Raw genomic sequence first — 57,671 nt, forward strand, 5'->3', positions numbered from 1 at the left:
GGGTGCTTTTTGCTACAAATATAATATCTCTTCTATTCTCGCTGAAACGGATACCGTCTATGAAAGAACGGCATGTCCGTTTCTACTTGGTATGAGATATCGCTAGGCCCGGGAATGATCGGAAACTAGACGCGTTCAACTTTACCGGATTTCAAAGCACGGGTGCTGACGTACACGCGTTTCGGTTTGCCGTTCACCAAGATACGAACCTTCTGAACGTTAACTCCCCAAGAGCGACGGTTGCGGTTGTTAGCGTGAGACACGTGGTTACCGCTGCCCGGTTTCTTGCCTGTTACTGTACATGTGCGGGACATAGATTACACCTCCTTGTTACTTACACCTGCGTAAAACAATACTTGAATATCATATCACAGCAAAAATTGCTTCGTCAACCGATTCAAAAACATTTATTTCTGCAGACTCTTATAGTACAATATAAATTAGTGCATTATGTCCAGTTGATCATCGAATTGATTAGGCATGAAGGTAGGAAGGGGAATTCTCATTGAGTAAGCGTTCTATAAACGGGACAGATTTTACCGCAATGGTACTAGCCGGTGCGGAAATGCTGCAGCAGCATGCCGAACATGTCAATTCATTGAATGTGTTTCCGGTGCCGGATGGCGATACGGGAACAAACATGAACCTGACAATGACCGCAGGCGCGAACGAATTGAAGAGAAACAATACAGCCTCCGTCGGTCAATGTGCGGGCGTGCTGTCGAAGGGACTGCTGATGGGCGCGCGGGGGAACTCCGGCGTTATTTTGTCACAGCTGTTCAGAGGTCTTGGACGTTATGCGGCCCAATATGATGAACTCAATACACAGCAGTTCGCTGCTGCCCTGCAGACCGGGGTAGATACTGCCTATAAGGCAGTGGTGAAGCCGGTTGAAGGCACCATTCTTACGGTTGCCAAGGAAGCTGCAAGGCATGCAGTGTATTATGCACGGCGCACAACGGATATTACCGAGCTGATGACCGAAGTCCTGGCCAAAGCCAAGGAAGCCTTGGCGCATACGCCTGAGCTTCTGCCTGTGCTGAAGCAGGTGGGCGTAGTGGATTCGGGGGGGCAGGGTCTGGTCTATATCTATGAAGGCTTCCACCAGCATCTGACTAGCGGATCAGCCGCTTCGCCGGTACAGACTTCTGTGCAAGGACAAGCCACGGCTCCGGTATCCGTACCGGCACCCGTGTTGACCAAACCTGAGAATGCCTTGTCCTCCGTACAGTCTTCCGCGCAATCACAGCTCCATACGGAAGACATTGAATTTTTATATGATATGGAATTTTTCATTAACCGTCAGCTTGGCGCAGCCGTAAAAGCGGATTTTGATGAGGAAGCTTTTCGGAAAGCGTTATCAGTCAACGGGGATTCAATTATCGTCATCTCGGATGATGAGACGATCAAGGTGCATGTACATTCCAAGACACCCGGAGAGGTGCTGAACCTGGCGCTCGTCCACGGGGAGATCACCCAGATTCACATCCTTAACATGCGCGAGCAGCACCGCGACCTGTTGACGGCCGGTATGGACATCGCGCCAATGCCGGATGTCTTCGCCGATATCCCGGAAGAGAAGGCCAGCGTGCAGGCGCCGGCGGTTCCTCCTGCGGATGATCTGGCGCCGTACGGCTTCATTGCGGTCTCCTCGGGAGACGGAATCTCGGATATCTTCCGCAGCCTGGGCGTCGATGCAATCCTGGCCGGCGGCCAGACGATGAATCCCAGCACAGAGGATTTCGTGAATGCGATCTCTTCGATTTCCGCGAAGCATATCTACATTCTGCCGAATAACTCCAACATTGTCCTGGCTGCCCAGCAGGCCAAGGAGCTGCTCGAGGGCGAACGTGAGATTACAGTGATTCCGAGCAAGAGTATTCCACAGGGAATCTCGGCAGCCTTTGCCTTCCAGGAAGAGGATGCGGTCGATACCAACACCAGCAATATGCTGGAGGCTATCGCCCAGGTCAAGTCCGGACAGATTACCAATGCTGTACGGGATACTGTGATTGAGGATCTGGAGATCAAATCCGGGCAGTATATCGGCATTGAGAGCTCCAAGATTGTCGCTGCTGCTGATGATTTGCTCACTGTCAGCAAGCAGCTGCTGTCCAGCATGCTGGTGAATGGTGACGAGATCGTTACTGTGCTGACCGGCGCAGACACCGGGGCGGACATTACGGATGCTCTTGGAAGCTGGCTGGAAGAGACGTACCCGCAGGTTGAGGTTGAGATTCATGAAGGCGGCCAGCCGCTGTACTATTATCTTTTCTCAGTGGAGCCATAGACCTCTTAGGGCTTAAGCATTAAGCAGGCATAGTGGATCAGCTATATCACAGTATGGGGAGGAACATTATGAATCGTACCGTAATCGTTACCGACAGCACTTCCGATATCCCGCCTGCGTTGGCGGCGCAATACGGCATTGAAGTCGTTCCGCTGACGCTGATGTTCGGCGAAGAGGCATTCCGGGATAACGTGGATATGACTCCGGAACAGTTCTACGAGCGTCTTCCCCGCTCGCAACAATTGCCGACCACTTCGCAGCCGTCTCCTGTAGAATATATGAATGTGTACCATCGTATATTGGAGCAGCATCCGGGCAGCTCAATCCTGTCCTTCCATATCTCCTCAGGCTTAAGCGGCACCTATCAGTCTGCTGTCATGGCCAAGTCCATGCTGGAAGAGGAAGGCGAAGCTATCACCGTTGTAGATAGCCTCTCCGCCTCCTACGGCTTCGGGTTCATGGTTGTGGAAGCCGCCAGGCTGGCGGAGCAGGGGCATGCTCCTGCGGAGATTCTGGCGCAGGTGGAGAGTCTGCGCCAATCCCGCAAGCTGTATTTTCTCGTGGATACACTGGAATATCTGCAAAAGGGCGGAAGAATCGGCAAGGCATCGGCCATCTTGGGCACGCTGCTCAATATCAAGCCGATCCTGTCCATTGATGCAGAAGGCATTATCTATGCGGTAGAAAAGGTCAGAGGGCGCAAGAAGGCAGTCGCCCGCATGATCGAGCTGTTCAAGGCAGATCTGCCGGGTGTGAATACAATACATGTGGCCGTGGGTCATACGGCTGAACCGGCTTCCGGCGAAGAATTCCTGCGGGAATTAGCCGGACATTTCACCTTGAAAGAGAAGGTTCTGACCAATGTCGGCCCTGTTGTGGGCAGCCATGTCGGGAATGGAACCTTAGCCGTATTCATCTGGCCCGCCTAAGTATAGGGGATGAACATGGTGCTTACTTTGGATTCAATTGAAGTGAAACAAATAACTGGCGTGAGCGCTCAAAAGCAAAGTGAGCTTCACGCCTTTGCCGTTTTTACTGTGAAGGATTTGCTGGAGTATTACCCTTTCCGGTATGAGGATTTCCGGCCGAAATCTCTAAGTGAGGTCAAGCATGGCGATAAGGCGACCGTGGTAGCCAAGGTCATCGGTATTCCGGTGCTCCAGCGCTTCGGGGGCAAATCCCGCATGAGCTGCAAGATGGTGGCGGAGCCGTGGATGTTCACCGCTACGTGGTTCAACCAGCATTATGCGCGTGAACAATTGACTGTCGGCCGTGAAGTGGTGCTGACGGGGAAGTGGGACCAGAAGCGCAATCAGATTACGGTGACCAACTATGAGTTCCCGGACCGCGGGGAAGGCAAGACAGGAACGCTGCAACCGGTATACTCAATCGGGGGCAAGATTACGCAGTCCTGGATTCGCCGAATTATTGGCCAGGCTCTGCAGCAGTATGGGGACCTGATTCCGGAGATTCTGCCGCAGAGCATTATGCGCAAATATGATTTCATGTCACGCAAGCGGGCCATTGCCACGATCCATCAGCCCGAGGATACGCGTGAGGGCCAGCAGGGAAGACGCCGGATGGTGTATGAGGAGCTGTTCCTGTTCCAGCTGAAGGTACAAGCCTTCCGCGTGCTGAACCGTGGCCGGATGGACGGTGTGGTTCATACCGTGGACAATGCAACAGTGAGGCAATTCGTGCGGAGCCTGCCCTTCGAGCTGACCGATGCCCAGAAGCATGTGGAGCTGGAGATTCTGCAGGATATGCGTTCAGGATATTGCATGAACCGATTGCTTCAAGGCGATGTGGGCTCCGGCAAAACCGTACTCGCAGCGATTGCGCTCTACGCGACTGTAAGATCCGGATTTCAGGGTGCGCTGATGGTGCCGACTGAAATCCTGGCAGAGCAGCATATGCGTTCGCTCACGAGGATGTTCGAGCCCTTCGGCATTACCGTGGGCCTGCTGACCGGGAGCGTAACCGGCCGGAAACGGAAGGATCTGCTCGCCTCCCTGCAGATGGGAGTGCTGGATGTGATTGTCGGAACCCATGCGCTGATCCAGGAGGATGTCTTCTTCCGCAGTCTGGGGCTTGTGGTTACGGATGAGCAGCACCGCTTCGGGGTGAACCAGCGCAGTGTCCTGCGGCGCAAAGGGTACAACCCGGATGTGCTGACCATGACAGCTACCCCGATCCCACGGACGCTGGCGATCACCGTCTTCGGCGATATGGATGTGTCTACGCTGTCCGAACGGCCAAAGGGGCGTGTGCCGATCACCACCTATTGGGTGAAGCCGGATCTGATGGAGCGGGTGATGAACCTGATCAGCCGTGAGATTGAGCAGGGTCGGCAAGCCTACCTGATCTGTCCGCTGATTGAAGAGTCGGAGAAACTGGATGTGCAGAATGCGATTGATCTGCATGTGCAGATGTCACAGGCTTTTCCGAATTATAAGGTGGGCTTGCTTCACGGGAGAATGACGCCGTCCGAGAAGGACGAGGTGATGCGGAGCTTCTACAGCAATGAATTGCAGCTCCTGGTGTCTACAACGGTCGTAGAGGTCGGTGTCGATGTCCCGAATGCCACGCTGATGATCATCATGGACGCTGACCGCTTCGGGCTGTCTCAGCTGCATCAGCTGCGCGGCCGGGTCGGCAGAGGGGAGCATGCTTCCTACTGTGTGCTGATGGCTGATCCTAAGTCGGAGATCGGGCGCGAGCGGATGACTGCGATGACAGATACCGATGACGGGTTCGAGGTATCACGGCGGGATCTGGAGCTGCGGGGACCGGGGGATTTCTTCGGGACAAAGCAGAGCGGCCTGCCGGAATTCCGGCTGGCGGATATGACGGCTGACTTCGAGACGCTGGAGCTGGCGCGCGATGATGCCGCTGAGCTGCTGCGGGAGGCTTCATTCTGGACCTCGGCGGATGTTGCGCCGCTGCGCGGGTATTTGCAGCAGGAACAAATTTTCCAGGGGGATTTAATTGACTGAACAGGCACATCTGGGCACCTGCCCTCATATACTGTGAATGATTGGATATGACAGGAGGTGCTGCGCTTGGGTTATCAGCAATATGGAATCAGTCCCCAGCTGGTGGATCGCATCAAGCTGAAGATGAAGAATCCGGCGGTCAAGGAACGCGTTAAGAATATGATCACCGGTATCTCCAAACAGGAACTCCAGGATACAGCAGTCGTGCGCAAGCTAGTGCATAATGCGTCGTCTGTGATGCATGAGAAGCTGACGTCTGCACAGGAAGAACAAATTGTGAAGTTCGTCATTGCCCAAAAGATCGACCCCGGCAATACGTTTCACTTAATCCGCTTATGGGGGATGTTCCGCTGACAAATAGCAGAATTCAGTATCCTCCGATAGGCTTGCAACCCAAAAAGCGTTCCCGTAAGTAACTTACGGGAACGCTTTTTGGGTTAGTTACTTGAGTTCACAATAGGACGAATTGCTGGTCAGCCCGGCGGCTTATTGCGGAAAAGCGCTGAGATCCGGTTGTTCCGCGCGGCATTGATCACAATCTTGCTATCCTGATCACAGTCATGCACGATAGAGGCGAGCTGTTCTTCCTCCAGCCTGCTGGCCAGGCAGAAGACCGTACCAGGCTCGCCCTCCGGTCCTGTGGATCTTACGAGCTTCACCTCGCGGTCCAGCGACTGCTGGAGCTTGCGGCGGATCTCCTCGCATTTGCTGCTGGTAATAAAGACTGCCTGCGTGAGCGAGAGGTCCCTTAAGGAGAACCGCAGCGCTTCAAAGGCAAGCAGATACGCAATGATACTGTACATCGCCTGATCCCAGCCGAATAATGATCCGCCGTAGAGCAGGATGAGCATATTGAACAGCATGATCGGCATCTCAGCCGATTTGGGCGGCCCTCCATTCAGCAGCCGGACGCTCTGCTTCTCGCTTCCTGCGGTCAGCCCTCCGAAGCGTACAGAGATGCCCAGGCCGAACCCGAGACATAGCCCCCCGGCAATAGCCGCGGGCAGTGGCTCGCTGATTGCTGCCGGGAAATGGTGCAAGGCCAGAGACCCTGCCGTCAGACAAATCAGGCCAAGCATCGTATATAAGGCAAAGCGGAGATTAATCTGCCTGCGCGACATCAGAATAAACGGAAGGTTAAACAGGAACAGGAATAATCCAAGCCGCATTTCTGTCACATGGGACAGCAGGGCGGATAATCCGGCAATGCCGCCCGGAAGCAGCTTATGCGGCATCAGGAATAGCTCCAGACCAACGGCTGCAAGTAATCCTCCGCCTACAATGGACAGCAGACGCAAGGTCTTGGAATAACGTAAGGGTGCAGCGTTTCTATATCTGACTTTCATAAGATTTCCTCCTTTCAGCAGGAAACCGGAATTTGTGTTGCGAATCACGGCGCTTGCAGCTTCATTCAGCGTACAGCCGTACTCCTGTGAAATGTGAATTATATTTCAGCGGAATCAGCAGCAGCACCGGAAGGAACACAGCCTTCAGCAGATCCAGCAGCGTCAGACGCGTCCAATCTCTCCTCATGAGAACACCCTCTTTTTTGTACATTGTTGTTAAAGCATATCATAGGATCTAAGCAGGGCCAAATATAATACGCTATTATTTCAAGGCGTGCGACTGCGGAATAACGAAACCGGAGCTGCTACGCTGCGTATTCTCTAGTAAATTGAACTTTTTGTGAAAAAATTATCGGAAGGAGCGGTTAATTTGCATAATGCAGGCATATTTAACGGTTTGTACCCGGCAGTTGCCAGCAGCCAGAGTGGATTTTTCACGGAGGGGCCGTTCTTGTTAAAGCTTATTCTGCTGTTGATTGCAGGCTTTGTTGCTTACACTATTTGGAGAGGGCTCAAGACCTGGATGACGAACCAGACCAGTCCTCTGCAATCAAGGGTCGTTACGGCAGTAGCCAAACGTTCAGAGGTGTGGGGCGGAAGAGGGCATATGGGGACGCATACGAGTTATTATGTGACCTTTGAATTCCATAATGGCAGCCGCAGAGAGCTTGAAGTGAAGCCGAGGGCGTATGCCATGATTGTAGAGGGGGACCGGGGGGAGCTGTCATACCAGGGCAGCCGGTTCAAAGGGTTCGTGCGGGCAGGGATGCAGAGGGATAGCGGCGGCAGCCGATGATTCTTCAAGCAAACGGAGCTGCCTCCGCTGCAATTTTACATGAATGTACATAGGTTATCAGAATTCTCCGGCTATTTTTGGGTAAAACTCCATATATGGATATGTTGCACAGAATAGATCACTAAGGAGCTGATGGCTTGAATTCGGATGCTGCCAAAAGAAAGAGCCAGGAGAGCACGGCCTACCACACGCTGGATTCCGAGGAAGTGCTGAAGCTGCTGGAGAGCCGGAAAGAAGGGCTCAGTGCAGAGCAAGCGGTACAGCGGCTGGAGCGTTACGGCAAAAATGTGCTGCAGGAAGCCAAGCCCAAAACGCTGTTGGCCAAATTTATCGAGCAGTTCAAGAATGTGATGATCTTCATTTTGCTGGCTGCTGCGGTACTGTCAGGAATTCTCGGGGAGTGGACGGATACGGTCATCATTCTGCTGGTCGTCATTCTGAACGCTGTGCTGGGTGTGATCCAGGAGAACAAGGCGGAGCAGGCGCTGGAGGCGCTCAAAAGCATGTCTTCCCCACAAGCCAGAGTCCGGCGGGGCGGACAGGTCACCGAGATCAAAAGCGAGGAGCTGGTGCCGGGCGATCTGGTGCTGCTGGAAGCGGGCAATGTGGTGCCTGCGGATGTCCGGCTGCTGGAAGCGGCTTCGCTGAAGACCGAGGAGGCTGCACTGACCGGTGAATCCCTGCCTTCGGAGAAGCAGGCGGGAGTGCTGGAGGGCTCAGACCTGGTAATCGGCGACCGGACAAATATGGCTTATATGAGCAGCAGCGTCACTTACGGGCGGGGTGTGGGAGTGGTCACGGCTACGGGCATGGACACAGAGGTGGGCCGGATCGCCGGATTTATCTCGGAGGCCGAGAATGAAATCACCCCGCTGCAGAAAAAGCTGGATGAGCTCGGCAAGTATTTCACCTTCATTATTCTGGGTGTCTGTGTAGTGATCTTCATCGTTGGCTGGCTGGAAGGGCGTGAGCTGCTCGATATGCTGCTGACCTCCATCTCGCTTGCGGTAGCGGCCATTCCGGAAGGATTGCCCGCCATCGTGACGATCATTCTGGCCCTCGGGGTCCAGCGGATGGCGAAGCGCAAGGCGATTATCCGCAAGCTGCCTGCGGTGGAGACACTGGGCAGTACGGAGATCATTTGCTCGGACAAAACTGGGACCCTCACCCTGAACAAAATGACAGTCGAAAAGCTGTACGTGGGCGGGGAGACGGTGGAGGCGGACGCCGGGCTGAGTGAAATACCGGGCGGTGAACTGCTGCTGCAGGCGATGACCCTGTGCAACGATTCCAGCATTGATGACAGCGGGGGCGCAGCAGGTGAGTCTTCGCCGGAGAAGCCAGTCCAGGGCAGCGGGACGAGAAGCGGCAAAGCGATCCTTGGCGATCCCACAGAAACGGCGTTAGTAGACTATGCGCTTAGCATAGGGACACATAAGCGGGAGCTGGAGCAGCGTTATCCGCGTGTGGGTGAGCTGCCGTTCGATTCCGACCGCAAGCTGATGACTACAATCCATAAGCTGGATAACGGGCAGTTCCGGGTTCTGACCAAAGGAGCACCGGATGTGCTGGTCTCGAAATGCAGTCACATCTATGAGGACGGTGTAGCTGTACCTCTGACGGAGGAGCATACCCGCCGCATTACCGCGAGCAACAAGGAGCTGGCTGATGAAGCCCTGCGGGTATTGGCCTTTGCCTACCGGGATGAGGCTTCGCTGCCGGCAGCGCCTTCGCCTGAGGTGACAGAGCAGGCGCTGGTGTTCGTGGGGCTGACCGGAATGATCGATCCGCCGCGCGAGGAGGTCCGGGATGCTGTGGCGGTCTGCAGACGGGCGGGCATCCGGCCGGTGATGATCACCGGGGACCACCGGGACACGGCTGCTGCGATTGCCAAGCGGCTTGGGATCATCGAGGATGACCAGGCAGTGCTGACCGGCCGCGAGCTGGATCGAATCAGCGAGGAGGATTTTGCAACAAGGGTGGCTGATTATTCCGTGTACGCCCGGGTCTCGCCAGAGCATAAGGTGCGGATCGTTAAGGCCTGGAGGAATAAAGGCAAGATTGTCGCCATGACCGGAGACGGCGTAAATGACGCCCCGGCCCTGAAATCTGCCGATATCGGAGTGGGCATGGGGATTACCGGGACGGATGTTGCCAAGGGCGTATCCGATATGGTGCTGGCCGATGATAACTTCACAACCATTGTGGTGGCGGTGGAGGAAGGGCGGAAGGTATACAGCAACATCCGCAAATCCATCCAGTTCCTGCTGTCGGCGAATCTGGGGGAAGTGGTCACCCTGTTCATCGCCACGCTGATCGGCTGGAGGATTCTGGAGCCCATTCATATTCTCTGGATCAATCTGGTGACGGATACCCTTCCGGCACTTGCCCTGGGGCTGGAAAAAGCGGACGGTGATGTAATGGCGAAGCAGCCGCGTAAGTCCAGCAGCAGTATTTTTGCAGATGGTGTGGGGATCTCAATTATCTATCAGGGCCTGCTGGAGGCCGGGCTGACGCTCATGGTCTATTACTGGGCACATACGCATTATGATGAAGGAATTGCGGTCACGATGGCATTCGCCACCCTGGGACTGCTGCAGCTTACCCATGCGTTCAACGTCAGATCGAATACGAAGTCACTGTTCCAGATCGGCGTGTTCAGCAACCGCTATATGCTGGGCGCATCGGTGATCTCCGGCCTTCTGCTGGTGCTGGTGATCATCATTCCGGGACTGAATGAATGGTTCGGCGTGGAGCATCTAAACGGCTTGCAGTGGGGTATTGTCTGCGGCGCTGCGCTGTCCATCGTGGTCATTGTGGAGCTGGTCAAGCTGGTTCTCCGCCTGAGCGGGCGTATGAAGAGCTGGGAGTAACCTTTGGAATAACAATGATTTGCAGCAAAAAAATGCAAGGAAGCGGACCGGTCGCTAAGTGAGCGAGCCCGGGCAGTCTTCCTTGCATTTATTATTTCCCGGTCTACAGCACGCGCTGCATGTGCAGAATAACGTTGCTCCAGTACCCGCTGTCCAACTCACTGATCTGCACGCCGGGGTCACCCCAGGTGTGAATGAAATTCCCGCCGCCGATGTAGATACCGACATGACCGGGAACCGCGTCGCTCTCGAAACGTCCGGGTACGGTGAAGAAGATCAGATCGCCGGGCTCCAGCGAACTGCGTGATACCCGTCTGCCGATATTGTCCTGATCTTTGGCCAGCCGGGGCAGATCTACCCCGAATTTCTGAAAGACATGGCGTGTAAAGGACGAGCAGTCGAAGCGCTTGGTCTCTTCATAGGAACCGGCGCCGAAATCGTAAGGTACACCGAGAAATTTTTTGGCATAAGAGACCAGCTCGCCCGTGTCCACATTCGATACACTCTGAATCCGCAGCGGCTTCGCAGCTTCCACCTTGCCGGAGTTCTCTGTGCTCTCCCTGTCGGAAGGGGTGGCGATGTTAATCTCGCCGGTGCCGGGATTCCAGCCGACCTCAGTCTGCAGCAGCTTGGACAAGGCGGTGGGCGTGATATAGATTTGACCCTCACGGCGGATGGGAACATCGGGAAGGGTGATGTGCTGGCCCAATGAGAACACCTGGCTGGAATCCGGCCGCAGCATGTACATGACATCACTATAGCCTAGCTTAATATATCCGCCGCTTGCTGTATCGTCCTTCATTCTGTAGCCGATGGAGGCCGCTGCCGGCTTGAGCGGAATCCAGTACTTGCCTTCCTTGTCGGCATAGGAATTCTTCTCATAGTAGCTGCCTGCAAACGTTCCGGACGGCGTCAGGGAGTTAACCTTGGGAGTGTTGTCCTTACTGGTATTGTAGCTACAGGCGGTTGTTCCGGCAATGGCGGTAACTAGGATGGCGGAGGATAGGATGATTTTGCTTGTACTCAGATTGATTATTGGCATTGGGCACGCTCCATCTTCAAACTTTAAGGTAAGTTTGTGCAGAGCCGCTTTTTTTATGTACTGCAGGCTTTAGCAAACAATGTCAAGAGAAACCGTAGATTGTTGAAGCGAGGACACACTCATTGTGCTTATTTTGTAAAATATGGACCTCACTTAAATGATTGACGGGAAATCAACCTACATATAATATATGTTTAATAGATTCGGGGAGCGGATGGGGGCAGGGTGCGGGCCTTCGCTTTAATGCTTTTAAAGATGAAAGCGATAATGCTGGACCGCTAGCCCAGGTTCTCGCGCTGAACCCGTACAAGAAGAGGGGTTATCTGATGAAGACGAAGAAGATTTGGATGGGACTTAGTATGGCCTTGATGCTCGTAGCTGCCGGTTGCGGGAACAATAATGCCGCAGTGAAGAATGACGCGGGCACCGGGAATGCCCCGGCCGCAGCGACGGAAGCTCCTGCCTCGGGTGCAGGCTCCGGCGACGCCAAGTCCTACAAGATTGCCATCTCGCAATATGTTGAGCATCCGTCACTGGACGCTACCCGTGAGGGATTCCTGGCTGCACTGAAGGATGCAGGGATTGTTGAAGGGGAGAATCTGAAGGTGGATCTTCAGAACGCTCAGGCGGATCAGGCCAACAACCTGTCGATTGCCCAGAAGATTGCCGGCGACAAGAACGATCTGGTGCTGGGGATTGCTACACCTTCGGCTCAGGCAGTCGTACAGAAAGTAAAGGACACTCCGATTCTGTTCGCAGCAGTAACCGACCCTATCGATGCCAAGATTGTCAGCGATCTGGAGCATCCCGGAGGTAATGTGTCCGGCGCATCGGATACCAATCCGGAGTCGATTACCCGCCTAATGAACTTCATAGCGACGCAGTTCCCCAAGGTGAAGAAGCTGGGCCTGGTCATTAATGAAGGAGAGCCTAACGCTGTAGTTATGGCTGATCTCGCCAAGGGTGAGCTGGACAAGCACGGGATCGAGCTGGTGAAGGCGGCGATTACCAATACTTCGGAAGTGAAGCAGGCAGCAGAATCGCTTGTAGGGCGTGCAGACGCGCTGTACATTACGCTCGATAACTCCGTTGTCAGCGGGGTAGACACCATCATCCAGACGGCTAACGACAACAAGCTTCCGTTCTTCTCGGCAGACCGCGATACGGTGGAGAAGGGTGCTTTTGCTACGGTAGGCTTCAAATACTATGATCATGGCTATCAGGTCGGCCAAATGGCGGTAGAAGTGCTTAAGAACGGAAAAAGTCCCGGTGATATGAAAGTAACCATGCAGGAGAAGCTGGACCTGGTGCTTAACCTCAAGGCGGCGGCAGCACAGGGAATTGAAGTAACCGATGCCATGAAGGCTGAAGTGGCTGATCCGGGCAATAATATTATTCAATAATCTACAGAGTTCATAAACAGGGTGCGTCCTAGATGGGCGCCCTTTGCCGCTTGAGGGAGGAAGTCAGCAATGTATAATTCATTAATCGGGGCTCTGGAAATGGGCCTGCTCTACGCATTCATGGCACTTGGGGTCTATATTACCTTCCGTATTCTGGATTTTCCCGATCTGACGGTGGATGGAAGTTTCACCACAGGCGGCGCGATTGCCGCAGTGATGATCAACAGCGGTTATTCTCCGTTGCTGGCGACCCTGTGTGCACTGCTCGGCGGAATGGCGGCAGGGATGTGTACCGGTCTGCTTCATACCAAAGGTAAAATCAACGGGCTGTTGTCCGGCATACTGATGATGATTGCCCTTTATTCGATCAATCTGCGGATTCTGGTGAAGCCGAATGTCTCCTTAATGGGAGAGGATACGTTATTCAGCTCCATGAATCCGCTGCTGGTCATGCCTTTTATCGTCGTGCTGGTCAAAATCCTGATGGATCTGTTCCTGCGCACCGATCTGGGACTGGCCCTGCGGGCCACCGGCGACAACTCGCGGATGATCCGCAGCTTCGGAGTGAACACGGATACAACAACCATTCTGGGGATCAGCCTGTCGAACGGGCTGGTGGCGCTCTCGGGTGCATTCATCGCCCAGTATTCTACCTTCGCCGATGCCTCAATGGGGATCGGGATGATTGTCATCGGACTCGCGTCGGTAATTATCGGTGAGGCAATCTTCGGTGCGAAGAACGTCTTCCGGGCGACACTGGCTGTGCTGCTCGGCTCCATCGTGTACCGGATCGTTGTCGCTCTGGCACTCCGGGTATCTTGGCTCAAGGCTTCCGACCTCAAGCTGATTACCGCAATTATCGTCATTATTGCGCTCGTCTTCCCGTCGGTTCAGCGGTATGTGAAGCAGAAGAGCACGGCCCGCAGACGGACCGCAGAGCTTGCTGAGCTGGCTCAGCGCAGCAAGCAGAGAGGAGGGGCGGCCAATGCTGAAGCTTGATAATGTATGTAAGCTATTCAACCCCGGCTCGCCGGATGAGAAGGTCGCGCTGCTGGGGATTGATCTTGAACTGAACGCCGGGGATTTCGTAACGATTATCGGCAGTAACGGTGCCGGCAAATCTACACTGATGAATATTATCTCAGGCGTGATGAAGCCCGATCTGGGGGAAGCGCGTATTGAGGGCAGCTCGATCAGCCATCTGGCGGAATACCAGCGCGCACGCTGGATCGGCCGGGTCTTCCAGGACCCGATGGCCGGGACTGCCCCGCATATGACGATTGAGGAGAATCTGGCCATGGCCTACAAGCGGGGCAAGCCCCGCAGGCTGTCCCTGGGTGTCAATGCGCAGAGACGTACGCTGTTCCGCGAACAGCTCAGCCGCCTGGGCATCGGCCTCGAGGACCGGCTACGGGCGAAGGTGGGGCTGCTCTCAGGAGGCGAGCGGCAGGCGCTGAGCCTGCTGATGGCGACCTTCACCCAGCCGCAGATTCTGCTGCTGGATGAGCATACGGCTGCGCTGGACCCTTCGCGCGCGGAATTGATCACCACCCTTACGGAATCCATTGTCCGTGAGATGAAGCTGACTACGCTGATGGTTACTCATAATATGGATCAGGCGATCCGGCTGGGCAACCGGCTCATCATGATGGATAAGGGTTCAATCATCCTTGATTTCGATGAGACGCGCAAGAAGGATCTGACGGTAGAGCGTCTGCTTGGCGAATTCGAAGCGATCAGCGGCCATAAGCTGGCTGACGACCGGATGATGCTGGGCTGATTCGGGATCATCATTCTTTAGCGTTTAAGGCTTGATCTGCAGCCGGTTTGTCCGGCAGCGGGTCGAGCTTTTTGCCATTTCAGGCACTATGGTCCGATTCATTTCCAGGTATGAGAGGTAAAGTTAAGGGAAAGAACTTGACTTGAACATCAAACACCAATGGAGGCGACTACACATATGAATGCGAAGAAACTGGAAGGCAAGGTAGCGATCGTTACAGGAGGCGGCTCGGGCATCGGCAGGGCATCTGTGCTGGAGTTCGCCAGAAGCGGGGCCAAGGTGGCACTTCTGGACCGGACGGTGGAGAATGCGGAGAAGGTGGCCGCTCAGATCCGGCAGGAGGGCGGGGAAGCTGCAGTGTTTGAATGCGATATCGCTGATCCGCCGCAGGTGGAGCATGCTGTGAAGCAGGTTGTCCAGAAGTGGGGACAGCTGGATGTGGTCTTCGCCAATGCCGGGATCAACGGGGCCATGACACCGATTGAGACGATGGACATCGAGTCCTGGGATCAGACGATTCAGATTAATCTGCGGGGCACCTTCGCCACCGTCAAATATGCGATTCCCCATCTTAAGGAGAAGGGCGGCAGCATTCTGATCAACAGCTCGATCAACGGCAACCGGGTATTCTCCAATGTCGGATTCTCCGCATATAGTACGACCAAGGCGGGCCAGGTGGCTTTTATGAAGATGGCTGCGCTTGAGCTGGCCCAGTATAAGATTCGTGTAAACGCTATCTGTCCGGGTGCGATTACCACGAATATAGATGATAATACCTATCCTTCGGATGATCTTAAGGAAGTGCAGATTGCAGTGGAATTCCCGGATGGCGGGCAGCCGCTGGAGAAGGGGCCGGGGCGTCCGGATCAGGTGGCCAAGCTGGCGCTGTTCCTCGCTTCTGAGGATTCGGATCACATCACGGGCACAGAAATCTACTGTGACGGAGCGGAATCGCTTCTGCACGGCTAATCCTTCTATAAGTCACTCATCGCTCATATGATGGGATAAGTGAAGTCTTCTCTGAAGCGGACGATGTTCCTTGCCGGAGCCTCAGGCAGTACTTGCCTGGAGTTCCCGGTTAGCGGGGATAGGCGTCCGTTTCTTTTTTTTGATCGGGCAGCAGAAAATTTCAGTAAAGATTGCAGCGCATTTCAGGTATACTGATTCTATGTGCCATGACGGGCGAGGAAGGAGGAAAATGAATTATGAATATGGACCTGTTGCATACGGAATCCATCATTAAGCTGCTGGTGGCCATGCTGTTCGGGCTGTTCATCGGCATTGACCGCCAATTGAAACAGAAACCGCTGGGAATCCGGACCAGTATGGTCATTAGTATCGCCAGCTGTCTGGTAACCCTGGTATCCATTCATGCGTATGACAAATTCGGCGGACCGGAGCATCCGAGCATGGACCCGATGCGTCTGGCGGCGCAGATCGTCAGCGGTATCGGATTTCTGGGGGCGGGTGTCATCCTGCGCAGAGGCGGAGATGCCATCTCCGGGCTGACCTCGGCGGCGCTGATCTGGACGGCATCCGGTATCGGAATTGCGGTCGGCGCGGGCTTTTTTGTTGAGGCGGGTTACGCGGTTATACTGCTTATGTTTGCGGTCAACGCTGTACCTCATCTGATCAAGGCCATCGGACCCGAAGTGCTGAACAAGCACGAGATCTCCATCAAAATCATTATGGAACCGAACTATATTCTTACTGATGTTATTCAGAAGATTGAGAAGCGGAATGTCATTACTGACCAGCGCAAAACGCGCAAAACCGGCCGCACGATCCGGCGGATGAAGATCAAGGATCTCGAGGATGGCAGGCAGATGATCGACATGGTCGTTTCTGCGCCAGACAAGGATTACGCTACGGAAATCTATTATGATGTGAAAAAAATTGAGCATGTCATGAGTGTCGAAGTGGAGCAGCTGTAAAAATGGCATGTTGCCCTTCGGGCAGATGTGGTACTCTATCTATGAGAGAGTCATTTTGAACATATGGAAGGGGATTAATGTAATGACACCGATTACAGCATTTGAAGGACACTATGAGGGCGAAGCCGCTATCTGGCTGAAGGCCGGCCGTTATGAAGCGGCTATTCTGCCGGGCATCGGCGGGAATCTGATCTGCTTCCGTGATACTGAGAACGGTTACCGTTTCTTGCATGAGCCAGGCGCGGAGGAGATGGAAGCGTTCAAGGCTAACCCGGGCATTCACGGCATTCCTGTGTTGTTTCCGCCGAACCGCTATGAGGATGGAGAGTTCCCGTGGAACGGACAGACCTACCATCTGCCCGTCAATGAAGCCAAGACCGGTAATCATCTGCATGGCTTCCTACATACAGCTGCATGGGAGGTAGAGGAATTCGGCACTGGCACAAGCGAAAGCTTCGTCACTGTAGCCATCAAGGTGGATGAGAACCATCCTTCCTATCAGTATCTGCCGTTCAAATACACGGTCAAGCTGCGCTACACGCTCGGTGAAGGCGGCCTGTCCCAGCAGCTGCTGGTCCACAATGACGGCGATGTGCTGATGCCATGCCTGCTGGCGTTCCATACGGCTATTAATGCTCCGTTCGCCCCAGGCAGCAGCGCGCAGGATTACCGCGTTAAGCTGACTATCGGCGAACGGTGGGAGCTTAACGAGCGGATGCTGCCAACCGGCAAATTCCAGGAGCTGACAGCCGATGAGGTGGCTCTGCGCGGCGAAGGATTGTATCCGTTCTATGCGTCGATGGACAACCACTACACCGCAGCCGCACAGAATGGACGGAACCGGATGGAGCTAACCGACAGTAAGGCTGGGGTTACGCTGGTGTATGATGTAGGCACCTCGTATAAGCAATGGATGATCTGGAACAACGGTGCAACCGAAGGCTTCTTCTGCCCAGAGCCGCAGATCAACCTGGTGAACGCCCCGAAGGTGGATCTGCCTGCTGATGACATCGGCTTGTTCGGGCTGGAGCCTGGGGAATATTGGGAGGAGAGCAGCCGGATATACGTGAAGTAGGGGGTCTTGAAGCGGTAAAACCCTCTCAGGGGTTATCCGTGGCTGCAAAGAAGGTTTGACTTCCGGCCGCTGTTAGGTTTGTATTTCCTGATATAAACTGCTGTTCGCAGTAGAAATACAAACCTAGCCTATGCTTCCGAAGCGAGCTTTCCTACGGAAAGCTTTCAGGCGAACGCTATCGCTCCTCCAGTTCAAACTTCTCTTCCGCCACTTCACCCTGAGTGTATATTACAAATTCAGTCTATCCCGCTGGGATGAGAGTAGAAAAGAGAGAAGAGAGCAGCGTCTGATGTTTGGATGCTGCTCTTTTTTGCGTGAAAATCTAGCACACATTTCCTTCCCTATCATAGTGGCATGGGAGAAAAATAGATGGTGTGCCCAATTGGCTACTGAATTTTAAGGCGGTTTTAAGCTTAAAGGCGTATACTACTCCTTTAATAGTTAGGAGTGAATGAACTTGTCACGGTTATTGCCATCGAAGCGTTTGTCGTATTTGTTGATGATTTTGCTGGCTGTAGGGTTTGGGCTGAATTTGTTTTTGCAGGCTGCTTCTTTTCGGATGGATGTGCTTCATGCGATAAAGTGGGTTGGCGCTTATCCTTGGCTGTATTGTACAGGAAGTTTGTTTATTTTCTTCATCCTGCTCTTAAGTTCAGTGCTTGTACCGAATGCGTATGCGGGGCCGGCGGTGGTCTCGGTGCTGTTCGTGCTGCTGGGGATTGCCAGTGATCAGAAGCTGGCTACGAGAGGCGAACCGCTGTTTCCGTGGGATCTGATGCTGCTGAAGAATGCCGAAGGAATGAGCAAGATTACCAGCGGGATGATCTCTCCGCTTGCTATAGGGGCCGCTGTTCTGCTGGTTGCCGGTCTGGTCGTTATGATTATCAAGCTGCCGAAGAACCGGATCAGACTGTCCTTGCGCGTAACGCTGGCAGGGATCTCTGTAGGGCTCAGCGCATGGTTTCTGGTGCTGGTCACCGGTCAATCTCCGGTTGTTGCAGCGATGAGCTATCAGAACATCTTCTGGAATCAGAAGGTGAATTATACGCAGAACGGGTTCGTGTATGCGTTCGCCGGGAATCTGCGGCAGAGCCTGATGGACAAGCCGGAGGGCTATAGCCGCGAAGCGGTTGAAGCGGTAGCTGCCAAGTATTCGGCATTGCCGGATGTGCAGGTAGAGGCCGTGCCGGAGGAACAGCCGAACATTCTGTTTATGATGAATGAGGCGTTCTTCGACCCTACGCGTCTGCCCGGATATACGCTTAGCGAAGATCCGCTGAAGTTCATCCATGGGGTGGCGGGTCAGACGCCGTCCGGTTATTTGCTGTCACCGGAATTCGGCGGCAATACGGCTAATGTGGAGTTCGAGGCCCTGACCGGGCTGTCGATGTATTTTCTGGGGGATGGAACCATTCCTTATCAACAGCGCATCGTCAAAATGTCCTCCCTGCCGTCGATCGTCAGTATTCTGAAGGACAGAGGGTATGAGGCACTGGCGTTGCATCCGTTCGATGAGACCTTCTATAACCGGAACCATGTCTATCCGGTGCTGGGCTTCGACCGCTTCACAAGTGAGAAGGATCTGCCGGACGCTGACCGCCTGACTCCAGAGGGGTATGTCTCGGATAAAGCGTCAGTACAGGAGGCAGTCCGGCAGCTACAAGCGGCTTCGGGCCCGGCATTCCTGCACTTGGTGACGATGCAGAATCATTTTCCATTCGTCAAGGGTGTGAACGGACCGAACACGATCACCGTCCAGGGCGGCCTGCCGGAGCAGAAGGATGAACTGGAGACTTATATACAGGACACCAAGCTGACAGACGAGGCCATGGCTTATCTCCAGCAGGAGCTGGTGAAGATCAAGCGGCCCACCATTGCGGTGTTCTGGGGAGATCATCTGCCTGCGCTCAGCGCCGGGATCTATACCGCAGCAGGCTGGGATCAGGAGCCAAGGCTGAAGCATGAGACGAAGTTGTTGGTACTTGCTAACTTTGAGATCGGGAAGGAGCCGCTCGGGACGCTTAGCCCGGCCTTTCTCGGCCCGGCAGTTTTCCGGTTATCCGGGCAGACACTTCCAGCCTTTTACAAGCTGCTGGAGCAGGTACGGGCTGAAATTCCGGGACTTAGCAAGACGGTGCTAATCGGGCCGGGTGACAGCGGTATCCTGAAGGAGCTGACACCGGAACAGCAGGTGCTGCTGAATGATTACCGTCTGGTCGAATACGATTTGCTGGAAGGGGAGAAATACGCGGAGTCGCTGATGTTCTGAGCACTCCGTCAGGGCTTAGCGCAGCCCCACATCATGGAAGCGGTTCTCGATCGGCTCACGGAGCAGCAGGCGGATGGACTGGATCGCTGCGGTCTCGATGCGCTTGGCTTCCCGGAGGAGCGGCATCAGAGATTGGGCATCCAGCGAACATGGACCCTCTGGAGCTTGTACAGTCTGCTTGCATAGAGTGTGCGTTATTTGATTATAGACAGCGGCTAGAGCCGTATAATGTTCGGCAATGCCTTCGAGCTCGGGCCAATACAGGCTGGCTTCTCTGGCGTAGGATGCCGTATCCTGTTTCATGCCTGCATAGAAGACCAGCGTCTTATAGGCTCCGGCAGCATCATAGGTCTTGTCTTCCAGCGCTTCCAGCATAGCATCATAGGCCTTAAGGCCGCAGGCATAGTCCGATTCCGGCAGCATCGGATCATGAACCTCTGCCTTGTACACCGCCTGAATGAAGGACTCCCGGATTACCTGAAGCATATCCTTTTGGATCTGACCTTCATAGATCTGGCCGTACCAATAAGGTGAATCATTCCTCCCAAGCTGCTCGTAAGGCAGTTCGTGCTCAGCGGCTGAATTCAGCTCCTTATAGTAAAAGAGCTGCCGCCTATCATCACAGCGTGTAATGACCACGAACTGGTCTTTCCAGCAAACAACGCCGGTGCCCTGCTCAAGTGATTGGCGGATTGCCGCAACGGCCTGCTTCTGATAGAGCGGGAAGGTAGGGCTGAAGTTAAAGCCTGCACCCTGGCTGGCGATAATGCCGATTAGATCTGCCGCTACGAAATGTTCAGCCGCCCAGTTATAAGCTGTAGCTGAATCCGGGTGAAGCTGCCTGTGCACGGACAGGCGGAAACATAAGGCTGTCATGCCGGACAGCATATGAACGGGCAGGCTGAACCAGCCTTTGGCCGACAGGACCTGGTGCATGGCATCTGCAAAAGAAGAAGAGAGCGGCACACGGGGCTGATCAGCAGAACCTGAGGCTTGTTTGCTAAGATAGTCATTCATCGTGCGGTATGTGCCCCCCATCTTGGTAATGTGGACCGCTTCAGGTCAGGATACTGGCCTGAAATTGTTGAAACCTGTTGCATCGCCCGTTCCTCCAGCTCCAAGGCCTTCTTCAAAGCAGAGCAGAGGGACGGAAGCTGTTCCTGGTTCAGCAGCTTGCCACTGTTATTCTCTGAGATTGCAGCTGCGAGCGGACCCCTCAGCCCTTTCACCAGCTCAGCATACAAGCGCTGAACCTCCTCCAGCCCTGGCAATACAGACTGAACCTCCCGCAGATAAGCGGAGATTTCGATCCGCGATGTCTGGAAGGATTCAAGGATGTAGACAGCACCGTTACTGTCGAACTCGCCCTGCTGTAGCGCCCGGATCAGGAAGCTGTAGGCCAGGCGGCCTGAAGCGATGCTTAGGTCGGGCAATGTTTTGTAAGAAGTCTCCCAATCCTCCTGTGCAAGCCGAAGCGACTCCAGCACAGCATCCTGCAGCGGAATCTTCACGTGCTCTCCTATAAAATTACAATCCCAGAAGGGCGTGAAGTTAAGGCCGAAGTTATCATACAGTACAACCTGCGTCTCGCCGGACCAGCCATCCTGTACATAGAACACCCGGTCGTCCTCATCATAACCATGAATCACGCCGAATTCCGGTATCCAGTAGATGCAGGCCCGGCCGCGGTCCAGACTCTGCTTGACACTGTCAATAGCGATCCGTTGATACTCCCCGAACGAAGCATGTCTGGTTCTCCCGCCGTCATATTGGAAGAAGATGCCGAGGTTATCGACGGCTGGACTATGCTCTCTGCCCCACTGCCCATAAGCCGTAACGGACAAGGGGAGGAGTTTCTCGTGTACGGTGAATTTGAAGGCCATGCCGCTTAGCCCGGAGAGCATGAATTTCGGTCCCTCGAATAACCCGGCGGCAGTCACTACGGCATAGAGCGCATCGGTAAAAGATTTGGATTCACGCTTCATCTGAACGTCAAGAATTACGCCTGTTCGCTTGCTCACTGTTCATTCTCCTGTTCATCCAGCCGTCTCACTGCTGCCTCACAGATGCTGCGGAGCTTGTCCTTCAGCCATTTGGGGGACAGGAGGGCACTCCACTCCGCCTGGAGCAATTGTGCGATGAACGCGCTGGTATCATAAAAATCAACCTCATAGACCTCCTCAGCGGCCATGCGAAGCCTATAACCACCCCATGAGCTATCCAGAGGCACTCCATTCATACGGATTCTTGCCGTGAATGGCTTCAAGGGTCTGGTCTGCTCTGCCGGTGCTGCCGGGTCATCCTCTCCAGGTATGAAGACCCTGCCGGTCAGCGTTAACTGGCGGATGCCGGACAGGCTGAAATACTCACTCCGTCCGTCACCCTCCACAGCGGCCACCAGATAATCTTCCTCTACCCGCCGGCTTAATTGCTGGGGGCAGAGATACAACTCCTGCGGAGTGTCCTGCCCGTTCCGGTAGAGAACATGGACCACCCTGCGGGCCAGGATCGCCTGCTCCAGCATCTCCATCATCTGTATGCGGTGGGCATTCACTTCAAAGACAGGCAGCTTAAGCTCCCTATCCGTAAGAGGCTGCTCGGTGAACCGCTCCAGCAGGCCCCCTACTTTACGTATACTCTGGGCATTCTCGTAATCATAGTGACTATACCGGTAAGCCAGATATTTAAGCACCCGCTGCTCCTCGTCCGTAATGTACAGATGAGGCAGCACGAAGCTGTTGTCCTCGTATATATATCCGCGCTGCTTCGCCACATACCGGAGCGGAGCCCGCAGGGATTCTGTCAGGTATTCAATATCCCGCTGGGCCTGGCGCCTGGAAATCTCAAACTGCTCCGCCAGCTTGCTGCTGTTCGGATAAGCAAGCTGGCGGATCTGCTGGTCAAACCACTGAATCCGGTGAATATGGCTCATACGGCTCCCGCTCCTTCCTATCAGCCTCCAGTATAGCTGGTGATGACTCGTAAGACCAGTACGGCCGTTCCCGACAAGAAACAAGGATGCTGTCCGGCAGCCATGCACGTAGCATGAAGCTTAGGAGGCATCCTTGCGCCATTTTACCGAGTTGCTGCGTCTACTCTAACCTGCGTCGCCTTGTCACAGCGCTTGCAGACCTTCAGGGCTGTGCTGTCGGATTTTATTTTGGTGTAGAGCAGCTTGATTCGGGTGGACCCGCAGACCGGGCAGGTGCCGCGTCCACGGGAAGGAAGGGTCCAGAGTACCCGTCCGCGTTTGGTTTTTGACATTCTTGTAATCCTCGTTTCATTGAATTGATGGTACCTGTCCAGTATAGAACAAGCGGTACGACATAAAATGTCGCATCAGATAACGAGTTTTTAACTATAGGCACTGTAACGTAATTGACGGAATGGCTGCCAAGCCAGTAGACTAGATTGGACATAGATGGAAGAACCTGGGGTCTGTGAGCCTTCGGCATTCATTGTTATGAAAGGGGTTACATATGTGAAAAAACTTTGGCTCGTCTACGTGCTGCTAATCGGCATCTTCGTGCTCTACGTGCTGAATTACAAGCAGCAGGGGAATGCGGCAGACCCGTGGGAGACTACCGGACTGCGCGGCAATATTGAGGACAAATACGTGATGGTCACGTTCCAGATCGGCATTGATTACTGGAAAAGCGTGCTGAAGGGCTTCGAGGACGCCGCCGAGGAGCTTAATGTATCCGTCGAGTATCACGGCTCCACCCAGCATAACGCGAGTGAACAGATGACGGTGCTGGAGCAGACCATCGCCAAGAAGCCGGCGGGAATTGCCATCTCAGCCGTGAATTCCAAGCTGCTTACAGCGACGATTAACAAGGCTGTAGAGAGCGGTATTCCGGTGGTGCTGTTTGATTCGGGTGCAGAGGGCAGCAAGGCGTATTCGTTCCTGGGAACGGACAATTATAATGCCGGAACGAAGGCGGCGCATAAGATGGCTGAGCTGACCGGGGGCAAAGGCGAGGTCGCCATTATCACCACACCGGATCAGCATAATCATCAGGAGCGGACGGACGGCTTCTCGGATACAATCCGCAGCAAGTACCCGCAGATGAAGCTGGTGGCGGTCAAGGATGGGCGGGGAGATCAGGTGGCGTCCAGGGAGGCTGCCGAGCAGCTGCTGGTGCGGTATCCGCAGCTGGCCGGGATTTTTGCCACGGAAAGTAATGGCGGCATCGGGGTCGCGGAAGCTGTGGATGCCGCCCCTGGCAGCGGACCGGTCCCGCAGATTATCAGCTTCGATACGGATAAAGGCACACTCGATCTGGTGAAGGAAGGCAAGATTGCCGCAACCATGGCCCAGGGCACCTGGAATATGGGGTATTGGTCGCTGACCGAGCTGTTTCATCTGCACCGTGATCTGGAGGCTGACCCTGAGGCCTATGCCAATAATAAGCCCCTGCCTGTCCCCGATTCTGTAGATACCGGAATAGATGTGGTCACGCGGCAGAATGTGGACAATTATTATGCCAAATAGGCGGCAGAGGGGGAGGCTGGGATGCGCAAGACTGGCGTGAGCATGGAGAAGCTGAAGCTGAATAATATGCCGATCCGCTATAAGCTGATTATTCACTTTTTGCTGATTAGCATCCTGCCTTCCATTGGACTGGGGCTGTTGATTGGCTGGACGGTGGACCGGATCGTGGAGGAGCAGAGCACTGAGAACACGATGCAGCTCATCCGCAAGGTGAATACCGCCATTGAGAGTGACGTAGAGAATCTGCAGAAAATTACATACCTGATCTCGTTCGATCCGGGCGTCCAGAAGTTCCTCAAGGGAGAGTCGCCGGCTCCGGCACAGCCGGACCCCGCAGCAGGCAACGGGGAATCGGCGGAATACAATATCCGCAAATTTCTGCAGGGCTTCACCACACTCAGCTCCGAGATTGCCGGCATCATGCTGGTCAACCGCGAAGGTGATTTTATCAGCAATGAGATGTATACCCGTTCCGGTACGCGGCTGACGGAGGAGAGCTGGTACAAGCAGGCGGTAGAGAATAAGGGGATCTTCCTGATCGTCGGGCATCCGTATGGCCGTGCGGTCAGGTCCCATGTGGACTATAAGGAGAGCGAGGTGGTCTCGGCTGTACGGGCTATTGTGAATCCTGAGACGCAGGTGGTGCAGGGCGTGGTGCTGGTGGATCTGAAGCTGCGGGTGATCGCGGAGACGGCCAGAGATGTCACGCTCGGCAAGACCGGATATCTGACGGTGGTGGACAATCGCGGAGAGATGATTTACGCACCGCAGCACCCTTTAATGCGTACCATCCCGGCAGGTCTGTTCACCGAGTCTTCTGGCATTACCTCGGAGACCGTAGACGGACGCAAGCTTCAGCTGATCTACCGGACCTCGCCGTTTACCGGCTGGACCACGATGGGCGTGTTCCCGATGGATGAGTCGGCTTACGGAATCCGCGAGATTACGTTCAATGTTGTCACCTTTGTATTTGTGGTCTGTATGCTGGGCATGACCGCCTCATTCTATCTGGCCTATTCGATCTCCCGTCCTATCGGCCAGCTGGCCTCCTTCATGAGCAAGGCGCAGTCCGGCGATCTGACGATCCGTTACTGGGGCAGCCGTTCCGATGAGATCGGGCTGCTCGGTCGCAGCTTCAATACCATGCTGGCCCAGATTGGCCGGCTGCTATCCCTGACCGAGCTTCAGGCGCGGCAAAAGCGTGAGGCGGAGCTGCGCAGTCTTCAGGCGCATATCAAACCGCATTTTCTGTACAATACGCTGGATACGATTCACTGGATGGCCCGCAGCAAGGGGGCGGAGGATATCGCCGAGGTGGTCCAGTCCCTATCCAGACTGTTCCGGCTAGGCTTAAGCAAAGGGAGCGATATCATACCGCTCTCCGATGAGCTGGAGCATATCGTCAGCTATCTGAAAATCCAGCATGTCCGTTACAGCACTAAGCTGACCTATTCCATTGAAGTGGAGCCGCACTTACAGGAGCTGTATGTGCTTAAGCTGCTGCTGCAGCCGATGGTGGAGAACGCGATCTATCACGGCATCAAGGAGCGGCGCGGCCCCGGACACCTCTACATTGCAGTCGTGGAACGGGACTGCGAGCTGTATCTTACCGTACGCGATGACGGCGCGGGGATGTCTGCGGATAAGCTGAAGGAGCTCAGACAGCGGCTTGAAGCCGTTGGCACAGAAGAACTGGAGCGTACGGAGACGGACATGGCTGGAACAGGCAGCGCTGGAAGCGGGTACGGCATATTGAATGTGCAGGCGCGGATCAGGCTGACCTACGGGGAGCCGTATGGTATCCAGATTGAGAGCGAGCCGGGACAGGGGACGCTTGTAACCGTGCGTCATCCGGTTGTTCGTGAGAGTTACCCTGAGAAGTACTAGGACAGAGGAGGATGATCCGCAGATGGTAGACAAATGGAAAGTAATCATTGCCGATGATGAGCGCATTATCCGTGAGGGCATCCGGCAATGCGTGGACTGGGATAGCCTCGGCATGGAGGTGTCCGCAGAGGCAGAAGACGGGGAGGAGGCACTGGAGCTGGCCGTGGAGCATGCCATTCATATCGCTCTAGTCGATCTGAACATGCCGATTATGCACGGCATGGAGCTGATGAAGCGGCTGCGGGAAGCGCTGCCCGGCTGCAAGATTATTGTGATTACCGGCCATGATGAATTCGCTTATGCGCAGGAGTCGATCCGGCTGCAGGTGAATGATTATATTCTCAAGCCTGCGGAGCCGAAGCAATTGATGCAGGTGCTGCGGGGCGTCCGCGATGAGCTGGAGTCCGAGCGGCAGCAGAGCCAGCATCTGGAGCAGGCCTCCCGGCAGCTGATGAAGAACTTCCCGCTGCTGCGCGAGCGCTTCTGCCAGGAATGGCTGGACGGCAATCTGAGCCAGGCGGAGATCAGGGAGCAGCTGCAATTCCTTAAGCTTCCGCCGCAGCGGCCGGAGCTGATCGGCATCATCCGCTGGAGGTGGGAGGGCCAGCATCCGGCGATGAAGGAGAAGGAGCGGCAGCTCTTCCTGTTCGCCATCGAGAATATCGCCGCCGAGCTGCTGGACCCGTATCCCAAGGTGATGTTCCGGGACGCCGCCGGACTGATTGTTATCCTGCTGTGGGATGCCGCCGGTGAGCGCATCCTGGCCGGAGTGGAGGCCGCTGTGCGCAGCCATCTCAAAATCGCCGTTGAAGTCGGCAACCGGCTGATCCAAGGAGAGATTACAGAGCTGGCCGCCGCCTACCGGAGCTGCCGGGTGGCGCTGGTCAAGGAGCAGCCGCTGTCCCCGCTCGTCCGCCGGGCGAAGCAGCATATCCAGGAGCATTACAGCGAATACGGGCTTACCCTGGAGGCCACAGCTGGCCTGCTTCAAGCCTCCCCGGTCTATCTGAGCCGCCTGTTCAAGCAGGAGCTGGGCGAATCCTTCGGCACGTATCTGACCCAGACCCGTATCCGCCGGGCCGCCCAGCTTCTGCATTCAACCGAGCTCAGTATTAGCGAGGTGGCGGAGCAGTCGGGGTATGAGACCCAGCATTATTTCAGCGCCGCCTTCAAGAAGCAGACCGGTGTGGCTCCGCTGCAGTTCCGTAAAGGGGTGCAGGCTGAGGTACGCAAGTAATAGAAGATCTGATTAATAGTGGGGAATGCTTCCGCAGCTATCTATAAGCGAGGGGGGCATTCCTTTTTGCATATATAAAGTTATATTTTCACAAAAACAGTAGCCTCAGTGTAAATACGGAACCTGCTCCCGGTTGCTATACTCGATTTGTCACACGGGAACACCTGTGGAAGACAACAGAATAGTTCAGGGGGTAGTGCAGGAATGAAAAGATATTCAATGATCACGCTTCTGCTAACACTGGTACTCATCTTATCTGCATGTGGAAACAGCGGCAATTCATCCAGCAGTGCCGGCAGCTCTTCCGGCGGCGGGGATACATCCAAGGGCAAGGTGGGCATTGCGATGCCGACCAAATCTTCGGAGCGCTGGGTGAATGACGGCAACAACATGGTCAAGGAGTTCGAGAAGCTGGGCTACGGCACGGATCTGCAATACGCGGAGGATGTGGTGGAGAATCAGGTGTCGCAGATTGAGAACATGATTACCAAAGGCGTGAACGCGATTGTAATCGCTTCAATTGACGGCGAGGCGCTAACGGATGTGCTGCAGAAGGCACATGACGCTAATGTTAAGGTGATTGCCTATGACCGTCTGATCAAAAAAAGTGAATTCGTAGACTATTATGCGACTTTCGATAATTTCAAGGTGGGTGTGCTGCAAGGCTCCTACATCGAAGAGAAGCTTGGCCTGAAGGACGGTAAGGGACCATTCAATATTGAGCTGTTCGGCGGATCGCCGGATGACAACAATGCCTATTTCTTCTTCGATGGCGCCATGTCGATTCTGAAGCCGTATATCGATTCCGGCAAGCTGGTGGTCCGCAGCAAGCAGCTTACGATGGATAAGGTAGCTACGCTGCGCTGGGACGGGGCTGCCGCCCAGTCACGGATGGATAACCTGCTGAGCGCGAACTATGCAAGCGATAATCTGGACGCCGTCTTGTCTCCTTACGATGGCATCAGCATCGGTATCCTGTCTTCACTCAAGGGCATAGGCTACGGCTCCGGCGACAAGAAGCTTCCGGTGGTTACCGGACAGGACGCCGAGCTGGCTTCCGTGAAGTCCATTCTGGCCGGAGAGCAGACCCAGACAGTATTCAAGGATACCCGCGAGCTGGCCAAGAAGGCGGTGGAGATGACTGAGAGTGTGCTGAAGGGAACCGAAGCCGAAGTCAACGATACCACCACCTACGACAATGGGGTCAAAATCGTCCCGTCCTACCTGCTGGAGCCGGTCTCTGTGGATGCGGGCAACGTGGATAAAGTGCTGGTAGACGGCGGGTACTATACCAAGGAGCAGCTGGGACAATAGCCGTCAGAGCCGCAGGTTTAGCGGGTACCCGGCGGCAGCCGTGAAGCAGGAACGCCGCCGGAGAACCGCTGCACAGTCACAAGGAAAGCTGGGTGAGGGGCACTTGAGTGAAATTATTTTGGAGATGAAAAGCATTACGAAGACATTCCCCGGCGTCAAAGCGCTCTCGTCAGTCAATCTGCAGGTGAAGGCAGGCGAGATCCACGCCCTCTGCGGAGAGAACGGGGCAGGCAAGTCTACGCTGATGAAGGTGCTTAGCGGAGTGTATCCGCATGGAACCTATGAAGGGGATATCTTGTATCAGGGGCAGGTATGCAAGTTCAAGGATATCAAGGACAGCGAGGGCCTGGGGATCGTCATTATCCATCAGGAGCTGGCGCTGATTCCGTATTTGTCGATTTCGGAGAACATCTTCCTCGGCAATGAACAGGCCAGGCGCGGGGTGATCAACTGGAACGAAACGACGGTCAAGACCAAGGCGCTGCTGACCACCGTCGGCCTTAAGGAATCGCCGTTTACAGGAGTCTCTACGATAGGTGTCGGCAAGCAGCAGCTTGTAGAGATCGCGAAGGCGCTCTCCAAGGAAGTGAAGCTGCTCATACTCGACGAACCGACAGCGGCGCTGAATGAGGATGATAGCGAGAACCTGCTGCTGCTCATTCTGGAGCTGAAGAAGCAGGGGATTTCCTCGATTATCATTTCCCACAAATTGAACGAAATCGAGAAGATAGCGGATTCCGTCACGATTCTGCGGGATGGACAGACCATCAAGACCCTGGATATGAAGCGGGATGCCGTTACTGAGGATGTCATTATCAAAGGCATGGTCGGGCGCGATTTGACGAACCGTTATCCTGAGCGCACACCGAATCTGGGCGAGACGATCTTCGAGATCCGGGACTGGAATGTCTATCATGAGACGCAGGCAGACCGCAAAATGCTGGATCAGATCAATCTCCACATCCGGCGCGGCGAGGTGGTCGGTATTGCCGGGCTGATGGGCGCAGGGCGAACGGAGCTGGCGATGAGTGTGTTCGGCAAGTCTTATGGCAAGCGGATCAGCGGCCAGACTTTTATGCACGGCAAGGAAGTACACCTGAACAATATCAGCCAGGCGATTGAGAGCGGATTGGCCTACGTGACTGAGGACCGCAAGCATTACGGCCTGATCCTGATCGACGATATTAAGCGGAACATTTCACTGAGCAGCCTGAAGAAGCTCTCCCGCCATGGCGTCATTAATGAGAATGAGGAAGTGCTGGTCGCGGAGGAATACCGTAAGAAGCTGAATATCAAGACCCCCAGCATCCTGCAAAAAACCGTGAATCTCAGCGGCGGCAACCAGCAAAAGGTCGTGCTCAGCAAATGGATCTACGCCCAGCCGGACATTCTGATCCTCGATGAGCCTACCCGTGGAATCGATGTCGGGGCCAAATATGAAATTTATTCCATCATCAACAGTCTTGCCGCAGAGGGGAAGGGCGTGCTGGTCATCTCTTCCGAGCTGCCGGAAATTATCGGGATGTGCGACCGGATCTACACCATGTGCGAAGGGCGGATCAGTGGGGAAGTGGAGCGGAAGGACGCCACGCAGGAGCTTTTGATGAAATTCATGACACGAAGCAGGGGGTAACACCGCATGGGAGCCATTAGTGAACTGTTCAAAAAAAATATCCGCCAATACGGCATGATCATTGCCTTGATCTTTATTTCGGTATTCTTTCAAATTATGACCGACGGCATTCTGCTGAAGCCGCTGAACGTGACCAATCTCATTCTGCAGAACAGCTACATACTGGTGCTGGCTATCGGGATGGTGCTGGTGATCATCACCGGTCATATCGACCTATCCGTTGGCTCGGTAGCCGCCTTCATCGGCGCCCTGTCGGCCATTATGATGGTGGATATGGAGCTGAATCCGGTACTGGCCGTAGTGATCTCGCTGCTGATGGGCGCGCTGGTCGGGGCCTGGCAGGGCTTCTGGGTCGCTTATGTCAAAATCCCGGCGTTCATAGTGACCCTGGCGGGCATGCTGCTGTTCCGGGGCCTTACGATGATTGTGCTGAACGGGCAGTCGATTGCACCTTTTCCGAAGACGTTTCAGAAGATCAGCTCCGGGTTCATTCCTGATGTTGCCGGCGGGGGTTCGCTGAATGTGCTGACCCTGATCATCGGCGTTCTGCTGTCGCTGCTGGTGATCTATCAGGAAATCCGCAGCCGCCGGATCACGGTGAAGTACGGCTTCGAGCAATCGCCAGCTTGGATGTCTGTTGCTAAGGCCGCTGCACTGGTGATCGTCATCAACCTGTTTACCTATGTTTTGGCGCAATATAACGGGATTCCTAACATTCTTGTGATTCTGATGGTGCTGATCGTGATTTACTCCTTTGTCATGAACCACATGACCATGGGACGGCATATCTATGCCCTGGGCGGCAATGAGAAGGCGGCAAGCCTCTCCGGCGTCAAAACCAAACGGGTGACCTTCTGGGTATTCGTCAACATGGGTGTACTCGCTGCCCTTTCCGGTCTGGTCTTCGCGGCACGCCTGAACTCAGCCACCCCTAAGGCCGGTACGAACTTCGAGCTGGATGCCATCGCTGCCTGCTTCATCGGCGGAGCCTCTGCCTCCGGGGGAATCGGAACCGTGGTCGGCGCGATCATCGGCGGTCTGGTCATGGGAGTTATGAACAACGGTATGTCGCTCGTCGGCCTAGGCGTAGACTGGCAGCAGGGAATCAAGGGACTGGTGCTGCTGCTGGCCGTAGGCTTTGATATCTATAACAAATCGAAGACGGCGTAATAGGCATGATATAGGATAGAGAGCCGGGCCGGAACTGCTCCAGAGGGAGCGGCTCCGGCTTGCCTGTCGTACAAGTCTTCCGGCGCAGCTTGCAGCATCCGGGTCTGGCATGGATAATAGCACCTAAGGTGCTTTATATTTCATGATAGTAACAGGAGGCTACAGATGCAGATTATTGCCATGCTGACCATGCTGATTGACCACGTTGGGCTGATCTTTTTCCCGGGGGAGCTTGCCTGGAGATATGTGGGGAGAATTGCCTTCCCGATCTACTGCTACGCGCTGGCGCAAGGCTATATCCATACCTCCTCCAGACCCCGCTATCTGCGGCGGCTGCTTGTCATCGCTGTGCTGGCACAGATTCCGTACAATCTGGCGATTCATCCGGGAGGCTGGAATGTCGTCTTCACCCTGCTGATCTCAGCGCTAGTCCTTGCCCTGCTTGATAAGCTGCCAAATCTGTGGGCTGGCCTTCCGGTAGTCGCCGTAGCTGTGCTGCTGATGGATGCGCTGCCGCTCGATTACAACGCTTACGGCCTGCTGCTGGTGCTGATCTTCCGTTATACCCGCTCTTATGTGCTGGTGCTGGCTCATTTGGCACTGAATGTTTTTTATCTGTTCTATTATAATTGGCTGGTGCAGATGGCCAGCATCATTCCGACCCTTCTGATTGCGCTGACCCCGGGTTTTTGGGTGCTGCTGGAGAAGAAGCGTCTGCCGCGCTGGGTCTGGTGGTGCTTTTATCCGGCCCATTTAGCAATACTTGCGTTGGTAAAGTTTCTCTTTTTCAAAGAATGGGTATTTATAGAATGGCGGAGTTTATTTAGCGTATGAGCGTTAATCATTTCCGGGTGCTGTATTTACAAATTCATGCTCCTCTGAGATGATGGGTACGTTGCCAAATTATGAGCTAGAGGAGACATGCTATGAAGAAAATGAAAGCAAGAACCAAATGGCTGGTGCCGATTCTCGCCCTGCTGCTGATTCTGTCAGGCTGCCAAGCGATTGGCGGCTTCGATGTCAATAAGGCATTGCTGGGGGATCTGGATGTCAAATCGTCTGAATCCAGCACTACGATGAGCCTGAGCGCTGTTCCGGCTGCAGGCATCACCGCAGAGGACCGGGAAGTTGTTGATCTTATTAATTCCTTATCGCTTACGCTCGGCCATGTGAAGGTTCAGGATAACGGCAATGTCTCGGCCACGGGAGTTGTGGGTTACAAGGAGCTCAAGATTCCTTTCTCCCTCTTCACGGACCAGAAGAACCTGGTCTTCACCGCAGAAGGCGCGAAGCAGCCGTTCTACATGCCGCTTCAGAGCAATGAAATGCTGCTTGGCCTGGAAGCAACCGATCCTGCCAAGACCTTGGAATTCACTAAGCTGGCCTCCCAGTTTATGATCAAGAATCTTCCGAATCCGGGTGCGATCACAGTGACATCAGTTAATGAATCCGTATACGGCCAGCCAACCAGCTTGACGAAGCTACATACGGAAATTACAGGGGAAGAGCTTCCGGTATTGCTTAAGAGCTTCCTGAGATCTGTGTCTAAGGATACCGAAGGTTTCACTGCCCTGATCAGCGGTTTGTATGATTACATGTATCCGCTGATTAAAGACAGAGCTGAAGATCTCAACAGCATCGGTCTCGGCGATATTCCGCTGGAGGACAAAGAAGGGGTAGTTACCGTAGTGCATGATGCAGCCAAGTTGGCTGTAGATGCCCTGCTGCTGGTCTATGACAAGCAACTGGAGAACCTCTATGAATCGACCCCTGAACTTAAGACTGTTCTCGGCAAGGATACGAAGCTGACTGCAGATATCTTCGTGGATAGCGGCTTCCATGTCCGCAAACAGAACATCGACTTCAATGTTGCTCTTCCGGCCGATGAATATCTGCCGCTGCAGAGCATCAAGATGAAGCTGGTGTCCGAGACCTGGAATGTGAACGGTCCGGTAACGGCTGATCCGATCAGCACGACAGGCGCAATTGATTACTCCAAGGGAGATCTTACGCCGGGTGAGACGCTGAGAAGCTTCGATGCCAATTCATCCGTCTATAAGCTGCTCAAAGAGGAGATGGCCATCACCTCCAAGAGCCTGATGATCTCACCGGATGATGACTATTATTATCCAATCGTGGACAATGGTACGACTTATGTGCCACTGCGTTATATCGCAGAGGATATGGATGCCACTGTAGAGTGGGATGCTCCTAACCGGGCGATCAAGGTGACTGACGATGTATACGGCGATCAGCTCGTATTCAAAATCGGCTCCGCCCAGGCACAGATTGCCGGCAAGACCGTTAAGCTTCCACAAGCGGTATTTGTGGATGAATACGGAGATGCTTATGTACCGCTGCGTGTATTGGCCCAAGGCCTGCACGCCACGGTTGAAGTGGATGATGACGGCTATATCTGGATCGACCGTCCGTAAGAAGTACCGTTATAATCAAGAAGCCGGGACCCCTGAGCAATCAGGCGGTTCCGGCTTTTTTGTGTGAGGTTACCGAGGGAGGTACCTTGACAATATAGGTTTACTGCAATAGACTTAACATCATTAGGTCTACTGCAATAAACTTATAAGGAGTGAACAGGATGGAGCCCTACAAATTATATGATGCTGAATATAAATTCGCCTGCCTGATCTGGGATCATGAGCCGATTAATTCTACAGAGCTCGTGAAGCTGAGTCTCTCGGCGCTGGGCTGGAAGAAGTCCACGACCTATACCGTATTAAGAAAGCTATGCGAGCGGGGAATTCTGAGGAATGAGGGGGCAATGGTCACAGCCGTCATCCCGAAGTCGGAGGCTCTGCGGCACGAAAGCCAGACGGTAGTGGACAAAGCCTTTGGCGGGTCGTTGCCGCAGTTTTTGACCGCTTTTCTCGGGGATAAGAAATTATCGGCCAAGGAAGCGGCGGAGCTGAAGAGGATTATCGAGGAGGCTTCCCAATGACGGACCTGTGGATCAGTATTCTGAATATGAGCATTACCGCCAGTTATGTGGCCGTTGCCGTGATGCTGGCGAGAATCCTGCTGCGGCGCGCTCCCAAAATCTTCTCCTATATGCTGTGGTCAGCAGTAATGATCAGGCTTATCCTTCCGGTCAGCTTCACTTCAAGTTTCAGTATCCTGAAGCTGGCAGGGTCTGCGGGCTCGTCCGGCACAGGACAGATGCAATTCGTTCCGATGAACATGGGCATGCAGGCGCAGCCTGCGGTGGACACCGGAACGGCTTCTGCGGGAAGTCTGTTGAACAGCCTGCTTCCGCCGGCTGCACCTGCAGCAAGCGTGAATCGGGTGCAGATCATCCTGTGGGCCGGCAGCATGATCTGGCTGACAGGCGCAATAACACTGCTGCTGTACAGCGTGTTCTCTTATGTAAGAATCATGCGCAGAGTCCGTACGGCAACCCTTGTGAAGGGGCATGTTTTTGAGACCGACCAGATTATGACTCCTTTCGTCTTCGGCTTCTTGAAGCCAAGGATCTACATTCCGGCCGGAATGAGTGAACAGGAGCTGTCCCATATTCTGCTGCATGAGCAGACTCATATTGACAGACGGGATTATCTGGTCAAGCCGCTTATGTTCCTGCTGGTCATTCTCCATTGGTTCAACCCGCTGATGTGGCTGTCTTTTGTGCTCATGAGCAAGGATATGGAGATGTCCTGCGATGAAGCGGTGATCCGGAAGCTGGGTCCGCAGGTTAAAAGCAGTTACTCAGGCTCCCTGCTTGGATTTTCAACCCGCCGGAGCGGTCTTATGACCGGCAGTCCGCTGGCTTTTGGAGAGAGCAGTGTAAAGGCCCGGATCAAGCATATTCTCGCATACCGTCAACCGACCTCAAGGAGCATGGCCGCTTGTACCCTGGTTATTGTGCTCTTGCTTATTGGATGTACGGCCAATCCCAAGACTGTGGAGCCCCCGGCGCAAGTGTCAGATTCCGGTTATGCGGTGGATCAGCTGCTGGAGAGCAAAACAAAGTATATTGGCGACGCCAGTAAAGTCACAGCGCTGCTTGGTGCGATGCCGCTGCCGGAAGGCCTGGAGAGGGCAGGCATTGAGCTGACAACAGGTTCCCGCCCGTATGCATTAACCATCAATTATAAAGTGAACGATATTAAGGGAATGTGGAACGATGAGCTTCAGGCTTTAAGCCGGGAGCCTCTCCTGCATAATTCGATCCTGCTGTTCAGCCTGATTGATAACGCGGATATTATAAATTACTCGCTTGCTGATGAAGGAATAACCTACAGCTTCAAGTTTACGAGAGAAGAGATTGATAAGCTGCTTGGAGAGGACGTCCGCCCTTATGGAGCGGATGAAGCTGGCCTTCGTAAGCTGATTGACCGGCTGGAGAGTGTCAAGCTGACTCCTTAAATGCCGATTTTTACAGAACATTTACGAAACACTGCTGCACCTTTTATCCAATGCTTGAACGCGTATGATAATCTGGAATGAGGTATACATTCTAGGGTCAAGGGAGCAATAGTATGCAAGCAGAGAAGCAGGCGGTGCCGGGAGAACATCGGAAGGGGAAGGCTGGGGCGTTACTTGAGATCCTGTTTGTATCGGCCCAATTGGGTCTTACCTCCTTCGGCGGACCGGTCGCCCATCTGGGTTATTTCCACAATGAATATATCCGCCGCCGGAGATGGATGGATGAACGGAGCTATGCGGATCTGGTAGCGCTCTGCCAGTTCCTACCGGGTCCCGCGAGCAGTCAGGTGGGGATTGGCATTGGAATGGTGCGGGCAGGCTGGCTGGGTGGTATAGTGGCTTGGCTGGGCTTCACTTTGCCTTCCGTCCTTGCGCTGGTCGCGTTTGCCTTCCTGCTGCAGGGCTATGATATTGCTGGTGCAGGCTGGATTCACGGTCTGAAGATCGTAGCTGTAGCAATTGTTGCCCAGGCCATCCTTGGCATGGGGCAGAAGCTGACCCCGGACCGGGAAAGAATAGCCATCGCGGTTATAGCAACAGGTGTTACATTATCATGGCAGACGGGCTACAGCCAGATTCTCACGATTGCTGTAGCGGGCATAGCCGGGTTATGGCTGTACCGCCACAGTTCTACGGAGAACGTGACAAATCTTCCGATCCCCATCCGCCGGTCGTCTGGCATCGTTTGTTTAGCATTGTTCGGCGTACTCCTGATAGTGCTCCCGTTCCTTAGAGGGACGGCTGAGGCGGGAGGAATGGCGATATTTGACAGCTTTTATCGTTCTGGTGCCTTAGTGTTCGGCGGTGGACATGTCGTGCTTCCGCTGCTGGAACAAGAAGTTGTTCCTACCGGCTGGGTGAGCCAAGCCGATTTCCTGGCGGGATACGGGGCCACACAGGCCGTACCGGGTCCGTTGTTCACTTTTGCAGCCTATCTTGGGGCAATGACCGCCGGTGTTCCCGGGGCCATCGTGGCCACGCTCGCGATTTTCCTGCCAGCCTTTCTGCTGGTTGCGGGCGCATTGCCTTTTTGGAACAGCTTAAGAAGGAGCCCCCGGATGCAAGGAGCCTTAACCGGAATCAATGCTGCTGTGGTCGGAATCCTGCTTGCCGCCTGGTATGACCCCCTGTGGACGACAGCCATTCTCACGCCGTTGGACTTCGCCCTGGCTGTCATTCTGTTCGTGATGCTGGTCTTCTGGAAGCTGCCGCCCTGGGTGGTTGTGGTGGCCGGTGCGGCGGGTGGAATGGTGATCGGGTGGTGACTTAACCGTATAACTCATGAAATGCTTTATATTGAACTGACCATTGCGTAATTGCAAGGTCGGTTTTTTGGTATACAGCCAGGTTCATCATTCATTCGTAACCTTGTAAGCCCATAAATCATGTGATAAAATAATAATAGGAACATTGAAAAAGGTAACCTAAATCAAAAAAAGAGAGGACAAAACAAATTGAGTCAAAATGAACTAAAGATAGGTCTTTCCAATAAAGAAGGCCAATTAGGGTTCATGTCTGCAAGAGGAGGTCCCCGGGAGGGAGCAGGCCGCAAGAGCATAGGCGTAACGAAAAAAGTATCGGTAACCTTAACTAATGAGCTTTGGGAGAAGGTCGAACAGCATTGCGCAGAGCATAAATTATCCCGGTCGGAGCTTATCCGATCTCTGATTGAGTCTAGTGATTTGTAATGTAGCTTAAGGAAATAGGTGAAGCCAGTGCGGATCAACGTAAGCAAGGATATTCTTCTCAAAGCTCTTCAGCAAGTGCTAAAGGCTGTACCGGCAAACCAACGGATTCCCATACTGGCAGGGGTTCATATACAAGCTCTAACCAATGAATTAATAGTTACAGCAAGCAATAGCAGTATGACTATACAGTACCGGATTCCCGGTGAAGATACCTCTTTGACGGTTCAGAGAATTGGAGAAGTGGTTGTACCGGCAAGGTATTTTTGCGAAATAATACGTAAGTCTGATTCTGGGATGATTACTTTGGAAGTCGACAGATCCTTACGGCTCAGCATATCCTCAGAACATACACAAATCCGGTTATGCGGAATGGATGCTGTAGATTATCCGGCGATACATCCTGCTGAGAATCATGCTGCACTTAAATTAGCAGTTAATAATCAACTATTGAAGGATTCCATCCTACAGGTGGCAGGAGCGGCTTCTTCATCAGAACATAGGCCTGTGTTGACTGGGGTATCTTTTCAGTATCGAAATCATCGGCTACAGTTAACGGCTACTAACGGTGTTCGTCTGGCTTCCCGGACTATAGATGTGGAACATGATGCTGAGATGGAGAGGCATATTATTGTTCCTGGCAGAAATTTAGTTGAAGCGGTTAAAATCATGGACGGCGAGGACAGAACAACAGAAGTTGAAGTAACCAACCGTCATGTTAGATTCACTGCTAACCATATTATGGTTCAATCTGCTTTAATTGAGGGGGAGTACCCGTCCCTGCACCATGTGATTCCGCACACTTTTATATCAGAGATTACAATTGGAACAGCCCCTCTGTTAAAAGCCGTCGAACGGACAACGGTATTGGCCAGTGAAAGTATTATAAGGTTAGAGACCACTGCCGATACACTACGTTTGTTATCCCAAACCACAGAAATCGGAGATATTGAGGACGAGGTATCAATACTCGAGAAGAACGGGGAGGATTTCACGATCTCGCTAAATGGAAAGTATGTGGCAGACATCCTACATGTTACAAGTAGTGATTTCATACGCTTGAGATTCACCGGCAAAATGAGCCCGATGGTTATACACCCGTTGAATGATCTTTCTTCAACTTTTTTTCTAATTACTCCAGTGCGAACCGCAAAGTAAGCGTTAGGTATAGCCCTGTTATCCGTAAATCTTAACTACGTACCAATTCGCACAAGGAATTGCCGAACGTAAGGGAGGCTTTGCTGTCTGCTATTGTGTAGTCAGAACCATCTCCAGCGAGGTATTGCTCACTTCTGCATGCTCCGCCATACTGCGGATGTATCCGGACATGAAGCCGCCCTCCATACTCTCCCACAGCTTGAATCCCGGCATCGCCCGGATCTCCTCCAGCGAATCAGCAGCGTTCCCGGCAAAATACTTCACGTTCAGCTTCGACATCACCTCTGCCATCGACTGCTTCTGCGCTTCTGTGAAGCTGCTCTCCTTCAGCTTGTTCATCGCTTTGTCATACGAATTCTCAGCGAAGATCTGCTCCGCATAGGCTTTGAAGTTCAGCAGGTGCGGATCAGTCTTATGGTTGGCCTTGGCCCAGCCGTCAACATCTACTTGAGCGGTGTGGTAGGTCACGGCCCGCGATGCGGGATCGAAGGTCATTCTGCCGTACTGGTGCGGGTTCACCGCGAAGGCGCTTGTAGCAATATCATAGACAGGCAAGGCCGGATCTATCGAGGCTGCTGGAGGATCGCGGTGGATATCCTGCATATGAATATGCCCGGATAATACCAGATTCAGCCCGTTTTTGCGAAAAGCCTTCATCGTCTCCTGGCTGTTATTAAGCTTGAACCCGGATACGGCCATGGAGGTATGGCTCAGCAGATTATGATGCATCACGGTAATCACAGACGCATGCTCCTGAGCGGCCAGCTTCACATTGTCGTCAATCCAGGCAAGGGTGGAGGGCAGAAGACGCCCGTCGGTCTGCGGAAAATTATATTCTTCGTTATGCGCATACTGGGCACTGTCAAGCATCAGCAGCCTAAGGCCGGGAGCTGCCTTCACGACATAGCTTAAGCTGTCTTTATCCCGCGACACCGCCTCGTTATATCCGAAATCGTCATAGATGCGCAGGAAATCCTCTACATTAATATGCTTGGCAACGACCTGCTTGTCACCGTCGAACGATCTGGCCCAGGGGTTGTTGATATCATGGTTACCCGGAGTCACGTAGACGCGGGTTCCGGCAGCCTCCATCCGGTGCAGCTTCGCGGCCAGCTCCTTATGACTGCCCGCTTCACCGTTATTGGTGAGGTCGCCACTCAGAATGAGGAAGGCCGGCTTGTTCTGGTCCACATCACGGACCAGTGCTTCGGTCAGCTCATCGCTGTAGGGGAGCATTTTGCCATCGCCGCCTGTGACATAGGTCTGGAAGGCTTGACCGCCATCCTCCAGGGCTTTGTCCAGATAATGCGTATCGGTGGCGACCCAGAAGGATACAGGTTCTCCGGATTCTGTAGCAGGGGTCACGGCCTCTGCGGCCGCTGGAACAGCGTCCAAGGCAGAAGAAGCGGAGTCTTTACATCCGCTGAGGATGAGGAGGGAAGGGAGGAGCATCATTAAGATGAGCTTCACCGTATGGGTTGTGCTCTTATGAAGAGAAGCGCGCATGGCTTAACCTTCTTTCTGTATTTTAGCTGAATCATTGTAGCTTATTTATGACCGGATTGTATATACGATATGTTAGCCGTTGTTTCTGAACCTCCAGAATAGCTTATAGAAAATAGTGGAAGGTGCATAAATGAATTCAATTCAGCGACACTAAGAGCGGATATACAAAAAAGAGCTGGTACAGGAAAAAGTTGTGAACGTTGTGTTGTATTCAGACCGGAAAAGTGTTATTATTAAAAAAAGTAAGTTACTTAATTTAATGGAGGTAGTTATTTTATGTCTAAGACTTTTTTTGAAGCGGTAAAAGGTAGACGTTCCATATACGCCATCAGTAAAGAATCCCCAATCTCTGATGAACAAATCCAAAAGATTGTAGAAGAGGCTGTTCTACATAGCCCAACTTCCTTCAACTCGCAAAGCTCCAGAGCTGTAGTATTACTGGGCGAACAACATGATAAGCTGTGGGATATTACGGCAGAAACCCTGCGTAAGATCGTTCCTACTGAACAATTCGAAGGTACTGCCCAGAAGCTGTCCTCCTTCAAAGCAGGCTACGGCACTGTGCTCTTCTACGAAGATCAGGCAGTGGTGAAGCACCTGCAGGAGAACTTTGCACTGTATGCTGAGAACTTCCCGATCTGGTCCAACCAATCCTCCGGGATTCTGCAATACGTAGTATGGACTGCCTTCGCCGAAGAAGGTCTGGGAGCTTCCCTTCAGCACTATAACCCGCTGATCGACGATGAAGTGAAGGAGACCTTCGGTATTTCTGCGGACTGGAAGCTGATTGCCCAGATGCCATTCGGTAACATCCTGACTCCTCCAGGCGAGAAGGAATTCCAGCCGATTGAAGAACGCGTGAAGGTAAAGAAGTAAGTAAATCTTGCGATAAGCAGTTTAGAACCTCCCTGATCCGGCTAAGTATGAATATAGCCCGATCAAGGAGGTTTTTGTTATGCCATGGAATAAGGAGAACTACCCGGATTCACTGAAGAACTTCACTGCACCTGTTCGCAACAAAGCGGTGGAGATTGCCAATGCGCTGCTGGAGGACGGATATGACGAGGGGCGGGCCATTGCCATTGCTACCGCACAAGCCAAAGAGTGGGGCGAGAATCACGATAAGCAGATCCGTAAAAAGGACCACTAACAACTCAGTATGGACGGCATTAGTCAGGCTTATATCTGTACACAAGCAAAGAGGACAAGCGGATATCCGCCTGTCCTCTTTGTATAAATAGCTTGTACATCAATACAGTATTCGTTATTTCGTAGCAGGTGCTTCCGTTGCAGCAGCAGGAGCTTCACTTGCTGCCGGAGTAGCGGATGCATCCGGTTTGTCAGTCAGTGTATTCGTGATCTTGGAATTCTTGTTCAGATCCGCCAACCAGGTAGCAGACATCTCAGACACTTTTTGTGCAATTAGAGTCTTTTTGATCTCATCTTTCTTCTCGGCGAGTGTATATTCTTTGGCTTCCTTACGGTCGGTGACCTTGATAATGTGGTAGCCATACTCGGACTTCACTGCACCGCTGGTTTCGCCAACCTTCATCTTGAAGGCAGCATCGGAGAATTCAGCAACCATGTCTCCGCGTTTGAAGAAGTCAAGATCGCCGCCTTTGTCCTTGGAGCCGGTATCAGCGGATTTTTCCTTGGCCAATGCGGCAAAGTCTCCACCCTCTTTGAGCTGCTTAACAATGGCTTCGGCTTCTTCCTTAGTCTTCACCAGGATGTGGGAAGCGCGTACTTCCTCTTCCTGATTGTATTTAGCCTTATTCTCGTCAAAATATTTAGAAATATCTGCGTCGGTAATTGTGATCTTTGGTTCGATCAGCTTGCGGATCTCAACCTGGAGTGGCATTTGCTTCTTCAGATCTTCAATCGTCATCGAGCTCTGCTGCAAGGCGTTATTGAGCGCTTCCTCGCCGCCGAACTGGGTTTTGAGATCTTCGATTTCCTGATTAATGTCAGCATCGGTAACCTTAATGTTGGCCTTCTTGGCTTCCTGGCCTACAAGTGTGGTAGTAATCAGGTTTTGCAGGGTGGATTCCCCGCCGGCTTCAACCAATTTATCATATAGCTGCGCTTTGGTGATGTCTGTTCCGTTCACGGAAGCAACGGCAATTTTGCTGTCATCTTTCTTGAAGGGCTGTACAATCAGCACTACGATCAGCGCTGCTGCGAGTACGAGCGATGCAATCATCCAGCCTTTACCGCCGCCGGATGCAGCAGGTGAGGAAGGAGGAGTACCTCCGCCGCCGACTTTGTTCATCACGGGAACGCTTTCTTCAACTCGTGGAGCTTGCGGTCTGCCGGAGCCCTCAGCTGCGGCTTGTACAGGTTCCTGCGGTACAGAGGCTGTTCCTGCAGTTTGAATTTCTTCTGCCGGAATAATCACAGAAGCGTCGTTCTCTTCCGGCGTAATGCCGTTTTCTAGCTTTTCATTTTCATTGAAATCTTTTTTGTCCATTATAATTAATGACTCCCTTCAATATAGGTGGTGCCTGTCTTTCTACAACTTTACCAGAAAACAGAATTCCAAACCTTAAGAAAGTATAAAAAAGCTGAATTACTTTTTAAGATTCCATTAAGAAACAGGTAAACACAGGAAAAACCGGAGCAGCACGGGTGTCCCCAGATGCGCTCCGGCCTGATGAGAGAGACTGTATGAATCCATAATAGAATGGTGTATCCCCAAGCTGTAGATGTCTGCGGGCAGGTACCCGTTCTAGGAGCCCAGTCCTTTAAGCAGATGACGGATGTTCTCCTGCTTACGTCTGGGAACACGTACAGACTTGGCATAGAGGCCCATTTCACCGAAGTAGATGCAGTCGTCCTCGATGGAACTGATCTTGTTCAGGTTCACGTAGCAGCTCCCGTACACGTGATAATAGCTGTTGCTCGACAATAAGCGGTTTAGTTGCTCGGCAGTCATTCTCTTTTTAATATTGTAGTTTCTGCCGTGAAAAATGACCAGGTCATGGTCCCCGACCTTAAAGAACAGAATGTCTGTCTCCACCTCGAAGTCCTCATATACATTTCTGGCTTCCAGCAGGCTGCTCATTCGTGTTCCCCCTTTATCTTGATTAATAACATTAATGTTAGCGCTTTCATTATATCATACTCTGAATGACTTGAGAAGTCTTATTTTTGAAATGTTTTTTGTCATTTTTTCCGTTGCATTTGTCATACCTCACGAAAAAATGTAAATTATATAGATGGCTGTTTAACATGAGGAGGAATTCTAGATGAACGAGAAGACGAAGCTGCTGTTATTTACCGGTTCGTATGCCACCGCAGAAGAGAGCGGAATTCAGGTGTTCGCTTTTGACGGTGAAGCCGGGGGTACTCTGGAGCGGATAGATACCGCAGAAGGCCTGACGAATCCTACGTTTGTCAATGTGGACCCTTCCGGCCGGAAGCTGTACGCCATAGGGGAGAAGCCGAATGGAACGGGAGGCAAGGAAGGGGAGGTTATAACCTTCGCTATCGATCCTGAGACCGGCAAGCTGAGCGAATTGCAGCGGATTCAGACCATGCCTTCTGAAGGCAAAGGCCAGAGCACGACCTGTAACATTAACCGGGACGACAAGAATGAACATCTTATAGTGTGCAGCTATCACGGGGGATCGGTTGGACTCCTCACGCTGGACCAAGAAGGACTGCCGGTAGCATTGACGGATACTGCCCAGCATACCGGACATGGAGCGACACCAGGCCAGGACCGCCCGCATCCGCATTCGGCGATCTTCAGCCCCGATGGACGTTACCTGTTCGTCTCGGATCTGGGACTGGATCTGATCCGCAGCTACCGGATAGATGAAGAAGCGGGAACCTTTGAAGCGATTGGAGATACCCCGCTGCATGCCGGGGCAGGACCGCGGCATTTCGTATTTCATCCAGACGGGAAGTCCGCGTACGTCATTAATGAGCTGGACAGCACGGTCACATCATTCCTGTATGATGCTGCGGCAGGAACCCTGAAGACGGCTGCTACCGTATCCACACTGCCTGAAGGATATGGGGCCGACCAGAACAGCTGTGCAGAGATCGCATTCTCTAAGGATGGCAAATATCTGTACGGCTCGAACCGCGGACATGACAGCATCGTTCAGTATGCTGTGAATCCGCAGACGGCCGGGCTGACCCTGGTAGAGCATGTATCCACCAAAGGCGGACATCCCCGTCACTTCACGGTTACACCGGATGGAGCTTATCTGATTGTGGCCAACCGGGATGGCAATAATCTGGTCGTCTTCTCCCTGGACGAAGGCAGCGGCCGCCTGAGCTTCACCGGCAATACAGCCGAGCTGTCGAAGCCGGTATGCGTGATGCCGGCGGTCTTCCCCGCATAGGAGAAGCTGCCTGACCCTGAGGAGTCAACGGCAAAAGGAACACCGGGATGCTGCTCCGGTGTTCCTTTTGAGTTCCTGTACGGTTCATTTGTAGTAGCTTAGGTTAGAATGTGCGCCGTGCAGACAGCTTATTTGAGTGAGACGGGCTTCAGCGGCACCACGGTAGAGACTGCCGATTTGAAGAGTACATTCTGTCTCCCGTCACCCTGACCCTGCAAGGTGATCGTATAAGCGTCATAAGAGGTTACCAGTCCCTGCATTTTGACTCCGTTAGTTGTAAAGATCGTCACAGGCATCTTTGTTGAGATGCACTGGTTCAACAAACGTTCCTGCAATTTTAGACTTTCCACTTGGCAGCACTCCATCTTTAATTGAAATAATTTCTCCAGGCCATTATAACACGGGACAGACCTTCCCAGGAAATGTGTTCATAAGGCCTGACAAATAGACAAGGGGGTAGTTATGCTATATTATCATTACTGGTCCCGTGGATTCCGGTGGTTTATAGGGTTTTTGCTGGCTTTTATCCTGATTGCATTACTGGTTAAGCTGGGCGGAGCCCGGGGCTTCGACGATGCGGTGATCCGGTTCGTGCAATCGATGGAATCCCCGCCGCTGACGGCGCTGGCCAAAGGCTTATCGCTGGTCGGCTCCTCGAAGCTGGCGGTCGGGATCTCCCTGCTGACCATGCTCATACTCTTCTTCGCCCTGAAGCACCGGCTGGAGCTTGCCTTGTTCCTGTGGGTAGGCCTTGGCTCACAATTGCTGAACACGCTGCTGAAGCTGTGGTTCCACCGGGAGCGTCCCACCATCCACAGGCTGATTGAACAGGCGGGATATAGCTTCCCCAGCGGGCATTCGATGGCAGCCTTCTCGTTATATGGAGTCATTGCCTATCTGCTATGGCGGCATATGCATAGTCGGAGCGAGCGGTTACTGCTGATTCTGTTCACTGTGCTGATGACGGGGGGGATCGGCTGGAGCCGGATTTATCTGGGGGTGCATTATCCGAGTGATGTGATCGGCGGCTATGCCGCGAGCGGAGCCTGGCTGATGCTGTCGGCTGCCTGCTTCGAGGCTTACCGGAATCACAAGTCGAAGCCGCATAACATAAAGAATGCCCGGAAGAAGTAGTCTTCCGGGCATCTGCAGCCTGTTCAGGGGGCCTTCGTTGCAGCAGGCGGCGGTGACGGCTTGCCTTGGTGAAGCTGGGCTACACGGCTGAGGCTGCGCTTGATCAGCGTTGGCAGGCCTGGCTTTAGCTTCGCCGCGTCTTCCTGCGTCAGCTTCCCTTCCTTGACGAATCCATCCAGCTTCAGGCTGGCGGCATCGCTCAGCTTCTGGACATACTGGTCTTGGCTCCAGCCTTTCTTCTCCTGGGCCAGGCCGGTCAGGGTCTTGCCCGACTTCAGGCTGGTAATCAGCTCTTCACGGCCCATTCCGAGCAGCTCAGCCGTTTCACTGATAATGAAATGACCTCCGGCCCTGAAATTCCGGTCTGCGCTGCGGGGAGGGGCATGCTCTCTGCCGGTATGCGGGGATACTGGCGGAGGGGTTGCAGTGCCTTTGGGCAACTGTTCGCCATAGGCGGCAGCAGGAGCTATAGTAAGCATCATGGCTGCTGCCCATGCGGTTATCGTGCGGGTCGTTTTTTTCATGAATACACCTCTTCTGATGGTTGTAGTTACTACCCGGTATAACAGTATTCCCTGAAAGCTGAAAGAATCCTGAAGCCCGGCTTAAGACATACTAAAATTCGCCAGCGTAGATCATGGGTAATAACAGGATATACATAAAGGATGAACATCCGCAGTAATTATGATAAGCTTCAAGCTCTTGGGAGGGATGGACTTGGCTTTCGGTGCCCGCATACTCAAAACAGGAATGGCCGTAACGCTTGCCCTTTATCTGTCCGTTCTATTCAACTTCGCCTCTCCTGTCGGTGCGGCTATTGCGGCAATCTTTGCCATGCAGCCGTCCATCTATAGATCATGGCGGTATTTCCTGGATCAGATCCAGACCAGCACGATGGGGGCGGTGATAGCGCTGCTTGCCGGAATGCTGCTCTCCAATGAACCGATTGCGGTTGGACTGGTATGTATCCTGGTGATTATGATCAGCATGAAAATGAACCGCGCCGATACGATCGGCCTGACGCTGGTCACAGTCATCTCTGTCATGGAGGCTTCCGGCCAGTGGCAGTTCGCATTAACCCGGTTCCTGCTGACTTTGACCGGGATTCTGTCGGCATTTATTATCAATATTTCCGTATTTCCGCCGCAGCCGCGCAAGCAGTACATCCAGCAGATTGAGAATGTGTTCACCAGCCTGTCGCTGCTGCTGCGGACGGCGGTGTCGCATGAGATGAAGGAAAGTGTGTTCCGGGATGAGAAGAATGGCCTGGAGGGCTCGATTAAAGCGCTGGCTGATAAATACGCGTTGTTTGAGGAAGAGCAGAAGCAGCTCCGCAGGGCTAAATACAGTCAGACGAGACAGATGGTAGTCTACAAAAACCTGCTGAATTCCCTGCAAAAGGGCTATCAGGTGCTTGAGGCGATTGACCGGCATTATTTCCAGGCTGACCGGACGGAGCAAACGGATGAGCTGTTCGACCGCCATCTGGAGCAGCTGATTAAGTATCATGAGTACATTCTGCTGAAATTCGAGGATAAGCTGAAGCCGGGGGCTAATGACTCCGAGCCGCTGGCGGAGGATAATGACCGCTTCCTGAAATCCGCCATTAACGGGTATGATCCGCAGAAATCCGGGCAGCTCCGTCTGTCGGTAGTGGCGGCGGCCATCTATGACTACGGCTATCAGCTGGAGCGTCTGGACAAGGTGGCCGACCAGATCCACCGCATGAACGCAGAAGACAAGGAAAGTGTTGTGCTGAGTGAGAAAATTTAGAGCGTAAGATTATATGGCAAAAACTTGTAAAAGGACTACAGAGTTGGTAACATTGTTAGTCAACCTTCCGAAGGGGATGAAATGAATTGGATAAACATGATCACGAGTGGCAAAAGGAGCAGGAGCGGGTAAGTGGCATCACCAAGCTGCTGTCTACCCATATCCGGCTGCTGTCAGAGGAGCTGGGACTCCACCGCACGGATGTCGTGGATATGCGCAAAGACTTCTGGGAAGAGGTCACAGTGAACTTCAGCAGCCCCGACGACCTGGGGGAGACTTCGACCAGTCTGCGGCAGCAGGCACAGATTCTGAACGAACGCGAACGCCATCACCTGCAATCCAGCAAGTCGCTCAAAAAATATAAAAAGCTGGTGGTATCGCCCTATTTTGGCCGGATTGATTTCTCCGAGGCGGGGGATGCTGCGGCTGACACCATCTATCTGGGCATCGGTTCGCTGATGGAGGATAACGGGACCTTCCTGATCTACGATTGGCGCGCGCCTATCTCGAGCCTGTATTATGACGGGGCACCGGGACCTGCATCCTATGCGACGCCGGGCGGACAGATTACGGGCACCATGGAGCTGAAGCGCCAATTCGTTATTGACAACGGTGAGATTGAAGTCATGTTCGACACGGGCGTCACCATCGGCGATGAGCTGCTTCAGCAGGTGCTGAGCCACAGCGCCGATGACCGGATGAAATCGATCGTAGCTACTATCCAGAAGGAGCAAAACGCGGTTATCCGTAATGATAGAAGCCGGATGCTGGTTGTGCAGGGAGCTGCCGGCAGCGGCAAGACTTCTGCGGCGCTCCAGCGGGTAGCCTATCTGCTCTACAAGTACCGTGAGGTGCTTCAGGCGGATCAGATGCTGCTCTTCTCGCCTAACCCCTTGTTCAACAGCTATGTATCCACTGTGCTGCCTGAGCTGGGGGAAGAGAATATGCAGCAGACGACCTTCCAGATGTATCTGGAGCACCGGCTGGGCCAGGAATTTCAGCTGGAGGATGTGTTCAGCCAGACGGAGAGTCTGCTGAATGCCCCGGACGGAGAGGAAGCGTTCACACGCCGGGAAGGCATTGCTTATAAATCATCGGTGGCCTTCCTTAGCGCTATCCGGCAATATGTGAATCTGCTGGAGCATGAAGGCATGCTGTTCAAGCCGCTGATGTTCCAGGGGAAGGCAGTTGCCTCTAAGGAAGAGATGGAGCACCAGTTCTACAGCTATGACCCGGGCATCAAGCTGGCGAACCGGATTGAGCTGATGACGGGCTGGCTGCTCAAAAAAATTGCGGCCTTCGGCGTAGAAGAGCGGAGTGCGGCCTGGGTAGATGAGCAGATTGAGCTGATGGATAACAGCGATTATCAGCGGGCCTACAACCAGATGCGCCGCAAGGGCGGAGGGCATAACGACAGCTTCGATGATTATGATGCGGAGCGAATCCTGCTGGCCCGCTACGTGGTCAGTCAGCGACTCAAGCCGCTGCGCGGCTGGACCAAGCGCGGACGCTTCGTCGATGTGAAGGCGCTGTACAGCCGCTTATTCGAAGGTCGTGAGCTGATTGAGAGCCTGGATACCCGCCAGCCGCTGCCAGAAGCGTGGGATGAGATCTGCGCACAGACGCTGGCTGCGATTAGGAGCAATGAGCTGGCCTATGAAGATGCGACGCCGTTCCTGTATTTGAAGGAGCTTAGCCAGGGCTTCCGGACGAATACGCTGATCCGTCATGTCATTGTCGATGAGGTGCAGGATTACTCGCCGTTCCAGCTGGAATTCATGCGCCGCCTGTTTCCCCGGGCCAAAATGACCGTGCTCGGCGACCTGAACCAGGCGATCTATGCCCAAGGCGAGGTGCTGGGAGATCTGGCGGGGCTGGTGAGTATCTATGGTGAAGAGAACACTGAGGTGATCTCCTTGACCCGCAGCTACCGTTCTACGTATGAGATTGTTGAATTCACGCGGGCGATGATTCCCGGTGGCGAGAAGATCGTACCCTTTCACCGCCGGGGCGAGGAGCCACTCCTGACGCTGGTGGACAGTGAAGCGGATCTGCTCTCCTCAGTGGAGCAGGATGTGCTGAAGCTTCATGCAGAGGGTTATCATTATGTGGCCGTGATCTGCAAGACAGCGGAAGAGAGCGCACAGGTGCACCGTGAACTGGAGAAGCGGCTGCCGGTGCGGCTGGTCACGAAGGAAACACCTAATTTTCAAAAAGGGACGCTGGTGCTTCCGGCCTACCTCGCCAAGGGTGTCGAGTTCGATGCTGTAATCATCTATAACGGTTCCGCTGAGAAATACGGGCGTGAACATGAACGTAAGCTGTTCTATACCGCCTGTACCCGGGCGATGCATCTGCTTCATATCTACAGTCTGGGAGAGCCAAGCCCGTTCATGCCTGCTGCTGTGCGTGAAACGGTTACGGCTGGTACGCAGGAGAAGTGAGAAATAGCTATGAAAAGACAAAACCGCCTGCGCGTGTGACGCGAGGCGGTTTAGTCTTTTCCACGAAAGTGTAGCATACTGCTATCCCTGTAGGGCCGCTTTGTGCTTACGGGATCGCTGAGTCACGAGTACCATAAGATAGACAGCGAGCAGCAGGAGAGGTGCCAAGATCGAATACCGGTACATTACGGCGTAGCTGGTGAACATGGCGACAGCACCGAGCAGCATGGAGCCGATGGCGACACCGAGATCCAGGGAGTTGAGGAACATTCCGTTGGCTAACCCGCGCTGGCGCGGCTCGACAGACTGGATCATCCAGGTCTGGAGCGCAGGCTGCATGGAGCCGAAGCCGAAGCCGTAGCATAGAGCTGCCGGGAACAAGCCCGCCGTTGTAGAGGCGAAGGACAGCAGCAGCAGGCCGGCGGCGATGAACAGGCTTCCCGGGATGAGCAGGGCAGCCGGACCGAAGCGGTCATAGATTCTGCCGGACAGCGGCCGGATCACTAGGATGGCTACGGCATTGAACAGGAAGAAGTAAGCGATATGCTGGAGGTGCTTCTCTTGCCCGTAGAGCGCCAGGAAGCCCAGCAGCCCGCCGTAAGAGATCGATAAGAGGAAGTTAAGCAGGCAGGGAAGCAGCAGCCTGCGGTAAGGATTGCTTCCCACAGCTGCAGCCGGAACTGCGGGCGGCTCCAGATGTCCGCCAGGCAGTGACTTCGCCAGGCGGAAGCCCATGGGCAGGATCAGAGCAAGCGCGACAGCCGTCCCCAGCAGCAGGGACCCGAATCCTGGTCCTTGCAGCAGGCTGAGTCCGATCAGCGGGCCAGCCGACATGGCTAGGCTGGTGGATAATCCGAAGTAACCCATGCCCTCACCCATCCGCCGGATGGGGATGACATCGGAGGCCATGGTCGGGAACGCTGTGCTGGCCATACCGAAGCCTATGCCGAACAGCATGCGGAATAGCAGCAGGGTGAAGATGCTGCCTGCGAAATAATATCCGGCCACCGCAGACAAGGAAATGGCAAGGCCGAGGAAGATCAGCAGGTTGCGCCCGCCTCTCTCCATGGCTCTGGCCGAGAAGAGGCGGGAGGCAATCGCACTGAAAGCGAACAGGCTGGTGACAAGGCTGACCTGTACGGATGAAGCATGCAAAGCACTTTCCGCATAAGCCGGAAGGGTAGACAAGGTCATCTGCAGTCCTATGAACAGCAGAAGATTGCAAAGGGTGAGTGTAATGAAGGATGTAGTCCATAGACGTTCAGATGATTGATTCAAGTGTTTTGACTCCTATTCCTGATGTATATTTCCGGTGTTGTGATAGATTTGCTCCAGCATACTGCGGAGATCTTCAAGCTGCTGCGGCTGCAACCCGGCTACAGCCATATCTATAGTCTGCTGCTCCAGTGCTATAGTGTTCTCGATTAACGCCTGCCCCTCTGCGGTGGCGTAGAGCTGGAACGCCCTGCGGTCCTCCGGGTTGGCTGTTTTGGTAATGAAGCCTTTCTTGAGCAGGAGCTCCACGATCCGGGCGGTGGTCGGCTGGTCTTTGGCGGAGGCAACGGCAACCTCCTTCTGGCTGACTCCGCTGCGGTCACAGATCATCAGCAGGGTGGACCATTGCTCGGGTGTGATGTCATACGGCTTCAGCGCCCGTGCGAAGCTTACTGAGATTCTCCGGTGGGTGGAGCCCAGCAGGAAGCCGAGGAATTGCTGAGGTGAGGAAAGAGTCATAAATGAACTGCTCCTTTGAAATTACTTGTTACAACAAGTATAAGCATAACAAGTAAATGGGTCAAGGCGGAATGGGTCCGTCCAATCTAACAACACCAAAAAAGCCCCGCTCCGCATAATGCGGAAGGGGCTTGGGCTGTATGCTTTGTTTTTAAACCTGTGGAACCTTCTCCCAGTCCTTGAGGAAGCGTTCGATACCATTGTCGGTCAGCGGGTGCTTCCAGAGCGATGGCAGGAGTGATCCCGGGATGGTAGCGATGTGAGCGCCGGCAATGGCAGCTTGCTCCACATGGGCAATGTTGCGGATACTGGCGGCAATGATCTCGGATTTCAGGTCGTAGTTGGTCAGAATCGTCTTCAGATCCTTGATCAGCTTCATGCCGTCTACACCGATATCATCCAGACGTCCGACGAACGGACTGATATAAGTAGCTCCTGCCTTAGCGGCCATGAGGCCTTGAGCAGCGGAGAATACGAGCGTTACGTTGGTTTTGATGCCTTTTTTGGTCAATTCATAACAAGCTTCCAGACCATCCTCGGTCATAGGCAGCTTGATGACCACGTTCGGAGCCCATTCAGCGATCTCGTAAGCTTCCTTAAGCATCTCTTCAGCCGTAAGACCGATAACCTCAGCGCTTACAGGACCAGGGACAATCGCTACGATCTCTTTGATTACGTCCTTAAACAATCTGCCTTCCTTGGCAATCAGCGACGGGTTCGTCGTTACGCCATCCACTAATCCGAGGCGGGTAATACGTTTGATTTCCTCAATATTTCCGGTATCCAAGAAAAATTTCATTTCCAGGTATCCTCCCTTGATTTCGTATGGATTTGACAAAACAGCAGGCTCCACTTCATTATGAGACATGCCACGTGAAGTTTCAACTGTTAATTTGAATCTCTCAAAATAACTTTATGGAATCGGCGCAAAAAATTGTTTTTACATGGGTAGGACCATTCCCGGCTACTTCTGTCCATGATACTATAGAAGCGGTATTGTTCATTACAGGCGATGGGCTGGTGACAGGAATGTATACTTTGATTGTGGGAGCGGTGCTGTTTCTGCTGCTCACGGCCGGAATTATTGCTTATCAGAACAGCAGAATTCTTGCGGAGCAAGAGACACATGCTTCCAGGACACATACCGGCAATCTGATGTATTCGGTATATAATCAGAGGTTCTCTGCGGACGAGGAGCTGCCGGAAGCGGTACCGCTGTTTCAATTCACGGTGTATGAGCGCGGGGAAGAAGACCTGCCGGAGGCAGAGGCGGGAACGACCCGTGCCCTATGTAGGGTTGCAGCCGGTACGGGCGAGATGGCGTTATCTGATGCGCAGAATTATATGCTGGGCATTCTCCGCCAGGCCGCAGTGCAGGGGGGCCGGCTTACGCATGTTTCTTTTTCAGGGAAGGCTGCCCGCAGGGGTGAGAAGGAACTGATTCAGGCGCTGGAGACTGCGGCGAAGGAGGAGACCCGCTATGCAGATCAACGTTAATGATGTAGTCCTGTCTGTGCAGGAGGGTGATATAACCGCCTGGCAGGGCGAGATGATCGTCAACGCCTCGAACTCCGGTCTTTATGGAGGAGGGGGAGTGGACGGGGCTATACACCGGGCCGGGGGCCCGGGAATTGCGGAGGAATGCGCGGTTATCCGCCAGAAGCAGGGTGGCATCCTTCCCGGCGAAGCTGCGCTCACCAGTGCGGGGCGGCTTGCTTTTCGCGGAGTGATACATACGGTGGGGCCGATCTGGAAGGGCGGTAAGGCCGGTGAAGCGGCTGTGTTGGCCAGATGCTATAAGAGCAGCCTTGATCTGGCCTGCGCCCATGGGGTGAAGAGCCTGGCTTTTCCGAACATCAGCACGGGCATTTACAACTTCCCGAAGGAGCTGGCCTGCAAGACGGCGCTGGAATCTGTAGTTGGGTATGTCCGCGCGAAGAGCCCGGCAGAGATGCCGCTGCGGCAGATCGATTTCATCTTCTTCGAGCATGAGAATGCCGGGCTGTACGGGGCGATGTTTGGGAATTATAGCTGAACAGACGCTGAAGTAACGATAGAAAAGATGAAGGAGTGCGTTACCTTGAACCCTGTAACTGAAGTGAATTTCGTGCGCGTTGATCCGTACAACACAGATTTGAGAGAGCTGGTCGACCAGCTCGATGAGGATTTGAAGTCCCGCTATCCGCATGAGATGATCTATGGTGTGGATTTCTCAGACCCCAAGGTGCAGGAGATGACGTTCGTGGTCGCGTATCAGAATGAGCGGGCGGTAGGTTGCGGCGCGCTGCGTCCGCTTGATCCGCAGAGCTCCGTAATGGAGCTGAAGCGGTTCTATGTAGATCCGGGTTCCCGCAAGCAGGGAATTGCCAGCCGGATGCTGCAGGATCTGGAGGCACGGGCTATCGCCGCAGGATGCGGTGAAATCCGGCTGGAGACCGGTATCAAGCAGCCGGAATCTATTGCCTTATATCTGAAGCACGGCTACCAGCCTATTGACCTGTTCGGGCCTTACATAGGTGATCCGGATAGTATGTGTTACGGCAAAAGCCTGCCTCGGCCAAAGCCCGGGATTCAGGCGTGATACTTGCCCGCTGGGGCGTTCAGTACCCATTCCAGCATTAGAATCAGCTCTTCTAGCCGGTTAAGCTGGGCGCCCAGGGCGGTCCGCTGCGGGTCACCGGGGGGCAGGGGAGTCAGGCGTGACTCCAGGGATCTGCGCTGGAGCGTCATTTCGTTGATTTTGGATTGGATCTGGTTCTCAGTTCTCATGCGGATACCTCCTGATGGATTATTAGTGTCAGGCTGATGGGTAAGGATAAGAATTCCTTGTGGACAGGCACAGCCGATTCCACTTTGTTCATTATAACGGATAATATGGAGGGAATAAAATGAGTATCAATGTGAAACAGCTGGCAGCGGAGAAGGCAGTTGAATATGTGCAGGACGGTATGAAGGTAGGCCTGGGAACAGGCTCAACTGCTTACTGGGCCATCCGCAAGCTGGGTGAGCGGGTGAGCGGGGGCTTGCAGATTACGGCCGTAGCTACCTCACAGGCGTCTGAGGATCAGGCCCGTGAGCTGGGCATTCCGCTGGTAGCGTTCGGTGATGTGGACAGCCTCGACCTGACGATTGACGGGGCGGATGAGCTGGACGGGGCGCTGCAGCTGATTAAGGGCGGCGGCGGTGCGCTTTTGCGGGAAAAGATTGTCGCCATGGGCAGCACCCGCATGATCGTTGTGGCCGATGAGAGCAAGGCGGTGACCACGCTCGGAAAGTTCCCGTTGCCGGTGGAGATTGTACCGTTTGCCTGGGAGTGGACGGTTGCCGCTCTGGCTAAGCTGGGCTGCAAGACGGAGCTGCGGCGCAGCGGAGAAGATCTGTACAAGACGGATAATGGCAATTATATTGCCGACTGCCGTTTTGAAGCGATTGAATCGGCGGCAGAGCTGGCGCTTGCCCTTCAGCGAATTCCGGGAGTCGTCGAGCACGGCCTCTTCATCGGGATCGCGGATCTGGCGATCATCGGCAAGAGTGACGGCACAATTGAGATTATTGAAGGTGGCCAGGATCGCTAAGCCGCATGCAGGCCGCCGGAAGGGGAAGGCTTCATCAGCCAAGCAGGCGCTGCCGCCCGGATGGCGGTTCCTGGCCTGGCTGCTGCTGATCGCGTATAGTGGAATGCTGCTGTACTGGATGTTCATCGGGTTCGGACGGACGGTTCAGCTGGACGGGCCATTCCGTTACAATCTTGAACCGCTGCGCACAGTGCGTTTATACTTTGATATGAATAACGGATTATCGTCTGCCAACAGGCTGGTGAATCTTCTGGGGAATGTGGCGGTATTCGCGCCGTTTGGCATTCTGCTTCCGCTGGTGGTCACCGGCTCCCGTTCTTTGATCCGGCTGACGCTTCTGTCTGCACTGGGTATCCTTGTACTGGAGCTGCTGCAGATGCTGCTGCATGTCGGGAGCCTGGATATCGACGATCTGCTGCTTAACCTGCTTGGGGTTTGGACGGGTTATGCGCTGCTGCGGCTGGTGCGGGGATAGTGGATTCGCTGGGCTCAGGTATAATTTTAGGAGGATGAGACATATGTTGATTGATTTGAAGCCGCTTGTCGGCACACCGCAGGTGAATGAGCTGCTCTCTTATGCGGTTATAGATGACCCGGATGCGCTGATCCGCACTTCGGAGGAATACAGTAAGCTTGCGGCCATGCAGCTGTGCGGCTGGGAGGAGGACGGGCTGCTGCTCGGACTGACCGGCTACGAAGAGACCGAAGACGGCTCGCTCGACATCCGCCATATCGCAGTGCTCCCGGAGAACCGGGGCAAAGGGTACGCGCGCGGCATGATTCTGGAGCTGGTCACCTCCCGTCAGCCGCGTTATCTGGTAGCGGAGACAGAGGACGAGATTGCTGCTGACTTTTACCGCAGTCTGGGCTTCATGGTGTACAGCCTGGGCGAGAACGCTGCCGGAATCGAAATGTTCCGCTGTGTCTACGAGGTGGAAGAGACGGAGGACGAGGAGTAAGCGGGCAGACGGTGTGCGGTAGCGGAACTGGAACTGGAACCCGAACCCTGGCTGCTTTAAACAGTTCTTCATAAACAGCCATTCTGCACATTACAGTGCGGGGTGGCTGTTTTTGCGTTCAAGCACACCAACTTTCAGGAGAATCCTGCATATTATACAACACGGCAGAGCCCGGCTCGGTAAGGGGCTGGAAATCCTGCACATTTTGCAACAATACACGGTCTAACACAAGCCAAACCACCGGAAATCCTGCATAATGTGCAACAAAGTTGAATCCGGACCGCTGATTCGTCACAAATCCTGCATAATGTGCAACAAGTCTGGTATCCGAATGGCTAACGCGGGACAACCATAGTCATTATTTTTCTGGAAATCAGGCCAGATGGAGCTGAGACAGCCCAAATGAATCTCAATGTAAAATTCATGAAAACCAGTTGACTTTTAATGAAAAGGACAATATAGTTTTACTGTGAAACTGTTCGACACGTGAACTAATATGGAAAGGTGGAAGCAGCATTGAAGAAAGACGCAGAAGAATGGATCAATCGCTACGTAGATGCTTATATGGTCGTAACGAGGCAGATCAATGCGCGGCTCCGGGATATTTTTGGCGAAGGTCTGACAACGGACCAATTCCTGATTCTCAGGCTGATCAGCGGACAGGAGAGATGCACCTCCACGTATCTGGCTGAAGCAGTCGCCGTAGGCAAAAGCTCGATTACTGCCATCATCAACCGGCTGGATGAAGCCGGGATGATTCAGCGGACCCGGGACGAGAATGACCGCAGGCAGGTGTATCTGACCATGACGGAATACGGAGAGAGTGTCTACAAGACCTCTGAGAAGCAGATGCAGCAGGTGATCTCCCCATACTTGTTCCACTTCGAGGATGACAATATAGAGCTGTTTATTACGATGTTTGAAAAGCTGGCATTTCTGATGCAGGATGCAGGGGGGAGAAGCAATTGAGAACGATTTTGAAGGCAAGATGGGCGGTTATCGCGGTGTGGGTGGCTGTGGCGGTAGTGCTATTCCTTACGGCTCCGGGGATGTCCGATCTGGTGCGCGAGAAGGGGCAGATCGCTGTTCCGGCTGGCTATACCTCATCGCGGGCTGCGGAGATTATGAAGGAGGTCGCTGCGGCTAAGGACGGGGAGACGGTGCATCAGGTAGCCCTGGTGTTCCATAAGCCTGAGGGGCTGACGGCCGCAGACACCGAGAGTATTAAGCAGGGTGTGGAGAAGCTGGCCGGGAACAAGGATTCCCTTAAGCTCGGCGCGATTACAGATCCGTTCGCACAGCCTGAGTTGAAGGATACGCTAATTGCTGGGGACGGCAAGACGATTATGGTGGCATTGTCGGTGCAAG

57 protein-coding genes (1 of these 57 only partly in view) are annotated in these 57,671 nt (G+C 53.7%); 40 read left to right on the forward strand and 17 right to left on the reverse strand.

The features are described from left to right. Positions 1–125 precede the first annotated feature (125 nt). A complete protein-coding gene (gene rpmB / locus NST43_RS11845; RefSeq protein ID WP_076074411.1) occupies positions 126–314 on the reverse strand; it encodes a 50S ribosomal protein L28 in 189 nt (62 codons plus the stop codon). A gap of 191 nt (positions 315–505) precedes the next feature. Here rpmB and NST43_RS11850 point away from each other — a divergent pair, with 191 nt between their 5' ends. From NST43_RS11850 to NST43_RS11865, 4 genes are all read left to right on the forward strand, one after another. Beyond that, positions 506–2,290 (forward strand): DAK2 domain-containing protein, encoded by a 1,785-nt coding sequence (locus tag NST43_RS11850; RefSeq protein WP_209985494.1) that lies wholly within the window; start codon positions 506–508, stop codon positions 2,288–2,290. 68 nt (positions 2,291–2,358) lie between these two features. Further along, positions 2,359–3,219 (forward strand): DegV family protein, encoded by an 861-nt coding sequence (locus tag NST43_RS11855; RefSeq protein ID WP_209985498.1) that lies wholly within the window; start codon positions 2,359–2,361, stop codon positions 3,217–3,219. Positions 3,220–3,234: 15 nt separating this feature from the next. Next, complete coding sequence (gene recG / locus NST43_RS11860) at positions 3,235–5,286, forward strand: ATP-dependent DNA helicase RecG (RefSeq protein WP_339224616.1); 2,052 nt, start codon at positions 3,235–3,237, stop codon at positions 5,284–5,286. Positions 5,287–5,352: 66 nt separating this feature from the next. Next, complete coding sequence (locus NST43_RS11865; protein ID WP_339224618.1) at positions 5,353–5,640, forward strand: stage VI sporulation protein F; 288 nt, start codon at positions 5,353–5,355, stop codon at positions 5,638–5,640. Between the two features lie 119 nt (positions 5,641–5,759). Here NST43_RS11865 and NST43_RS11870 read toward each other — a convergent pair whose 3' ends face one another. Both NST43_RS11870 and NST43_RS11875 read right to left on the reverse strand, forming a co-directional pair. Then, positions 5,760–6,632: a YitT family protein gene (locus NST43_RS11870; protein WP_209985508.1), complete on the reverse strand. Its 873-nt coding sequence runs from the start codon at positions 6,630–6,632 to the stop codon at positions 5,760–5,762. A gap of 61 nt (positions 6,633–6,693) precedes the next feature. Then, a complete protein-coding gene (locus NST43_RS11875) occupies positions 6,694–6,819 on the reverse strand; it encodes a hypothetical protein (RefSeq protein ID WP_339224620.1) in 126 nt (41 codons plus the stop codon). A gap of 264 nt (positions 6,820–7,083) precedes the next feature. On the opposite strand from NST43_RS11875, the gene NST43_RS11880 reads away from it, so the two are divergent. After that, the gene (locus NST43_RS11880; RefSeq protein ID WP_339224622.1) at positions 7,084–7,428 is read left to right on the forward strand and encodes a DUF2500 domain-containing protein; all 345 of its coding nucleotides are present in this window, start codon (positions 7,084–7,086) and stop codon (positions 7,426–7,428) included. Between the two features lie 191 nt (positions 7,429–7,619). Further along, on the forward strand, positions 7,620–10,301 hold the full coding sequence (locus NST43_RS11885; protein WP_339225398.1) for a calcium-translocating P-type ATPase, SERCA-type: 2,682 nt from the start codon (positions 7,620–7,622) through the stop codon (positions 10,299–10,301). A 103-nt stretch (positions 10,302–10,404) separates the two neighbouring features. Here NST43_RS11885 and NST43_RS11890 read toward each other — a convergent pair whose 3' ends face one another. Further along, positions 10,405–11,343, reverse strand: coding sequence for an NlpC/P60 family protein (locus tag NST43_RS11890; protein ID WP_339224624.1), 939 nt, complete (start codon positions 11,341–11,343; stop codon positions 10,405–10,407). 326 nt (positions 11,344–11,669) lie between these two features. Between NST43_RS11890 and NST43_RS11895 the strand changes: the two genes are divergently transcribed. The 7 genes from NST43_RS11895 (at position 11,670) to NST43_RS11925 (ending at position 19,804) form a co-directional block, all read left to right on the forward strand. Further along, entirely contained in the window at positions 11,670–12,746 is a 1,077-nt protein-coding gene (locus NST43_RS11895; protein ID WP_339224625.1) for an ABC transporter substrate-binding protein, read from the forward strand. A 69-nt stretch (positions 12,747–12,815) separates the two neighbouring features. Beyond that, positions 12,816–13,745 carry an ABC transporter permease gene (locus NST43_RS11900; RefSeq protein ID WP_339224627.1) on the forward strand — a complete coding sequence of 310 codons (930 nt, stop codon included), beginning with the start codon at positions 12,816–12,818 and terminating at the stop codon, positions 13,743–13,745. Then, on the forward strand, positions 13,732–14,526 hold the full coding sequence (locus NST43_RS11905; RefSeq protein ID WP_339224629.1) for an ABC transporter ATP-binding protein: 795 nt from the start codon (positions 13,732–13,734) through the stop codon (positions 14,524–14,526). Before NST43_RS11900 ends, NST43_RS11905 begins: the two co-directional genes overlap by 14 nt. A 177-nt stretch (positions 14,527–14,703) precedes the next feature. Then, on the forward strand, positions 14,704–15,495 hold the full coding sequence (locus NST43_RS11910) for an SDR family NAD(P)-dependent oxidoreductase (protein ID WP_209985523.1): 792 nt from the start codon (positions 14,704–14,706) through the stop codon (positions 15,493–15,495). Between the two features lie 242 nt (positions 15,496–15,737). Beyond that, entirely contained in the window at positions 15,738–16,460 is a 723-nt protein-coding gene (locus NST43_RS11915) for an MgtC/SapB family protein (protein WP_339225399.1), read from the forward strand. 82 nt (positions 16,461–16,542) lie between these two features. Next, positions 16,543–17,535, forward strand: coding sequence for an aldose 1-epimerase (locus tag NST43_RS11920; RefSeq protein ID WP_339224631.1), 993 nt, complete (start codon positions 16,543–16,545; stop codon positions 17,533–17,535). A 457-nt stretch (positions 17,536–17,992) separates the two neighbouring features. Beyond that, the gene (locus NST43_RS11925; protein ID WP_339224633.1) at positions 17,993–19,804 is read left to right on the forward strand and encodes a sulfatase-like hydrolase/transferase; all 1,812 of its coding nucleotides are present in this window, start codon (positions 17,993–17,995) and stop codon (positions 19,802–19,804) included. A gap of 15 nt (positions 19,805–19,819) precedes the next feature. Here the strand turns inward: NST43_RS11925 and NST43_RS11930 are convergent, their stop codons facing one another. The 4 genes from NST43_RS11930 to NST43_RS11945 form a co-directional block, all read right to left on the reverse strand. Then, positions 19,820–20,821, reverse strand: a complete 1,002-nt coding sequence (locus tag NST43_RS11930) for a hypothetical protein (protein WP_339224635.1) — start codon at positions 20,819–20,821, stop codon at positions 19,820–19,822. Next, a complete protein-coding gene (locus NST43_RS11935) occupies positions 20,818–21,825 on the reverse strand; it encodes a hypothetical protein (protein ID WP_339224637.1) in 1,008 nt (335 codons plus the stop codon). Before NST43_RS11935 ends, NST43_RS11930 begins: the two co-directional genes overlap by 4 nt. Continuing rightward, positions 21,822–22,736, reverse strand: a complete 915-nt coding sequence (locus NST43_RS11940) for a WYL domain-containing protein (RefSeq protein WP_339224639.1) — start codon at positions 22,734–22,736, stop codon at positions 21,822–21,824. Before NST43_RS11940 ends, NST43_RS11935 begins: the two co-directional genes overlap by 4 nt. A gap of 143 nt (positions 22,737–22,879) precedes the next feature. Next, the gene (locus tag NST43_RS11945) at positions 22,880–23,068 is read right to left on the reverse strand and encodes a hypothetical protein (protein WP_339224641.1); all 189 of its coding nucleotides are present in this window, start codon (positions 23,066–23,068) and stop codon (positions 22,880–22,882) included. A gap of 217 nt (positions 23,069–23,285) precedes the next feature. Between NST43_RS11945 and NST43_RS11950 the strand changes: the two genes are divergently transcribed. The 13 genes from NST43_RS11950 to dnaN all read left to right on the forward strand — a co-directional run bounded on the left by NST43_RS11950 (position 23,286) and on the right by dnaN (position 38,823). Continuing rightward, positions 23,286–24,299 (forward strand): substrate-binding domain-containing protein, encoded by a 1,014-nt coding sequence (locus NST43_RS11950; protein WP_339224642.1) that lies wholly within the window; start codon positions 23,286–23,288, stop codon positions 24,297–24,299. A 21-nt stretch (positions 24,300–24,320) separates the two neighbouring features. Continuing rightward, entirely contained in the window at positions 24,321–26,186 is a 1,866-nt protein-coding gene (locus NST43_RS11955) for a sensor histidine kinase (RefSeq protein WP_339224644.1), read from the forward strand. 22 nt (positions 26,187–26,208) lie between these two features. Beyond that, on the forward strand, positions 26,209–27,423 hold the full coding sequence (locus NST43_RS11960) for a response regulator (protein WP_339224645.1): 1,215 nt from the start codon (positions 26,209–26,211) through the stop codon (positions 27,421–27,423). A gap of 204 nt (positions 27,424–27,627) precedes the next feature. Then, positions 27,628–28,737, forward strand: a complete 1,110-nt coding sequence (gene chvE / locus NST43_RS11965) for a multiple monosaccharide ABC transporter substrate-binding protein (protein ID WP_339224647.1) — start codon at positions 27,628–27,630, stop codon at positions 28,735–28,737. A 103-nt stretch (positions 28,738–28,840) separates the two neighbouring features. Next, the gene (mmsA, locus tag NST43_RS11970) at positions 28,841–30,370 is read left to right on the forward strand and encodes a multiple monosaccharide ABC transporter ATP-binding protein (RefSeq protein WP_209986364.1); all 1,530 of its coding nucleotides are present in this window, start codon (positions 28,841–28,843) and stop codon (positions 30,368–30,370) included. A gap of 6 nt (positions 30,371–30,376) precedes the next feature. Then, on the forward strand, positions 30,377–31,540 hold the full coding sequence (gene mmsB / locus NST43_RS11975; RefSeq protein ID WP_339224649.1) for a multiple monosaccharide ABC transporter permease: 1,164 nt from the start codon (positions 30,377–30,379) through the stop codon (positions 31,538–31,540). A gap of 165 nt (positions 31,541–31,705) precedes the next feature. After that, positions 31,706–32,374, forward strand: a complete 669-nt coding sequence (locus NST43_RS11980) for a TraX family protein (protein ID WP_209985555.1) — start codon at positions 31,706–31,708, stop codon at positions 32,372–32,374. A 92-nt stretch (positions 32,375–32,466) separates the two neighbouring features. Then, the gene (locus NST43_RS11985) at positions 32,467–33,975 is read left to right on the forward strand and encodes a copper amine oxidase N-terminal domain-containing protein (protein ID WP_339224652.1); all 1,509 of its coding nucleotides are present in this window, start codon (positions 32,467–32,469) and stop codon (positions 33,973–33,975) included. A gap of 161 nt (positions 33,976–34,136) precedes the next feature. Further along, complete coding sequence (locus NST43_RS11990; protein WP_209985560.1) at positions 34,137–34,496, forward strand: BlaI/MecI/CopY family transcriptional regulator; 360 nt, start codon at positions 34,137–34,139, stop codon at positions 34,494–34,496. Next, on the forward strand, positions 34,493–35,920 hold the full coding sequence (locus NST43_RS11995) for a M56 family metallopeptidase (protein WP_339224654.1): 1,428 nt from the start codon (positions 34,493–34,495) through the stop codon (positions 35,918–35,920). Before NST43_RS11990 ends, NST43_RS11995 begins: the two co-directional genes overlap by 4 nt. Positions 35,921–36,033: 113 nt before the next feature. Continuing rightward, positions 36,034–37,245 carry a chromate transporter gene (locus tag NST43_RS12000; protein ID WP_339224656.1) on the forward strand — a complete coding sequence of 404 codons (1,212 nt, stop codon included), beginning with the start codon at positions 36,034–36,036 and terminating at the stop codon, positions 37,243–37,245. A 246-nt stretch (positions 37,246–37,491) separates the two neighbouring features. Continuing rightward, entirely contained in the window at positions 37,492–37,668 is a 177-nt protein-coding gene (locus NST43_RS12005; RefSeq protein ID WP_209985569.1) for a ribbon-helix-helix protein, CopG family, read from the forward strand. Between the two features lie 27 nt (positions 37,669–37,695). Next, a complete protein-coding gene (gene dnaN, locus NST43_RS12010; RefSeq protein WP_339224657.1) occupies positions 37,696–38,823 on the forward strand; it encodes a DNA polymerase III subunit beta in 1,128 nt (375 codons plus the stop codon). Between the two features lie 90 nt (positions 38,824–38,913). Here dnaN and NST43_RS12015 read toward each other — a convergent pair whose 3' ends face one another. After that, a complete protein-coding gene (locus tag NST43_RS12015) occupies positions 38,914–40,329 on the reverse strand; it encodes a metallophosphoesterase (RefSeq protein ID WP_339224658.1) in 1,416 nt (471 codons plus the stop codon). Between the two features lie 276 nt (positions 40,330–40,605). On the opposite strand from NST43_RS12015, the gene NST43_RS12020 reads away from it, so the two are divergent. Then, complete coding sequence (locus tag NST43_RS12020) at positions 40,606–41,205, forward strand: nitroreductase family protein (RefSeq protein WP_339224660.1); 600 nt, start codon at positions 40,606–40,608, stop codon at positions 41,203–41,205. A gap of 79 nt (positions 41,206–41,284) precedes the next feature. Next, positions 41,285–41,479, forward strand: coding sequence for a DUF2188 domain-containing protein (locus NST43_RS12025; RefSeq protein WP_209985580.1), 195 nt, complete (start codon positions 41,285–41,287; stop codon positions 41,477–41,479). A 114-nt stretch (positions 41,480–41,593) separates the two neighbouring features. Here NST43_RS12025 and NST43_RS12030 read toward each other — a convergent pair whose 3' ends face one another. Together NST43_RS12030 and NST43_RS12035 are read right to left on the reverse strand one after the other, a co-directional pair. Then, a complete protein-coding gene (locus tag NST43_RS12030) occupies positions 41,594–42,799 on the reverse strand; it encodes a peptidylprolyl isomerase (protein WP_209985582.1) in 1,206 nt (401 codons plus the stop codon). 258 nt (positions 42,800–43,057) lie between these two features. Then, positions 43,058–43,393 (reverse strand): LytTR family transcriptional regulator DNA-binding domain-containing protein, encoded by a 336-nt coding sequence (locus NST43_RS12035; RefSeq protein ID WP_209985585.1) that lies wholly within the window; start codon positions 43,391–43,393, stop codon positions 43,058–43,060. Between the two features lie 184 nt (positions 43,394–43,577). Here NST43_RS12035 and NST43_RS12040 point away from each other — a divergent pair, with 184 nt between their 5' ends. Beyond that, a complete protein-coding gene (locus tag NST43_RS12040; RefSeq protein ID WP_339224662.1) occupies positions 43,578–44,684 on the forward strand; it encodes a lactonase family protein in 1,107 nt (368 codons plus the stop codon). Positions 44,685–44,812: 128 nt separating this feature from the next. On the opposite strand, the gene hfq is transcribed toward NST43_RS12040, so the two are convergent. Continuing rightward, positions 44,813–45,034, reverse strand: a complete 222-nt coding sequence (gene hfq, locus NST43_RS12045) for an RNA chaperone Hfq (RefSeq protein WP_051478328.1) — start codon at positions 45,032–45,034, stop codon at positions 44,813–44,815. Between the two features lie 112 nt (positions 45,035–45,146). Between hfq and NST43_RS12050 the strand changes: the two genes are divergently transcribed. Next, positions 45,147–45,818 carry a phosphatase PAP2 family protein gene (locus tag NST43_RS12050; protein ID WP_339224663.1) on the forward strand — a complete coding sequence of 224 codons (672 nt, stop codon included), beginning with the start codon at positions 45,147–45,149 and terminating at the stop codon, positions 45,816–45,818. Positions 45,819–45,841: 23 nt separating this feature from the next. Here the strand turns inward: NST43_RS12050 and NST43_RS12055 are convergent, their stop codons facing one another. Further along, on the reverse strand, positions 45,842–46,342 hold the full coding sequence (locus NST43_RS12055; protein WP_209985593.1) for a hypothetical protein: 501 nt from the start codon (positions 46,340–46,342) through the stop codon (positions 45,842–45,844). A 193-nt stretch (positions 46,343–46,535) separates the two neighbouring features. Here NST43_RS12055 and NST43_RS12060 point away from each other — a divergent pair, with 193 nt between their 5' ends. Together NST43_RS12060 and helD are read left to right on the forward strand one after the other, a co-directional pair. Further along, a complete protein-coding gene (locus NST43_RS12060; protein WP_209985596.1) occupies positions 46,536–47,591 on the forward strand; it encodes an aromatic acid exporter family protein in 1,056 nt (351 codons plus the stop codon). A gap of 86 nt (positions 47,592–47,677) precedes the next feature. Beyond that, on the forward strand, positions 47,678–50,035 hold the full coding sequence (helD, locus tag NST43_RS12065; RefSeq protein WP_339224665.1) for an RNA polymerase recycling motor HelD: 2,358 nt from the start codon (positions 47,678–47,680) through the stop codon (positions 50,033–50,035). Positions 50,036–50,116: 81 nt separating this feature from the next. On the opposite strand, the gene NST43_RS12070 is transcribed toward helD, so the two are convergent. From NST43_RS12070 to fsa, 3 genes are all read right to left on the reverse strand, one after another. Beyond that, positions 50,117–51,313 (reverse strand): MFS transporter, encoded by a 1,197-nt coding sequence (locus NST43_RS12070; RefSeq protein ID WP_339224667.1) that lies wholly within the window; start codon positions 51,311–51,313, stop codon positions 50,117–50,119. Between the two features lie 12 nt (positions 51,314–51,325). Continuing rightward, the gene (locus NST43_RS12075) at positions 51,326–51,769 is read right to left on the reverse strand and encodes a MarR family transcriptional regulator (RefSeq protein ID WP_339224669.1); all 444 of its coding nucleotides are present in this window, start codon (positions 51,767–51,769) and stop codon (positions 51,326–51,328) included. A 151-nt stretch (positions 51,770–51,920) separates the two neighbouring features. Beyond that, on the reverse strand, positions 51,921–52,568 hold the full coding sequence (gene fsa / locus NST43_RS12080; RefSeq protein ID WP_036694437.1) for a fructose-6-phosphate aldolase: 648 nt from the start codon (positions 52,566–52,568) through the stop codon (positions 51,921–51,923). A gap of 116 nt (positions 52,569–52,684) precedes the next feature. On the opposite strand from fsa, the gene NST43_RS12085 reads away from it, so the two are divergent. Genes NST43_RS12085 through NST43_RS12095 form a run of 3 tightly spaced genes read left to right on the forward strand, consistent with a single transcriptional unit; the run spans position 52,685 to position 54,350 of the window. Next, entirely contained in the window at positions 52,685–53,266 is a 582-nt protein-coding gene (locus NST43_RS12085; protein WP_339224670.1) for a hypothetical protein, read from the forward strand. Beyond that, positions 53,250–53,804, forward strand: a complete 555-nt coding sequence (locus tag NST43_RS12090; RefSeq protein WP_339224671.1) for a macro domain-containing protein — start codon at positions 53,250–53,252, stop codon at positions 53,802–53,804. Before NST43_RS12085 ends, NST43_RS12090 begins: the two co-directional genes overlap by 17 nt. A 45-nt stretch (positions 53,805–53,849) precedes the next feature. Then, positions 53,850–54,350, forward strand: a complete 501-nt coding sequence (locus NST43_RS12095; RefSeq protein WP_339224672.1) for a GNAT family N-acetyltransferase — start codon at positions 53,850–53,852, stop codon at positions 54,348–54,350. Here the strand turns inward: NST43_RS12095 and NST43_RS12100 are convergent. After that, positions 54,341–54,538 (reverse strand): hypothetical protein, encoded by a 198-nt coding sequence (locus tag NST43_RS12100; protein WP_209985617.1) that lies wholly within the window; start codon positions 54,536–54,538, stop codon positions 54,341–54,343. The two genes, NST43_RS12095 and NST43_RS12100, sit on opposite strands and share 10 nt — an antisense overlap. Before the next feature lie 125 nt (positions 54,539–54,663). Between NST43_RS12100 and rpiA the strand changes: the two genes are divergently transcribed. From rpiA to NST43_RS12125, 5 genes are all read left to right on the forward strand, one after another. After that, positions 54,664–55,344 (forward strand): ribose-5-phosphate isomerase RpiA, encoded by a 681-nt coding sequence (rpiA, locus tag NST43_RS12105; RefSeq protein WP_339225400.1) that lies wholly within the window; start codon positions 54,664–54,666, stop codon positions 55,342–55,344. Then, positions 55,313–55,819, forward strand: coding sequence for a VanZ family protein (locus NST43_RS12110; RefSeq protein WP_339224673.1), 507 nt, complete (start codon positions 55,313–55,315; stop codon positions 55,817–55,819). Before rpiA ends, NST43_RS12110 begins: the two co-directional genes overlap by 32 nt. Before the next feature lie 43 nt (positions 55,820–55,862). Next, a complete protein-coding gene (locus NST43_RS12115) occupies positions 55,863–56,303 on the forward strand; it encodes a GNAT family N-acetyltransferase (RefSeq protein WP_339224674.1) in 441 nt (146 codons plus the stop codon). 516 nt (positions 56,304–56,819) lie between these two features. Beyond that, positions 56,820–57,272: a MarR family transcriptional regulator gene (locus NST43_RS12120; RefSeq protein ID WP_339224675.1), complete on the forward strand. Its 453-nt coding sequence runs from the start codon at positions 56,820–56,822 to the stop codon at positions 57,270–57,272. After that, on the forward strand, positions 57,269–57,671 hold the 5' portion of the coding sequence (locus NST43_RS12125) for an MMPL family transporter (RefSeq protein WP_339224676.1). Its footprint extends 2,756 nt past the window's final position; 403 of the gene's 3,159 nt are visible here — the first part of the coding sequence; the start codon lies at positions 57,269–57,271; the stop codon falls past the right edge of the window. The genes NST43_RS12120 and NST43_RS12125 overlap by 4 nt, the downstream gene beginning before the upstream one ends.

The organism is Paenibacillus sp. FSL H8-0332, assembly GCF_037963835.1.
GTDB classification, from domain to species: Bacteria; Bacillota; Bacilli; order Paenibacillales; family Paenibacillaceae; genus Paenibacillus_AQ; species Paenibacillus_AQ rhizoplanae.

Excerpts from the sequence above, each read along its gene's own strand:
- rpmB (WP_076074411.1), bottom strand. The coding sequence starts at position 314 with ATGTCCCGCACATGTACAGTAACAGGCAAGAAACCGGGCAGCGGTAAC.
- NST43_RS11855 (WP_209985498.1), top strand. The coding sequence starts at position 2,359 with ATGAATCGTACCGTAATCGTTACCGACAGCACTTCCGATATCCCGCCT.
- recG (WP_339224616.1), top strand. The coding sequence starts at position 3,235 with ATGGTGCTTACTTTGGATTCAATTGAAGTGAAACAAATAACTGGCGTG.
- NST43_RS11870 (WP_209985508.1), bottom strand. The coding sequence starts at position 6,632 with ATGAAAGTCAGATATAGAAACGCTGCACCCTTACGTTATTCCAAGACC.
- NST43_RS11875 (WP_339224620.1), bottom strand. The coding sequence starts at position 6,819 with ATGAGGAGAGATTGGACGCGTCTGACGCTGCTGGATCTGCTGAAGGCT.
- NST43_RS11890 (WP_339224624.1), bottom strand. The coding sequence starts at position 11,343 with ATGCCAATAATCAATCTGAGTACAAGCAAAATCATCCTATCCTCCGCC.
- NST43_RS11895 (WP_339224625.1), top strand. The coding sequence starts at position 11,670 with ATGAAGACGAAGAAGATTTGGATGGGACTTAGTATGGCCTTGATGCTC.
- NST43_RS11900 (WP_339224627.1), top strand. The coding sequence starts at position 12,816 with ATGTATAATTCATTAATCGGGGCTCTGGAAATGGGCCTGCTCTACGCA.
- NST43_RS11905 (WP_339224629.1), top strand. The coding sequence starts at position 13,732 with ATGCTGAAGCTTGATAATGTATGTAAGCTATTCAACCCCGGCTCGCCG.
- NST43_RS11910 (WP_209985523.1), top strand. The coding sequence starts at position 14,704 with ATGAATGCGAAGAAACTGGAAGGCAAGGTAGCGATCGTTACAGGAGGC.
- NST43_RS11915 (WP_339225399.1), top strand. The coding sequence starts at position 15,738 with ATGGACCTGTTGCATACGGAATCCATCATTAAGCTGCTGGTGGCCATG.
- NST43_RS11920 (WP_339224631.1), top strand. The coding sequence starts at position 16,543 with ATGACACCGATTACAGCATTTGAAGGACACTATGAGGGCGAAGCCGCT.
- NST43_RS11930 (WP_339224635.1), bottom strand. The coding sequence starts at position 20,821 with ATGAATGACTATCTTAGCAAACAAGCCTCAGGTTCTGCTGATCAGCCC.
- NST43_RS11940 (WP_339224639.1), bottom strand. The coding sequence starts at position 22,736 with ATGAGCCATATTCACCGGATTCAGTGGTTTGACCAGCAGATCCGCCAG.
- NST43_RS11945 (WP_339224641.1), bottom strand. The coding sequence starts at position 23,068 with ATGTCAAAAACCAAACGCGGACGGGTACTCTGGACCCTTCCTTCCCGT.
- NST43_RS11955 (WP_339224644.1), top strand. The coding sequence starts at position 24,321 with ATGCGCAAGACTGGCGTGAGCATGGAGAAGCTGAAGCTGAATAATATG.
- NST43_RS11960 (WP_339224645.1), top strand. The coding sequence starts at position 26,209 with ATGGTAGACAAATGGAAAGTAATCATTGCCGATGATGAGCGCATTATC.
- chvE (WP_339224647.1), top strand. The coding sequence starts at position 27,628 with ATGAAAAGATATTCAATGATCACGCTTCTGCTAACACTGGTACTCATC.
- mmsB (WP_339224649.1), top strand. The coding sequence starts at position 30,377 with ATGGGAGCCATTAGTGAACTGTTCAAAAAAAATATCCGCCAATACGGC.
- NST43_RS11980 (WP_209985555.1), top strand. The coding sequence starts at position 31,706 with ATGCAGATTATTGCCATGCTGACCATGCTGATTGACCACGTTGGGCTG.
- NST43_RS11985 (WP_339224652.1), top strand. The coding sequence starts at position 32,467 with ATGAAGAAAATGAAAGCAAGAACCAAATGGCTGGTGCCGATTCTCGCC.
- NST43_RS11990 (WP_209985560.1), top strand. The coding sequence starts at position 34,137 with ATGGAGCCCTACAAATTATATGATGCTGAATATAAATTCGCCTGCCTG.
- NST43_RS11995 (WP_339224654.1), top strand. The coding sequence starts at position 34,493 with ATGACGGACCTGTGGATCAGTATTCTGAATATGAGCATTACCGCCAGT.
- NST43_RS12000 (WP_339224656.1), top strand. The coding sequence starts at position 36,034 with ATGCAAGCAGAGAAGCAGGCGGTGCCGGGAGAACATCGGAAGGGGAAG.
- NST43_RS12005 (WP_209985569.1), top strand. The coding sequence starts at position 37,492 with ATGTCTGCAAGAGGAGGTCCCCGGGAGGGAGCAGGCCGCAAGAGCATA.
- NST43_RS12015 (WP_339224658.1), bottom strand. The coding sequence starts at position 40,329 with ATGCGCGCTTCTCTTCATAAGAGCACAACCCATACGGTGAAGCTCATC.
- NST43_RS12020 (WP_339224660.1), top strand. The coding sequence starts at position 40,606 with ATGTCTAAGACTTTTTTTGAAGCGGTAAAAGGTAGACGTTCCATATAC.
- NST43_RS12025 (WP_209985580.1), top strand. The coding sequence starts at position 41,285 with ATGCCATGGAATAAGGAGAACTACCCGGATTCACTGAAGAACTTCACT.
- NST43_RS12030 (WP_209985582.1), bottom strand. The coding sequence starts at position 42,799 with ATGGACAAAAAAGATTTCAATGAAAATGAAAAGCTAGAAAACGGCATT.
- NST43_RS12035 (WP_209985585.1), bottom strand. The coding sequence starts at position 43,393 with ATGAGCAGCCTGCTGGAAGCCAGAAATGTATATGAGGACTTCGAGGTG.
- NST43_RS12040 (WP_339224662.1), top strand. The coding sequence starts at position 43,578 with ATGAACGAGAAGACGAAGCTGCTGTTATTTACCGGTTCGTATGCCACC.
- NST43_RS12050 (WP_339224663.1), top strand. The coding sequence starts at position 45,147 with ATGCTATATTATCATTACTGGTCCCGTGGATTCCGGTGGTTTATAGGG.
- NST43_RS12055 (WP_209985593.1), bottom strand. The coding sequence starts at position 46,342 with ATGAAAAAAACGACCCGCACGATAACCGCATGGGCAGCAGCCATGATG.
- NST43_RS12075 (WP_339224669.1), bottom strand. The coding sequence starts at position 51,769 with ATGACTCTTTCCTCACCTCAGCAATTCCTCGGCTTCCTGCTGGGCTCC.
- fsa (WP_036694437.1), bottom strand. The coding sequence starts at position 52,568 with ATGAAATTTTTCTTGGATACCGGAAATATTGAGGAAATCAAACGTATT.
- NST43_RS12085 (WP_339224670.1), top strand. The coding sequence starts at position 52,685 with ATGGAATCGGCGCAAAAAATTGTTTTTACATGGGTAGGACCATTCCCG.
- NST43_RS12090 (WP_339224671.1), top strand. The coding sequence starts at position 53,250 with ATGCAGATCAACGTTAATGATGTAGTCCTGTCTGTGCAGGAGGGTGAT.
- NST43_RS12100 (WP_209985617.1), bottom strand. The coding sequence starts at position 54,538 with ATGAGAACTGAGAACCAGATCCAATCCAAAATCAACGAAATGACGCTC.
- NST43_RS12115 (WP_339224674.1), top strand. The coding sequence starts at position 55,863 with ATGTTGATTGATTTGAAGCCGCTTGTCGGCACACCGCAGGTGAATGAG.